This window comes from Vibrio sp. QJM3NY_21, from assembly GCF_057785975.1.
On the sequence record NZ_CM173513.1, the window covers coordinates 1498773 to 1556443 of the forward strand.

Genomic DNA, 57671 nt, shown 5'->3' on the forward strand with positions numbered 1-57671 from the left:
AGAAAACATGACAGAGCTGGTGGATATGTTCTGTTGTTTGTTCGATCTTGAAGAAGTAGGGCTCCGTTTGGCGGTTCTGAATAAAGCGATGTGTCCTCGTTTTCATTTTGACCAAGTTCCTTGCCGCTTAGTGACAACCTATCACGGCGTTGCGACTCAATGGCTGCCAAACGAATCGGTCGACCGTTCTAAGCTTGGCCGTGGAAGTAACGGACAGCCTGATTCTATTTCTGGCCTGTACAGTGATGAGTCTGACATACAGAAAATGGCCAGTGGTGATGTTGCGTTATTAAAAGGGGAGCGTTGGAGTGGCAATGAGAATAGAGGCCTTGTTCACCGTTCACCAGTTACTTCATCTGAAGAGACACGATTGCTGCTGACTCTAGATTTCGGTTAGTAAGCTTTTTATGAGATGAGCAAGCGGCTTAAATACGGCTTGCTCTTATTCATTTAAGCGAATACGCGGATGCGGTGGTTGTCTGGGTCAACTGCGAGGAAGTTAATGCCGTAAATGGACTCTTCTGGCGCTTGCTCAAACTGGATACCTTTTTCTTTCCATGCTTTATAGAGGTTTTCCAGTGTCTCTTTGTCAGCAAGAGGCATAGAAAGCTCAGTGCCGCCACCTTTGATTATGCTTGCTGGCGTTAAAGCGTCAGACTGCTTAAGTGTAATTTTAACGTTGTCTGCAAAGTCTAGAACAGCAAAGGTCGGTGATAGAAGCTTTGGTTCGCAATCAAAGGCTTTAGAATAGAAATCCATGCTGCGGTGAATGTCAGTGACATAAAGAATAAATGAATCGATGGTAAACATAATAGCTCCTGAAATGTTCAATTGGATTTGCCGTGTTGGTTTCAGTTAACTCAACTTTTGTGTTGAGCCCGATTTGGGACCACGGCAATGTATCGAACCCCTGTGACAGTTTTTGTCAGTAGTGAATCACTTTATCTGTAATGCCTTCTATGTCCTGCCAATCTTTGAGCAAGTCATGACGTGGGCGCTGATACTTTTCTTCTAGGATTTTCCATTCAGCCATTCTATCGAGCCTGAAATTACGATATGCACTTCGCGTTTCACACCAAGCGACCAAAACGTAGTACTGTTCGAATAAGCCAATCAACATTGGCCAAACGATTCTTGAACTCACATTAGCTTTTGCGTCTGTGTAATGAATCTCAGCTTTACTCTGCTGCTTAATTGCTAGCTTGATATCTGACAGTTCGATGGTTAACTCTGCAACCTCAATGATTGAAGCAACACGCACAATGTCTTCACTGCGTTTGATCTGATGGTCAGCAGGTAACACCGCAGAAATTTTGGCAATGGCATTTTTAGCCGATTCACTGAATTCCCCATGGGCTTGCTTGGCTACCCATTCAGCGCCAAGCCTTAATGCTTCCAATTCTTCCGTTGAAAACATCATCGGAGGGAGAGTGAAGGTCGGTTTCAACTGATAGCCAACTCCTGCTTCACCATTAATTTCAGCACCTTGTGCTTGCAGCGTCACGATATCGCGATAAATGGTGCGAGTACTTACGTTCAGCTTGGAAGCCAGGTGATCAGCTGAAACTGGGTATTTATGACAACGCAGTAATTGGAGTAGGTCAAAGAGACGTTGGCTTCGGGACATGGAAAACTCGGATTGCATAAAGACAATTAAGATTAATACATCGAAAAATATAACTCTATCCATAATCCATTATAATTTAACGGGTGTTTTCATCTGGAATTTGAGCCAATGTTTCGTCGCATTATATTTGCGAAACTATTTTTTTAAGTAGGCGGCTCATCTCTTTTCGTTCATCTGGCTCCAATATACCTAAATATTCTTGATTGATATGAACGGGAATTGGCAAAAGCTCTCTTTGGATAGCGCGCCCGTTCTCTGTTAAATAAATATTGAACGAACGACGACTATTTGGGTCGAGTCGTCGTTCAATCAAACCAAGACGTTCGAGCTTATCCAAGGTTCGAGTCGTGGTCGAATTTTCTACTTTAGATTTCCTAGCGATTGCTCGTTGAGTTATTCCTTCTTTTTCCCACAAACACATTAAGGTAGGCCAGAGAGCGTTCGTTAATCCGTGTTTTCTAAGTTCCGAGTCGAATGTCTTCGCTGCATCGTGTGCAATTACATGGATCAACCAACTAGCAGTTTGCTGTCTATTAAACACTTCATTCATTGATTCGTTCCTATGCTCCAAATTAAATCGGTTTAATTTATGCCAATGCAACCAGAATAACGGTAAACATTGCAGCTAAAGCAAGTACAAACAACGCACGCCATTGCGATACAAACGCTACGCTTCCATTAAATTGGATTTGTGTTTGAAAGCCTGTGATCATCGCCCAAGTTAATGGTTTTGAACGTAATTTATAGAAAAGAACGGCAAAGACGTGTACACCAACCAGAGTAGGAAGAACTTTTATCATGGCAAGGTGAACGTTTTCTAATACCGAAAACACGGAGTCATTCAACCAAATATTTGCATAGGGCAAGTGGTCAAGAAATCCAGCTAAGGCTAAACCTGAGACACACTGAAGAACTAAAGCCAGTAGCAGTGTTACAACCATCCAACCACCTGCAGGGTTATGACCCGGCTTTGTTTTTTCTTTGCCTTGTAGATAGTGAATAACCGATCTTGGTGAACGTAGAAATTGTCTGAATCGGCTTGTTTCACTGCCAACCCAACCCCAAATCAATCGCCAAATGATCAATGTCATGAGTGCCAACCCCAGTTGAATATGGGGTCCATTACCAGAAATACCCGATGCCATTAAACCTATAAAAAGCGCGGCTTGAGCCCAGTGATATAGGCGAGTTGATAGATCCCAAATTTTCATAACTTCATTCTCTCTACTGTGTTTGTTTATTTAATATATATTCCATTTGCATTAATTTACACAACAATAGTTGCAACTGCAACTATTGTTGTGTAAATTAATGCCGTCAGAGCAAAACGGAACATCGAAACGAATCATCGATTTCTGTATCGAAACCAAATAGAAAAGCTATACGAAGCGAAGAGAGAGCAATATGAACAAGAGAATGCTGCACAAGAGATTGGTGAGCCTACTGTGTACTACAACCGTTTTACTGAGTACCCACGCTTTGGCCTCACAAGGCGATGCTAGTCAAGGCCATGCAAGTGAAAGTAATTCTTCACAAGATCATTCAAACCAAATTGAGCAGCGCCAACACACATTTACACAAGTTGAAACCTTAGTCGAGAAGGCCAATGACACTTTGGATGGCGATGATACTCATTGGCAGACGCTCGAAGACACGAGCTTTGAGCTGACAACTCACAGTCAGGCGTTATTGACGTCATTTCCGTTGGGCAGCCAAGAGGGGAGTAAAGCAAAAGAGAGTGTTTGGAGTGACCCTGAAAAATTCAATCGTCTCCTAACGCAAATGGATCAGGGTTTTCAGGAACTTTACCAAGGTAGTCAACAAGGTGATGCATCACTAGCGGAATCAGGATTAGAAGCAGCGCAAGATACTTGCAAAAGTTGCCATCGCTCATACCGCTCTCGTTGGTAGCGTTGTTTTAACAATTCAACCAACTCGACCAGTTAAATTTAATTAATTACATCTTTATCAGCCAAACCTAATCAGCCAAAAAGGAACAAAACATGAAAACTATTACATTTACCGCATTTGCAGCTTCAATCTTATTTTCTACCTTTACCAGCGCAGCAGACTATGCCGTTGAACTGGAGTGGAATACAAACAACTTAGAACAAGTCCTCGACAATATGCCGGAACAAAAAGCTGAATTCAGTAAGCTGATTGACCAAGGCGAGATAAAAGATATGTATGTATCGCATAGTGAGATTGATAGCCGTTCGGTGCAGTTACTGCGTTTTGTTATTGAAGCGAATGACTCACAACAGGTCCAAGCCAAATTGGCTCACCTACCTCTTTATAAGAAAGATTTGGTTAAAATTGCCAAAATTATTCCGCTAGGCTCAAAGTGGTTAGACAATACGCCAGACTACAATAACTACGGCGTCACAATTACATGGAAGCAGGGAATTGAAGCCCTTGAAATAGATCGTGTGCTTAGCATTGATTTACAAAGAGTGATCAGTCTCAACCAAGCTGGGCTTGTGACATCCTCATATCTTGATACGCAAAAACTTGAGAACAATGTTGTTCGACCTGTGTATTCGGTTTCTTTTATTGCTAAGGATGCGCAGCATGCAAAAGAGCTAAGTCACCAATTTGAAGCTGTTACGTTGGGGTATGCTGATGTGAATGTTCAATATTTGGGTTACAAGCTTTCTTTGACGAATAACAAATAATAGTTGCTGATTGAGTGCTGATTATTAACGAATAACCCTAATTATTGATAACAGCACCAAACTTACTCAGATACTCAGATACTCAGATACTCAGATAAATAGACAGACAAGCAAACAAATATAAAAGCGGACAGTATGAATAATCGATTGATCAATTTTCTAAACGAAATCGGCACCATCATGTATGTGGGCGGTATTTTTTCTCACATTGTAATCGGCGCTACGCTAGGCCACGAAACTGCCGAAACGGCTTACCATGTTGGTACTTATAAAGAGTTGAGTGCATATATTCTGATTTTACCAGGGTTAGCATTAAAGTTGTTTGCTGATTTATATTGTTACTTTTCTACAAAACAGAAGCCTAACTGGTTAAAAATGAAACTTGTGATGTTAGCGTTTTTGAGCGTCAATGCATTCGTGTTCTTGGTGCCGATGATGCCTGAAATGGTAGAGCTTGCTAAAGCATCAATACCTCAAGGAAAGGTAAGCCAAGCGTACCTAGACAAAGCTAAAATTGAAGAGCTGATCGGTATGTCTAATGCGCTTCCGCTGCTTGCAGAGTTAGTACTAGGTTCATTCAAACCGAAGCTATTTGGTGAAAGAAAAATCAAAAGCTAGAAAGTGAATTTTTCAACACCTCACCTATTTAAAGTCTCAATTTGTAGAGGTTATTAGTTTTCAATAAGTAATCTAAGTGTTCGGATATTAATATTGACTAGACAAGAAATTATATTTAGTCAATGTCAGTAGGAATAAAGAGGACTGAACGTCATACGTTGAGTCCTTTTTTATTTGATGTATCAAGCGTACTGAGAAAATAGAACGCATCCGATAAGTCATCCCTACGAGAGATTGTCAGAAATGATTTATTGAGGAGTGGCGGGCTATTTACTCCATGAATATGGCACTGTACGTGCCCTCGTTCACACATATCAATAATTCAATCCTCTGGTTGGTTCTATTATTTATTTTAAAGCGTAAAATATATTCAGCTTGCAACCGTCTTGGTAACAAATTTGTCGCCACGGTTTTTTACTTCCAAATTATAGGTTTCCTATGTTCAAGAAACTCTCGCTTAAAAATAAGCTAGCGATATCAGCTAGTATGGCCATCATCCTGGGGGGGATTTTGGTTGAGGCCCTTTCTTTTCGTGCTTCACTGCAAAGGTTGGATATTGAAGTTGAACAGCGCTTAGAGGGCGCATCGGCTTCGTACAATCAATATGTATCGGATTGGATCTTATCCAAAGAGCGTGCGCTTACTTCTCTTTCGAAAGAGTCCAAGCAAGACAGCTTGGTGACTCATCTAAAACAGGTTCGTGACTCAGCCTCTTTTGATAATGTCTTCTTGGCATTTCCTGATGGTTCGCAAAAGAACGCGAACGGAGTAGTACTGCCGCCGGGTAATGATGACCCCCGTTTATGGGGTTGGTACACCAATGCGGTAGCGAACCCAAGTAAGGTGTTCATGGATAACCCAACGGTTGCTGCAGCAACTGGGGCGAACGTTGTTTCATTAGGAACAGCAATGCAACTGCATGGGCAACAGGTTGTGTTGGGTGCTGATGTAGAAATTACAGACATCTTAAACAGTCTAGAGCAGGTGATTCTTCCAGGTGAAGGTTACATGTTCATCGCGACCAACAAAGGCACGGTTTACACGCACCCTGACACTAAGTTACTGAACAAGAATATCAGTTCACTTGGGTTAAATTTCTCCGATGTACAAAAGGCTCTGACTAGCGGTAAAGACACTTCTATCGAACTGAATGGCAGCGACTATGTTCTGTACGTACGTGCTATTGACGGAACGAGCCTGATTACAGTTAGTGTTGTTAATCATGACTCTCTGGTTGCACCGTTATTTGATGCAGTGATTGGTCAAGTTTTGGCTACACTGCTGGTCGTTATTGTATGTACCATACTGTTTAACGTTTTGTGTACGATTCTATTCCGTCCGTTGAACCACGTATCTCAAGCATTGGCGCAAATCGCGAATGGTAGTGGTGATTTAACTCAACGTATTCATGTAGAAAACCAAGATGAAGTGGGCGAGTTGGCTCATAACTTCAATACCTTTGTTGGAAGCTTACAGCAGTTGATTGGCCATATCCGTGGGCAGTCAGAACAGCTAAATAGCCAGTCAGAGCAAAGTACTCAACGTGCGAACCGTTCTGTGGACGAGCTTAATCATCAACAGCAAGAAATCACAATGGTGGCAACGGCTGTAACGGAAATGGCCTGTGCAACTCAAGAGATTGCATCGCATGCCGAGCAAACAGCAAAAGCGGCACAAGACTCAGCGACAAGCACTAACAGTGGTCACGCTCTGGTAGTCGACACTAAAGGTTCGATTAATAACTTGGCCAATGAAGTGAACGAAGCGGGCAATGTGATTAGCGAACTTAACAAGCATGCTCAAGAGATCTCAACAGTATTAGCGACAATCCAAGGCATTGCAGAGCAAACTAACTTACTTGCGTTGAATGCGGCGATTGAAGCCGCTCGTGCTGGCGAACAAGGTCGTGGTTTTGCTGTGGTAGCAGATGAAGTACGAGTACTTTCTCAACGTACTCACTCTTCAACAGAAGAGATCAAATCAACGATCGATATTCTGCAGCGTACAACGACTCAAGCCGTTGAGCTTATGGAGAGCAGTTCTAAACTGGCAATACATTCAGTAGAAGATGCCGACAGAGCTTCGCACGCTCTTGAAGAGATCAATACTGCCGTTGCTTTGATCAGCGATATGGCGACTCAAATTGCGACTGCAGCTGAAGAGCAAACGCACGTGACGGGTGAAATTACCCAAAACATTACGACCATTAAAGATGTCACTGACCACCTAGTTGTGGGCGCACAGGACAGCTTAACTGAGTCGAACGAACTTAAGAGCCAAGCCGCTGGTTTAAGTGACAAAGTGGCGACTTTTAAGCTTGCTTAACGGTCTCGTTTTCTGATGCCTGATCAGTGAATGAACAGTAAGCAATAAGCCAAAGCGACGTAGATTACGTCGCTTTTTTTGTGTCTGAAAAGCATACTGTTGTTAGCTAGCTTCTGAAAACTCTCTAAGTGCGCTCATTGCTTCGTCTGCTTTGTCTTTTTGAACGAAGATGTGGTCGTGATAAAAGCCAGCAATTACGTTGGCGCTAATGCCGTATGAGCCAAGCTTTGTAGCAAAGGCTGCGGTTAATCCAACCGCTTCAAGGCTTGAGTGTACCGACAAAGTAATCAAGCTAAACACACCATCGAAATCGAGTTGAGCTTGGCGTGCGGCATCCTCAGCGAGCACCAAGGTTAAGCCTTCTTTTTCACGAAAGGTCGCGATTGGGTCGAGTTGAATATAGTCTGCCAACGCTCCATCGACAGTACAGAAAACATAGTTGCCTTCAATGAGTTCTGGTGACATGGACTTTAACAAAATGTCTAAATCGGTAATGGCGGTCATCGTCTTTTTCCCTGCGTAATCGCGTTTGTTTATGGTGTTGGATAATGCAGCCAAGATAGAATTTAGCTCTGCATAAGTAAAATTAATAATACTTATTCCACATCAGTATTGTTAATGACAAGGCTTACCTACCAGCTTCTCGACTGTTCCATCTCACTTGATAGATGATCAATAAAGGCTCTTAACAGCGGTGTGACTTGTTTACGCGTTCCATAAACTGCGTGAACACCCAGCGTTTTCGGTTTCCATTCAGAGAGAAGAGGAACCAATAGCCCGTTTTCAATTAAGCCTTCCACCGAAGGAAAGGGCAGTAAGCAGATACCGTTGCCTTTGAGTGTGGCAGAAAGCAGAACTTCAGAAGTATTCGCACTGATGTTCCCTTTAATCGGCACTGATTCCAGTCCATTAGGGCCATTAAACGTCCACGCGGTTTTGCCAAAATAACTGAATGATAGGCAGTTGTGGTGAGCTAGATCTTGCGCGTCTTTGGGTGTGCCTTTCTCTTTTAGATATTGTGGCGACGCGCAAATCACTGAGCGACATTCACCGACCTGCTTCGCGACAATATTGGGTGTCAGTTCGTTGGTTATGCGAATGGCTAAATCGATGCGTGACTCAACAAGATTGACCGTTTGATCGGTAGAAACGATATCAATCGAGACCTCTGGCCATTTATCGATGAAGCGACCGATCACATCTATCAAGAAGCTATCGACAATGGAATAACTTGCGGTAAGACGCAGTTGGCCTTTCAAGTGCTCGCGGCTTTGATTTCTGATACCGGTTAACGACGCCTCAAGGGCAAGTAACTCTCTTGCGACTTCAAGCGTCTCTTTTCCTGCGCTGGTTAAGCTCAAGCTTCGAGTAGTTCTATGAAGCAAGCGTGTGTCCATCCAGCTTTCGAGTTCCCCCAAATAGCGAGTGACTTTGGTTCGAGAGAGCTCAAGGTGTTCGGCTGCTGCACTCAAGCTGCCACGCTCAACGATGGTGACAAAGACGTTCATTGCCTCGAGTTTATCCATTGTTCTAATTACCCAACGATTTTCGAATCTAATAGTTACCGGAAAATTAGTATATGTCCGAAAATCGCAACAGTGAAAGTTAATTTGATGTCTATTTCATCTAAATCCAATTAAATAAGATGTTTGCACACTCAATGAGTTGACATGCGTTCAGCTCGAAATAACGGAATCAAGCTATGAAAAAGTTATCTAAAATCCTTCTATCGAGAACCGCGCTTTTAGGAACGATGAGCCTAGGAGCAATGTTGGCAGCATCGAGTGTTGTCTCTGCTGCTGAACTAAACATCACTCATTACAATCCGGGTGAAAACGCGATATTCCCCGCAAGCTCTGTGCTGGTTTCGGGAGAGAAAGAAGTGATTTTGTTTGATGCGCAATTTAGCGTCGCAGATGGGCAAAAGCTGGTGGATCAAATCAAAGCGACTGGCAAAGAGTTGTCGATGGTTTACATCAGCAGCGGCGACCCAGATTTCTACTTTGGCTTAGAACCGATTGTTGCGGCATTTCCAAACGTTGAGGTCGTTGCCAGTGAAGCGATCGTTACTCACATCAAGCGTACAAAAGATGCAAAGCTAGAGTACTGGGGGCCAATCTTAGAAGATAACGCACCATCTAAAGTAATTGTCCCAACCGTTCTTAATGACACCACGTTGAACCTCGAAGGTGAAACCATCGAGGTGAGAGAAATTAACACGCATCAAGCGTACCTGTGGGTGCCGTCTGAGAAAACGGTGTTTGGTGGCGTGTCGGTGTATAGCGGTGTACATGTATGGATGGCAGATACTGCATCGAAAGAGATTCGTAGCCAGTGGTCACAATCATTGGATCGCATGAAAGCACTTGAGCCAGAGGTTGTAATTCCGGGTCACTATTTAGGTGAAATGCCAACAGGTGCTAACGGCGTTCAATTTACGATGGATTACGTGGCAGATATTGAAAAGGCACTGGTAAGTATAAGCAATCCAACATCTGTTGATATCAGTGATTACATGAAGAAAGCATACCCACAATTTAAGGCAACAGAAGGCGACCTAGAACTGGGTGCCAAAGTGCTAAGTGGTGAGATGGAGTGGCACTAAGTTCATTCTCTCGGTTGTGTCTCAGAAAAGCTTGAAGATTGTGTGCTAGATTTAAGTTGATACACAACTGGAGATATCGATGATCTGGCTTTCGGTGAAAGTACTACAGATTGGACTTGTCTATGGATACAGGAAGTATCAAAAAACGAAAAGAGCTCCAGCTTAGGGGCTCTTTTTTTTGATGTATTAGAAGTATGTGGAAAGAAAACTCACCATTGTCCGGTTTAATAGTCAGTATCTAAATTGACTCTGAAATGTCACATCATCAATAAGCGAATTTATGTTGAAAATAGACCCCATTACCCCTCACATCGGTGCTCGTATCCATGGAGTCGATCTTGCCAGATGCAGTGCGAATGAACTCGATGAGGTTTATCAGGCGCTGATTACCCATCAAGTCATCTTCCTAGGTGATCAAGTACTCTCACCAGAACAACACTTGATGATTGCAGAACGTTTTGGAAGGTTAGAACCTGCGCATCCTTTCTTTCCTTGCGTGGAAAGTGCACCTCAGGTCAGTGTGATTGAAACAACGCGTGGCAATGCCCCGGTGGAAAGCTATTGGCATACCGATTTAACGTGGCGTAGCCTGCCATCTAAAGCTTCTTTGTTGCATGCTCAGCATCTGCCCAATGTGGGAGGAGACACGATTTGGTGTTCGATGACCGCTGTATTTGATTCATTAGATGCAAGTATGAAAGCAAAGCTGAGAGGCTTATCTGCGACTCATTCGCTGGTGGCTTTTGAAGGCATAGAGTCGGATCAGATTGAGCTTGATTGGCACAAGTCGTTAATCAAAACGGCTCAAGACAATCCCCCAGTGATTCACTCGGTTGTTCAAATTCATCCTGAAACAGGTAAAGAAACGCTTTATATCAATGAACAGTTTACTCGTTATATCAATGAGCTTGACCGACAAGAGAGTGATGTTTTACTTAACCAACTGTTCGAAATTGCACGCCGCCCTGAATTTCAAGTTCGTTTCAAATGGGACAAGGGAGCAATGGCTATTTGGGATAACAGGGTAACGCAGCATTACGCGGTGATTGATTACGGCGATACCCCAAGAAAGATGCATCGCGTTACAGTGACATAATGGTAAGTAAGAGGGGTAATTGGTGTAAGCGCTAGCGGACAAACCTTAGGAACTCAGGTTTAGTGTCTGAATTAAAGTATAAAACTGAGACTTCATTCATCTAAGTCAATAATTAAAACAAAAGCGTTGATACATATTTGATTGAAACCTCACTGATCGGAGGTGATTTGTAATATAATCGACGCCAAAATATAAGAATAAAAATTAAACCATAGAATTAGTAAACGTTAGGGCTTAGAGAATAAAGAATTTCGTATGAACGCTATTCGTAAAGTTTATCAGTACGCAGAACCAAACCTTACTCTCGTGGGTTGGATGGGCTTTGTCGGCTTCCCAATTTACTACATAGTGTGGGAGTTCTTGTTCCCTCAACCTTATGAAAACTTAATGCTGCGCTTGTTTTGCTCAGTGTTGTTTTTCGGCATTATCTATCGCAATCGTGTCCCATTTGAATGGCGAAAATACCTTCCGGTTTATTATCAAGTCGCCGTAACCCTCTGCTTGCCGTTTTTCTTCTTCTACATGTTACTAATGAATAATTGGTCCAATGTTTGGGTTATGTCATTCATGTCTGCCATTTTCCTCCATATTTTATTAGTGCACGTGACGAGAGTGATGTTTGCACAAACCTTTGCCGGTATTGGGATGGCGACCTTGTGCGCTTGGATTGCACAAGGCTTCTACCTAGAACTCACAATGGATTGGACGCATGTGCCAATCTTTTTGTTTATCTACTTATTTGGTAACTTGTTCTACTTCCGCAATCAGATGGAACACGAGAATAAGGTGTCGTTGGCGAAATCTTTTGGAGCCGGTATCGCGCACGAGATGCGAAACCCCCTGAGCGGTTTGTTGACCTCTATTGATGTTATGCAGTCCATATTGCCGAACCCTAAAAGTGGTGATCACAAAGGGCAATATGCTTTAAGCAACGAAGAAGTCATACAGTTACGTGAAGTGGGCGATGAAGCGATGGAGATCATTCACTCAGGTAACGAGACGATTGACCTGTTACTGACTTCAATTGATGAAAACCGAGTATCTCGATCTACCTTCAAGAAGCATTCAGCTCAAGCGGTGATTGAGGGTGCGATAGACAGCTTTAACTACAAGCGTTCAGCCGATAAATCAGCAATCTCTTTAGACGTACAGAGTAACTTTGATTTCTTGGGTAGCGACACTCTGTTGAAGTACGTGATGTATAACTTGTTCAAGAACGCATTCCACCATCGCAGCCCTGAAGATTTTCATATTCATGTCACCATGTGTAGTGATGAAGTGGCCAATCAAATAATGGTTACCGATAACGGGTCAGGCATCTCAAATGATGTGATTCGACGCATTTTCCAGGACTTTTATACTACTGGCCAATCGGGTAATTACGGCTTAGGTTTGCCATTTTGTCAGAAGGTAATGCGCTCGTTTGGTGGTGAAATTAAATGTCAGTCTGAAGTGGATCAATGGACACAGTTCACGATGACTTTTCCATCTTTGTCTTCCCATTCGGTGAAAGAAATCAAGAATGAACTGACTAAACTTAAGAGTGTGCTAATGGTGAGTGACCAGAAAGTTCTCACCAATAAAATGACTGAGGTAGCCCGTTTTATGGGGTTTGAGCTCACGGTGTTGGATGTAGCATCAGCGCTTAAAAAGAAGGAATACCAGTTCGAATTCGATTTGATATTCGTTGACATGGAGAGCTTGGATTTAAGAGCAAGTTGCCTCGATAGAATTGAATCTTTACTTTCATTCACTGAAGCTCGAATCATCTATTTGTATGAACGTCACCCAATTAAACGTGTCCGAAACGTTGCTTTTGAACCTATTTGGGTGGAAACACAAGTTTGGTTACTGAATACCAAGGCGACCATCGAACGCTTACTTTTCGACTCCAACTATGTGATGCCATCAGTTTCTGTAAAACCGTTAGAGGCTACCAATAAGCGCACGATTATGGTGGTCGATGATAACGAATCTCTGCGCCGATTTACCGCAATGTTATTGGAAAAGCAGGGTTTTGATGTCGTGCAGAAAGAAGATGGGCAACAAGCCTTAGACGCGTTGGACAGCGATGATATTGATTTAATTCTGATGGATATCGAGATGCCAATCATGGACGGTGTTGAAGCTTCTCGTCGAATTCGAAGCGCTAACAAAGCATACTCTTCAGTGCCAATTATTGCTCACACTGGTGACAGTTCTCCTGTGACATTGGAAAAAATGGAATCATCAGGCATGTCAGATTTTATCGTCAAACCGGCAGATAAAAACCGCCTGTTCGATAAGATTGCTCACTGGATTTAGTGAATGCCATAGGTTGAAGCACACGACCATTTTGTCAGCGAACAAAGACACAAGATAGAGCTCAGCTATTCGCTGGGCTCTTTTTGTATAGCGACATGATAGCGTCCATTCAGTCCTGCCGTTTATATTGATTATCGGAAGGGGTCTTATCTTTCAAAGAATCCTGTTGTGTGAATTGCCCTTACAATCACACGAACTCTAATTCCGGATGATTGTACGCTTCATGACAAACCGTGAGCACATGGTCAATATCTCTTGGTGTCATGTCGGCATTGACCGAAAAGCGGATGATGTTTTTGTTCTTGCCCGTCGCGGGGCGGCAGAAAACCGCACCGAATACATCACGTTCTTCGAGGAAATCACGAACACGCTCGGTGTTTGTTTCACTACCACACTCTAGTGCCACGATTTGAGACTCGCTGCGGATGTTAAAGCCAATCCGTTTGAGGCCAGTAGTAAGCGATTTAGCGCTTTTGAATAAGGCTTCTCGTTTGTCTTCTGAGCCTTTTATGACCTCTAATGTTTTCTCTAAACGAACCACCTCTTGTGGTAACACGGTCGAGCTGAAAATAGCTGGATACGCGACAAAAGGTAAGGTTTCTGAAAGCTGCTTTGGCCCAAGGATAGCACCAGCACGATAGGCAAATGTTTTAGCCAAGCTAACGGTAATAAAGTCGACTTGGTTAGTGAGGCCCAATGCGTGAACTAAGCCAGCACCATTTTCTCCATGCGTACCCAGTGAATGCGATTCATCAACGACAACGGCACAATCAAACTCTTGCGCCATTTCGTAGATGTCGCGTAGTGGGGCGATGGTGCCAATCGTGCTATAAACTGAGTCGACAACAATCACACCTGAGCCATGACGTTCAAGTTGCTTGCGTAAGTGACTCATATTGTTATGCATAAATGGATGGGCTTTTGCACCAGCCGCGCGAATACCTTCCCACAGCGACATGTGTGCAAAAAAGTCGATATACACAGGCGTAGCTGGCGGACAGATAGTTTGAAGTAACCCAATGTTGGCCGCCCAGCCAGATTGAGAAAGCAAACAACTTTCCATACCCACATAGCTTGCGAGTTCGGTTTCAAACGCAGGTTTAGACTCTTCATCTTGTAGGAAAATGGCCGACATCACCACGTTGTCATCGTGTTCACTGATCGCCGCTTGGTGAGCTTGTTGGATCTGCTTGTTGTGCGACAGGGCTAGGTAATCATTGCTCTGCATGACAACGGCGTTGTACGGTGGACGTTTACCCAACACCAAGTGTTTCTGGCTTTGGTTCTGGGTAATCAGGTCTTGAATATAGAAGTTCAAGCGTTCTTCAATAAAGGAAGGTAATGGTTTTTTTTTGGTTTTATCACTCATAATAGTTCTCTTCAAATACAGGATAACGCCAGCGCTGACGGTTGTATATTGACGATTAAAAGTGAGGTGTCATTGGCCCAGTTGCATAATTTTGTGCGTGCTTGCAAACTCAGTATTTAAGGGTTTTGAGGCGAGTGAATTTCCTTACGGTTCGGGGCTTTAACCTAGTTTAGATGGGAATAATAGCCTTCTTTTTTATGATAAAAGGCTATTAAAATTCGGTGCTCGAATGGCTATGAAAAGGTCGATTATGAAAAGCTACGGTGTGCTAGCTTTGTTTATTAACTAGCACGTATTACCTATGAATTAGCACGTATTACCTATGAATGTGAATCAGTTCTATTAAGTCGTCTAATTGCTGCTTGGCTTTCCCCTTTAACGAGTAACCAATATTGATGCGTAAGCAATTGCTGTAAAGGTCGAGAGTGCTGAACAGGTGTCCAAGTCTGATATCAATGTTCTGGTCGGCAACTGCCTGAGCAAAGGTTGATTGGTTCAAGTTGGGTATTTGTAACCAAAGCACCATGCCACCTTGTGGGTTACTTATCTTCACATCTTGAGGAAGATGCTGAGCCAAATAGCTTAGATATTGCTGGCGTAATGAAAGGATTTGAGCACACCTTCTTCGAATGTGTTTAGCGTATTGGCCTGATTCGATAAAGTCAGCAACCGCAAGCTGAGTGGGCAGGGCAACGCCATAACTCGCAGCAGAAAACTGAGCCTTGTACTCGTCTATGTACCTTCCTGGCAAGCACCAGCCTAAACGATAACTTGGCGACAGGCTTTTCGATACTGAACCACACCACAGCACGTACCCACCTTTGTCATAGTATTTTGCAGGTAGTGGTGTGTGTGAAGAATATGAGAGCTCTAGATACACATCGTCTTCAATGATTGGTACTCGATAGTGATTCGCCAATTCAGCCAGTTTTTGTTTTTGACTGGCCGACATATTGATCCCTTGAGGATTCATATGTGAGGTACAGAAGATAGCGGCATCCACTCGTTTATTCTTCAAATGCGCTTCCAGTTGTTGCAAGTCGACACCATCATCTAGAGACGGGATCTCGATGATTTTTCGCGACATTTGTCCGAGCAATTCCAGAATACCGTTGAAACATGGCGAGCTAATAGCGATGGTATCACCTTCTTTGGTACACGATTCAAGAGCAGCTTTAATCGCCGACATGCAGCCAGCAGTGATCACCATTTCTTCTGGTGAAAAGTGCACATCGAGCTTGGCGAAGTGGGTAGATAATGCCTGTCGTAACATTGGCTCACCTTGTGCCTTTGGGTAATGGTTTAGCCTGTTGCTCATACGCCTAATAGCGCGGCGAAAACTGCGTTCCAGTTCAACGATCGACTGTTCATCATTGGCGGTACTCGAAACCCCTAAAGGTCCATTGATTGAGTTGTGAGTCGATGAGGTTTGCCTAACGCTGGACACTTTACTTTCAAACTGTGCCCATTCCGGTGTGGAGTGAGCAGGTTTATGAAGAGAAACAAAATATCCCGCTTGCGGTCGAGAATGTATCCAGCCTTGTGATTCTAATTCTTGGTAGCAGCTCACCACGGTCGACATGCTGATGGCCTGTTGCTTGGCCAATTGACGCAGCGAAGGCATGCGTCCGCCTTCCGGTCTTTTGCCGGTTTCTATCTCATCGATAAACTGATTGGCTAGCTTTCTGTAGATACTCATTGTCACGACCGTTATTAACTGTACTGGTTTTTATTGTAAAAATTGTATCTGTACTGGTTTTATTGTTCAAGGGATACTCATTCAAAACAAAGGAGGGGTGAGTATGAAAAGAAATGATTTGTTGTTAGCGGTATTCGTTATGGCAATTTGGGGATTCAATTTCTCGATGATCAAAATGGGTGTGACCAACGTTCATCCATTATTGGCCACTGCAGCACGTTTTTCGCTAGCGGTGATTCCGGTGATATTTTTTGTGGCGAGACCTAATGTCGCTTGGCGCTACTTAGTCAGTTATGGCTTTGTGTTCGGTGTGGGAATTTGGGGTATGGCTTCATGGTCTATTACTGCGGGTTTGTCTTCGGGGCTTTCATCGGTCTTGCTTTCAACCAACGTATTAATTGGCATGGCGGTTGGCGTCTGGGTGTTCAAGGAGAGTGCTTCCGTTCGTAAGTTTATGGGTGCGATGCTAGCCATGTGTGCGTTAGCGGTGTTGGTTTCCGCAGCAACAGGCAACGTGACACTCAATGGTGTCATCTTGATTATGATAGCGGCATGCAGCTGGACCTTGATGGGCGTGATTGTTAAAGCGTCTAAAACCACTCAGGCTTTTGCGTTTAACGTGTGGGGGATGCTGTTTGCTCCGCTGCCACTGGTGTTATTTGCCGTGATGTTACACGGTGACCAAATTATCTGGCAGGGTATTGAACAGTGGGATTGGAATACTACGATTGCCGTGTTGTTTCAGGCTTATCCAACCACGCTATTTGGTTATTGGGTGTGGAATAAGCTGCTAATCCAATACCCGTTAAGCACGACAGCGCCGTTAACCTTGCTAGTGCCAATATTCGCGTTGATAAGTGGTTACTTTATGTATGACGAAGTATTGTCAGTCGCTCAAGTTGTTGCATCTATATTGTTTCTCGTCGGTATCGGTTTGATTGTGAAGCCTGCTAAGGCATCGAATACCAAAGCGACACAAACATTTGCCGAGCAAAAATGATTGATGAGTGGGCAGCATTCAATGAAACGGATAGAGTTCAAATGCTTTGAATAAAAATAAGGCCTCGCACTTGCGAGGTCTTACTCTATGTTGAAGAAGTGAAGTTACTTAAAGAATCAATTAACAGCACTCTATTAACTAGCTCTTAATTCAGAACTCTATTAACTAAACGATCAGGAAACTAGGCGATCAAGTAACTAAGCGATCAAGTCACCATACATTTGAGCAATTGGCACTCTAGGTCTTCATCTATTTGGTGCCCGATCACCTCAATTCTGGTTTCATTGCATTCATCAAGTTCACACTCTGTTAGACCATCTTCCGTTAAGTTGTAACCAAAGATGCCGCTTTGAGTGATGAACACCGCTTTCATTCGTTCGGCTTTGAGTCCAACTAATACATTAAGCAATTGCTGACGGTCGAACAGTTTGTTCGCCGCGAATCGCCAACCAATACTTTCAAACCCTTCACCTTGGTTGCTCGCCTTTATCATGCCGCTTTCTGGCATCGGTAATTCAGAAGCGAGTGGCTTATCTTGTTTATGATGATGATGATGATGATGATGATGATGGTGGTGGTGGTGATGGTGATGGTGATGGTGATGGTAAAAGTTGGTGTTTCCATCGAACTCGTCGGAAGGGATCTTACCGTGATGGGCAAATATTAGCTTGGTGTCTGGGTGACAAACCTGTGCGACGTACTCAGCCAGTTTTTCTGCATCGCCACTTTTGTAGAGGTCGACTTTATTACCCACAATGGTGTCGGCAATGGTGATTTGCTGATTGAAGGTATCGTGTTCAGAATAGCGTGTGTCAGAAAGCTTGCGGGCATCAACCAAAGTAATGTTTTTCTGCAGTGACAGTACTTTGCGATAGTGCTCTGAAGACAAGACTTCTAGCACTTCTTTAGGGTGACCAAGCCCGGTTGGCTCAATCAATAAGCGATCAGGTTTTGCCTCAGACAGCAGTTGATTCAGTGCGATCTGCATCGGTAAACCAGCCGCGCAACACATACAGCCGCCAGGCACTTCACGAATAAACACTTGTTGTTTGCTGTCGTTCCCTTGGATCAAACTGCCATCAACGCCAATTTCTCCAAATTCGTTCACCAAAATAGCCCAGTTTTCATCAGCGGGCTTATTCTTCATTAGGTTGAGAATCGCAGTGGTTTTACCCACGCCGAGAAAGCCGGTAATGATATTGGTTGGAATACCCAAGATAGGCTTTTTATCAGAGCTCATTGGCAATTCTCCGATAACCTTGCACAAGGGTATGGTTTGCTGAAACGACCGATTCTGAAAACGCAGAATACTCAGGTGGGACCTTGGAGATATTGTTCAAATCAAACCCTGAGCCAATATTGGTCATCGGTGGTACGTGGAAGTTCTCGGGTAAGTCATGCCCGTCTACCACGCAGTTATGGCGAATCACACAACCTTTGCCAATCACCGCATTAAAGACCACAGAGTTGAAGCCAATAAAAACGTCGTCACAGACCTCGCAAGGGCCATGAATAATCGAGCGATGGGCGATGGATGAACGTTCACCAATGGTGACGGCAGCGCCAGCTTTTGAGTGAATAACCACACCGTCTTGAATATTGGTATCACGCTTGATTACGATGGCTTCCATATCGCCTTGTTCATTGATTTCGTCAGCACGAATAACGGCGTAAGGGCCAATAAACACGTTATCATCAATGATGACCTTGCCACAGATGATGGCCGTTGGATCAATGAAAGCGGTCTCCGATACTTTTGGCATATGGCCGCTTGGATTTCTTCTTAACATATTGAGCTCTTTTATTTTTTCGTAATGCCACTGGGCATACCACCATTGATGGCGCTGGGCATTTATGTATCGACGCATTCATCGCACACGCAGTTAATCTCCAATTGAGGGCTGACCACGGTGAAACCTTCTTGTTTAGCGTGGGATTGAAGCCCGTGAATCATGGCAGGGTCGATGGTTTGCTCGCTGATTTTGTCGCACTTTGAGCAAATTAAAAATTGAGGGATACCATGCTCATGTTCGCAAAGGATATGGTCGCAGAGGATGTATTTGTTGGAGACTTTAAGTTTGTGCGCTAAGTGATGCTCTTCAAGAAACTCCAACACCCTATAAACCGACATTGCTTGAACATGCTGGTCAAAGTGCTCTTTACAATAATCTACGATTTCATAGGCAGACAGCGCTTTATTGGCATGAATCAAGGTTCGCAGAATTAACTGTCTTTTGGCCGTAAATTGTTTGCCACTGACTTTACAGCCCTGTTTTACATGTTCAATGATCGCTTCAATGTCTCTCATTCAATCTACATAATTAATGATAGTATTGATATGTTATAACATATCAAGTTTAGCTATGGAACGTACTTTTTCTTTGGGGTTGTCTAGGATAAATACTCAGGGTGATGAATATTAGTTTTGGCTGAGGTAGGTAATGAAAAGACTCGCCAAGCAATCATGGCGAGGGTTTACGGAATAATGAGCATGCTGAAATTTTTAAACCAAATTTACTGGCGCTTTGAGTGTTGGGTGGAAAATACCCTTGGCGCCCATGTCGACAATGGCATAGTCGTTGACTCCTTCAGTCATTCGGTTGTGCGACTGACTAATCTTTAGTGTTTTTAACATTAACTCCTCAAGCTTAGCGTTATATTCTTTAAATTCGTCTTCGGTCAACCTAAGCCTGGCAGTAATAAAGTAAGCCTGTTTGTTACGTGCATCGATATATTGCACGGCCTGTTTTAATGCATCTATGACTTGATTTTTGAACGTGACGCTAAATTTTGCTTGTTCAGAGAAAGCTGTATTTGTGGGCACAATGACGTGGAATTTTAAGCCAGATAACATCGTTATTAGTTTTAACTGTTCAAGTTTCCTGAGGTAGATATGCAGTGATGGTTCGTTTAAATCATAACTGGCCATTAACTGTTGAGCGTTTGCTCCTTCATTTACAATATCTTGGAAAATAGTAAATAACGGCGGCTCTTTGCAGAAGGCTGCATCTTGCTCATCCGTAAATAGTGATACCGAGGCTAATGCTTCTTCTGCTTCTGTGATGATGGCTGATAGAGGAAGCTGAATTAATTCACATATCTTCTGTAACTTCAAAATAGAGAGCGATTGATGGCCGTTCAGCAATCGTTTAATGCTTATTTCGGAAACTTCTGTGAATTCTGAAACTTCTTTATAAGAGATACCCGCCTTTTTTAAATGGCGTTTGATTGTTGTGCAAATTTCGTCGTCAAGTGCGTCCATTACTCTATACCATCGCTATTTCATACACCTAAGGTAGCATAAAGTGTCACTTTTATTATTATCTTTGAAATGTAAGCGATCTTTTTTGATACTTCCTCTCGGTAGTCAATACTATTTGAGAGGTTACGATGAATTTAAGGTTAGGGAATATCAATGCTGTTGTCACTGGAGGTTCTAGTGGAATTGGGGCGAAAATAGTTGAAGGCTTTGCTAACGAAGGGGCGAAGGTTTGGTTCTGTGGCCGTTCTCAACATCGGATAGATAAGCTGCTTAAACAACTTGGAAAAGCGTCAAAGCAAGTTGTCGGAAAAGTGGTCGATGTCCATGATTTGGCACAAATGAAAGCTTGGATCGAGTCAATTCCGAATATCGATATTTTTGTTCCCAATGTAAGTGCACTCTCTGATGAATGGGAAGATGTTCTGCAAAAAGACATTGCAGCCACGCAACAGGGTATTGCGTTAGTTTTACCTAAATTGCTTGAGTCGCGTTGCGCAGCAATCACCTATATTGGGTCGAAAGCGAGTGGATATACAGTTTGTAACGCCAATGCTTATGGAGCAGGGAAGGCCGCGCTTGCCCATTATATGAAATCCTTGTCTTTGACCTACGTTCGTAAGGTGAGAGTCAATACTGTTTCGCCTGGAGACACATATATTGCTGATGGTTTATGGGGGCGATGTAAGCGTGAAGAGCCGGACACTTTCCAGAAAGTTATCGATAGAAATCCAATGGGTCGCTTAGCTACCCCTGAAGAAGTAGCCAACGTGGTGACCTTTATTTCTAGTCCTGCTGCGAGTTTTGTTTCTGGGGCAAACTGGTACGTAGATGGAGCATCGACCAGCCATGTTCAATACTAGCTGTATCGGCTAGGTTGTTTATGCAAAGGTGAGCTTTATTATGTTAACTTCTAAACAAGTAACTCCGTGGGAAGCGTAACTCAGTAAGGTTTTATTCAGGCTAATTCGAATTAAATGCTGAAATGATACAAATCTCATATTTAATAACGCTTATTTAATAACCTCTGTTGAGTTCGATATCAAATCAAGTCGCTGATTTTATTGGGTATAGGATAAAAGTCTCAAAAATTATCATTTAGGTCTCTAAAGTATTAAATTCTGTTTTTAGTTAACTAATGGGTGTATTGTTCTATTTGATGGTGGTTAAGTAGATGTTTTTTAGCCATATATGTGAATTTACAAGCGACTTATCTTTCTGATTTGAAAGAATAATTAAATAGTTGAGATAAAAAAGTTGGCGAAAATCAGAAGCTTGGCATACACTTTCCTTGTAAACGACCTTATCTCATTGATTGAATAGGGTAAATGCTTTGGCGCTACTGGCGATGGTAGCAATGTATAACATAGCTTTGAGGAAAGTTTTATGGCACTCACTAAAGCCGATTTGGCTGAGAACCTGTTTGAAACACTCGGATACAGCAAGCGGGATGCCAAGGAAACGGTTGAAGTGTTTTTCGAAGAAGTTCGTAAGGCACTTGAAAATGGCGAACAGGTAAAACTGTCTGGTTTTGGTAACTTTGATCTTCGTGAGAAAAACGAGCGACCTGGTCGTAACCCGAAAACTGGTGAAGACATTCCAATTTCTGCTCGACGTGTTGTTACTTTTAGACCGGGACAAAAATTAAAGGCCCGAGTCGAGAATATTAAAATCGAGAAGTAGCCAAGCAATAGACCACGCCTAGCGTGGTCTTTTTGTATCTATCCCAAGGAAAAACACCCATTCAATCTCTAACGGCTTTAACTTCCAAATTCCAAACCCAATCCTAGATTCACCATTCACCATTCACCATTCACCATTCACCATTCACCATCATTATGCCCATCTCTTTAGATTCGTTGATTTCACGGTTGGTTCTCAACCCCACAGCTTAAGACTGATGTATTTCCGAGCCTGTCATAACTTTATCTGCACCATATACTTTTAAAGTTCACCCAATTGTTTAGTTTGCTTCTTATGTTTGTACTAGGAACTCAGTGTAAACAGATACAAAAAACACTAGACCGATCGGTTTGCTTTGTTTATTGTGTCATCAATACAGAGTGGAAGGGTGGCTGAAAATCAGAAAATTTCTGCACAGAGCCTTTCAAACAGGCAGTTCAAAGAGAGAATCGCATCTATGACACTAGCATTGGAAAGTTATCTATTCATTGGGTTTTCAATGGCGCTATTGAGTCTTTGGAAAACGTATTCAGGGCCTGCTCTGGCAGCGCTCATGTCATATTCATACCCTGAAATGCTATTATTTAATCTACTTCCCGCATTGCTGGCAGCTTATGTTGGGTGGAAGGTTGCGCCAGTTTATTCGAGCATTTTTAATCGCCACAAAACCGTTGCTTTTAAGCCCAAGCTGAGACGCTTTATGAAGCGATGGAATAAATATGGTCAACTTACGATGGCTGTTTTAGCCCCTGTTCTGGTGGGAATTCCAAGCTACACCTTTGTTTCGAAGCGGCTTAATCAAGGTTGGAGAAAGACGTTCGCCATGCTGACGTTGTCGATCTTAGGTTGGAGTGGTTTGGCTTATGGCTGTTTCTTGTTACTCGATGTTGAGCAGTACATTGCCATCGAAAGCATCATACCTAACGCAATGCTTGAAGAAATTGAATAGTACACAGTAAGTGTTAATCGACTAAATGGTGAAACTAATATGAACAAATCAATAATTATTGCTGGTGCGAGTGGCCTAGTCGGTAAAGAAACGCTTGCTGCACTGCTTAAAAGTGATGAGGTAAATCGCGTTTATGCATTGTCTCGACATCGATTGGTTGTTGAAGGTTCTAAGTTGACTCAAGTGATTGACGAAGCGCTGTCAGTCTCTCCAGACATCACAATGGATCAACCGCCTGAGATTGGCATCATTGCTTTGGGTAGCACGATTAAGAAAGCTGGCACGAAAGAAAAACTGCGCGAAATTGATGTCAATTTAGTCACAGCTACCGCTGAGAAAATGCAGCAGCTTGGCGTAGGTCACATCATTGTTGTGTCATGCCTTGGAGCGGATATTAACGCTCGTTCCCATTACCTTCGTTGCAAAGGTGAAATGGAAGCAAAGGTCGAATCTCTGGGTTTTGAACAAACGACTTTTTTACATCCCGGGCCTTTAGCGGGCGACCGTGATGAGAAAAGAACGGATGAAAAATTTCTGCAAGGTTTATTGAAAATTGTTAAGCCGCTAATGATCAGCAATCTAAGTAAATATGTCCCGATTGAGTCGTCTGTTATTGCTCAAAGCATTTTGACGATATCGATGATGCCCCATTCCAATCAGGTTGAAAGATTGAACTCGGTTGCGATGAATCAGCTCATTTCTTAGCGTGAATCAGCGTTCACTCTACTGATACTGTATAGGTATAGGTATAGGTATAGGTATAGGTATAGGCATAGCTTTGTTGGGCATGTGATTAAAAATTAAGAGGTTATCAATGAAAAATCGTTCTTTAATGATGTTGCTGGCGTTACCTTTGATGGGATGTGAGTCAACAGTTGATCCCATTGCTTATGTCTCTGAGCTACAAGCCGTCGATCAGAATGCTTTTACCGTCGAAGCTAATGCCCAAGGGCAAAATTTAGATCATGTGCTGACTATCGACCATTCTCGTTTAGCGGAACAAGCAGGAGAGTATTTGGCTCCAAGTCGTGTGGATTTCTACACCAATGACGCTCTTAATACCGCATTACTAAAACTCAACCCGGAAGTAGGACTCGATCTGCCTTTTCGAGTTTTAAACTACATGGAAGGCGGGATTCAAAAGACGGTCTACACAGACGCGGAGTTTATTCAAAAAAGACATGGGGTCACAGATGAAACCACGCTTACACAATACCAACTGCAGGTTGCGCAGCTTGTTCGTGGGCTAGACAACGCTTCTGCGGTTAATAGTGACACCTTAGAGCAAGGGTATGGTATTAAAGCGCTTGAATCTGATTATGACTTTGAGACGACCTTAAAGAATATTAAGCGAGATGTTCTTGAACAAGATGACACGGTTTGGTTTGTGAATTGGGACTACAAGGCTCGGGCCGAATCGATTGGACAATCGATTCCTAAAGCAACTTTGTTGGTGTTTGGAGGGCCAGCTCCTGGCGCGACCGCGATGACTGATTTTCCTAGCATTGGTTTAGATGCTTTTGGTCAAAAGGTTCTTGTTATCGAGCAAGAAGGCAAGGTTATTGTGCTCTATAACGACATTGTCGATATGTCGGAACTGCATTACGGCGATAACGCAATATCTCACAAGATCATTAACTTTCGATTAAGCAAAACCCTTGGCGGAGCAGTATCGAAGTAGGGGGTGTTTTTACTAGAAGCGCTATTTGTTTGCTAAGCGGTTTCAGTAAGTCTGTATATCTATATCTATATCTATAGTTTACCAATTACCAATTACCAATTACCAATTACCATCGCATGAGCTCTGTTTACGCCCGTCAAGCAGAGCTCTTATGTCTAGTTATTCTCCACAGTCGATCAATACCTGCCATTTCAGCTCAGTCATACAACTTTGTTCCCAGCACCTTATCTTGTCTCCATACATCGACGCCCGTCTTCATTTATTACCCGTACATTTAAAATGGACAGCTAGGCAGTATGTATTCAACGCACCTTATTTGTTTTTTAAATCCGTTCAGTGAAGTTGAACAGAGGTTAAATCTAATTGAATTTAAATCACCCGAATGATTTGCTGTAATGCGCTCAATAAACAGCCAGTTAATCTATTTTGTTGATCTAAATCTAAGGAGAAGCTTTGCGTAAGTCCGCTTTAGCTTTGATGTTACTCTTTTTATCGACTGTCGCTTCGGCAGCGGAGTACCAGCAACTCGCCAATATGTGCATTGCTTGTCATGGCAGTAACAACGACACCTCGTTTCCCTCTATCCCTAACCTTAATTGGCAAAACCAAGTCTACCTTACTGAGCAACTGACTGACTTTAAAAGTGGTAAGCGTGAGGACAAAACGATGTCCAAAGTCGCACAGCTATTGTCAGAAGAAGACATCAAGAAGCTAGCCAATTACTTTTACCAACTAAATAACACAGGGTCACCGCAATGAGTTTAGATAGAAGACAGTTCCTTAAAGCCGCGCTTTCAGCAACCGCAGTATCTGCATTGCCGGTGTCGTGGGTATTTGCCGCGAATCGACCTGAAGGTTTAGCTGCACTGGACATCAATGCATTAACGTGGGCAAAAGCAGAAGATCTACCGGATTACTACACCGTTTTAAATACCAACCCTTTGAATGCGTATCCGCCAGAAAGTATGCTTGCGCCTGCTGTGACTCCTGCAGATGTTCCTTTTGTTCGTTGGAATGGCTTGATGCCAGATTTTACGGAGATGGACCCAGATACTTGGACCTTCGAGGTGAAAGGTGAATCGGTAAAGCAAAGCAAAACCTATACGATCGCAGAGTTGAAATCTAAGTTTAAACATCACGCACAAAGCCTTGTGTTGGAGTGTGGTGGTAACAGCCGTAATAACTTCTATCCAAGCACTAAAGGCAATCAATGGAGCAATGCTGGCGTCTATTGTTCACAGTGGACAGGTGTGTTGCTGAGTGATGTGCTTAAAGACTGTGGAATTAAAGATGATGCGGTTTACGTCGGTAACCATGGCTTTGATAAACACTTGAGTGGTAAAGGTGAGGCGATTTCACGTGGCGTTCCCATTGCAGCTGCGATGAACGATAACGCGTTAATCGCATGGGAAATGAATGGCGAGCCGATCCCTTATCTTCATGGTTACCCGCTACGAACGGTATTTGGCGGCCGACCGGCTTCTGTTTCTCAGAAATGCACGACTGGCATCAGTATTCGAAATAAGATCCATGATGGGCACAAGATGGCGGCTCCTGCTTATCAAGTGCCTAAGAACCCAATCGCTCCGGGTGAGAAAGTGGATAACAAAGATTTCCGAATCATTGAAGAGATGATCGTTAAATCGTTAATTACTTCGCCAAAGAGTGGCACTGAGTTTACGTTAGGTAAGAAGGTCAAAGTCAGTGGTCATGCTTGGGCTGGCTTGAGAACCGTTGAGAAGCTGCAAGTGAGTTACGATTACGGTACTACTTGGCATGATGCGAAGCTGAACAAGCCAGTAAATAAAGGCGCGTGGCAACAGTGGGAAGCCGATTTAGACCTTCCTACGACCGGTTATTACGAGATTTGGGCAAAGGCAACCGACAGTGAAGGCGATAGCCAGCCAGTCGTACAACCGCAATGGAACCCTAAAGGTTATCTGTTCAATGGTTGTCACCGTATTGCTGTAAGAGTGTCGTGATGCTGTCTATTTCCAATAAGCCTATTGATGGCAGTTCTAAACTTACCAATTTGGTTGATGGCCACTCATTTCATGCAGACTCAACTCCTGCCAGCAAGCGCAGTTACCGTAAAGGCATAATGAGAGCGGCATTAGTGTGTAGTTTGTTAACGTCGATGCTTGTTCATGCTGATGAAGTTCCAGAGAATCCGAAAGAGTATTACGGCGTAGACAAAACGTCGGGTCTAATTATGGCACCCGGTTGGGAGACCGTGAAAGGGCAATGTAACGCCTGCCATACTAGCTTAATCGTTGCTCAGAATAGCGGTAACCGAGAGCAATGGCGTGAAACCATTCAATGGATGGTCGACACTCAAGGGCTGTGGGATCTATCTGATACTTGGGATCCGGTATTGGATTACCTCAGTACTTACTATCAAGACAAAGGCATCGATATGAACAAGTATCGTCGTAAGCCTATTGATAGCGCCTTGATGCCACCTATGCCGGGAGACATCCTATGATCATCAATCGATTAAAGCGGACCTCTCTTACGAATGGAATTGTTGCGAATGGAGCTATTGTTATTAGAGCTATTGTTATTAGAGCTGTAGTTAATAGAGCTGTTGTTAATAGAGCTATTGCGATAGCCGCTGCAGCAGTAGTTTTGTCGCTGTCTGCGTGTACTGATGAAAAGCCGAGCACTGAAGATAAAGTTGCCTCGCGAGTCGAATCATTGGGCATGGAGTCGGAACCAGCGCCGAAGCTTAAAGCGGAAGCTAAAACTGAGGTTGAAACTCTTGTCGATAGCAAGGTAATCACTGAGGATTACATTCCGAGCTTAGTTGCAGGTGAAAAGTTGGTTCAGAATCTATGTAGTCAGTGTCATGGTGACAAGATCATTCCCTTCGTACAATCTTATCCAAACATCAAAGGTCAGAAAGCAGGGTATATTCTTAAGCAGCTGCGCAATTTTAAAAGCGATGAGCGCCAAGATTTGTACATGCAGTCGGTGGTGAAACACCTTTCGGATGAAGACTTACAAGATGCGGCGGCGTTTTATAGCACGTTGAAGCCATTGGATTTATACAATCGCACTAAAGAGTATTATCACCAATAGGTGAGGCTTTCTGGGAAGTTGGTTAAGTAGGTTTTTACGAGATTCGATAGGTAAAACAGTAGATAGCGATAGGTAAAAAAGTAAATAAAACAAAGGGCTGCGATTATGCGGCCCTTTGTCGTTGTTGTTTGTGATAAGCGTTTATGCCAGTGGTTAAGCCGCTTTGATGTGCGTGGTAATGTATGGTTGCCATGCTTGTTGATAAAGCTCTAAAGATTGGCGTCTTAGGCTATTAATTTGTGCTGCTTCAATGTCATTGATAGGGCGTTGTTCTGCAATTGCGTGACGCTCAATGCCTTGGATGATTTCGTAAAGCTCGTGCTCAGGGCCACTTTTCACATCAGCAATCGCTTTTAAGTGAAGTTGAACCTCTGCAATGATGTTGGTCTTTGGCAAACGAACCAACAAGTTAAGGTCACGGTAACCAGAGTCGGCTGGTGATTTAAACTTGTTTTTCAGCTTAACAACGTCTGCTTCACGGCTTAGCGCTTCGTAAACTTCAACCAAGCTCTCTACATCGTTCGCGATGATAGTTGCACGGGCTAAGTCCGTAATTTTTGTCACATCACCATCAAGCTCAAGGGCGATTTTTTCTTCTGCACGAGCTTGAGATTTAACGCCAGCAAATAGCGCTTCAGAATTGGTGAGTAGGGCAGTACTTTTACAGATAGTTTCTAGTTCAGCTTGGCCTTGATGCGCTTTGCTGTACAGAATATCGAAGTCGGTGTAAGGCTGAGTCGGGCGTGAGTCGAAGGCTTTGATGCCGTAAAGGCCGCTCAAACTATGACGGAATACGTTTGATGAAACTTGGTTTTGCGCAGGGGTGCGCGTTTGATCAGTCGAACTTGTTGAAACAGGTGCTGCTGCGAATGCAGGCGCTCGGCTCAATACCAATAGCATTAGGGCCGTCGTACGGAGAAATACACTCATTCAAACTCCAAAATACAAGGTTACAAAAACGGGTAGTCAAAAGGGGTAACCAGTAACGCATAAGAGTATAAACAGCTTAACTAAACTCACTACATATTAAATGGGGCTAGCTAAGACAGAAACCAACTCTAACGTTTAATATTGCTTTAAAATGTGAAGATATAGACAAATAATCCAACCGTTAGTTCCGCAATTATCAGAACTTTGAACTTAGCCAGTTTCTGATTTTATCGAAACCAATGTGGTACTTTAAACCAAGCTAAGGTTGCTCTTACCTCTCTATACTGTACCCTTGCATTATGACTGTTTAACATGAACGAAAGATGAATAATCCTGAATTTTGGCACAATAAATGGGCAGCCAACCAAATTGGTTTCCACCTCGAAGATGTAAACCCACTTCTGATTAAATTTTGGGAAAAGACTGAGCCTAGCTACGAGAAGAGTGTGTTTGTTCCACTTTGTGGCAAAAGTGAAGATCTGATTTGGCTAGCTTCAAAGCATGAAGATGTCCAAGGTGTCGAGTTAAGCCAGATAGCGGTTCGCGCATTTTTTGCAGAGCACCTTTACACCCCGACTGTGACTCAAATCAGTGGTCAGCACGAGCTGTATCAATTCGATGAACTGAACATCTACACGGGCGATTACTTCTCAGCGCCAATCCAGCCTGTCGATACCATTTATGATCGCGCGTCTTTAGTCGCATTGCCTGAAGAGATGCGAGTACAGTATGTAGAGCGTTTGAAACAACGACTGAAACCGGGTGGTAAGATCCTTCTAGTGACTCTGGATTACGACCAAAGCGAGATGGCAGGGCCTCCGTTTAGCGTCCCTAAACTAGAGATTGATCAGTTGTTCGCGGGATACAAAATCACATTGTTGAATCAAGATATTGCAGACGATGAACATCCGAAGATTGCTAAAAAAGGCTTGTCTCGATTTAGTGAGGAAGTGTACTTGATTGAGTCAGACGCTTAAGCGCAGTGAGCTCTCTAGCGAAAAGACCGCTTCAATAAAAAAGATAACACCAACAAAAAGACGGGCTCGATAGCCCGTCTTTTTTATTGTTCAGATTTGAAGTCGTGATTGTTCAGATGCGAGAACGTAATGGTTCAGATCTGAGTTAGTCGTTACCAATTAGTAGTCATTAGCTAGAAAATGGTAATTAACAGCTAGTAAATCACTTTTACTTTAGAAGCACTCTCAATTGCATCTTCAATCGCTGTCTCAGTGCTGTTACGACGAGTAAGCGCCACACCTAGACGACGGCGACCATCGATATCAGGCTTACCAAACAAGCGAACTTGCGTCTGTGGTGCGTCTAGAGCTTCTGTAAGACCTTCAAAACGAATGTTGGTTGAAGTGCCTTGACCAAGGATAACCGCTGATGCACATGGACCGTATTGCGTGATTGATTTGATCGGCATACCAGTAAAGGCGCGTACGTGCAGTGCGAATTCCGATGAGTCTTGAGACATCAGAGTCACTAAGCCAGTATCGTGTGGGCGAGGGGATACTTCATTGAAGATCACGTGGTCGCCTTTAACGAACAGTTCAACACCAAAGATGCCGTGACCGCCGAGTGCGTTAACGACTTGCTCAGCCGTGTATTGCGCCGCTTTAAGTGCGTTGTCTGACATCACTTGTGGCTGCCATGATTCACGGTAATCACCGTCTTCTTGGCGGTGACCGATAGGCGCACAGAAATGAACGCCATCAACAGCGCGAACGGTTAGAAGCGTAATTTCGTAATCAAAGTCGATGAAGCCTTCAACGATTACGCGACCCGCGCCAGTACGACCGCCTTCTTGTGCGTAGTCCCAAGACTTTTGAATGTCTTCTTCTGTTTTGATAACGCTTTGGCCTTTACCTGAAGAGCTCATTACTGGCTTAACAACGCAAGGCATGCCCACGAATTCAACAGCGGCAGCGAAGTCTTCAAAGGTGTCTGCAAAGCGGTAAGGAGAAGTGCTCAGTTTTAGTTCTTCTGCAGCTAGGCGACGGATACCTTCGCGGTTCATCGTTAGCTTCGTCGCATTTGCAGTGGGAACGACATTTAAGCCTTGAGCTTCTAGCTCTACCAACTTGCTGGTGGCAATAGCTTCAATTTCAGGAACCACATAATCTGGTTTTTCAAGTTCAATGACTGCTTGCAGTGCATCGCCGTCTAACATGTCTAATACATGGCTACGATGTGCAACTTGCATCGCGGGTGCGTCTGCGTAACGGTCACATGCAATAACTTCCAAGCCTAAACGTTGGCACTCGATAGCAACTTCTTTGCCGAGTTCACCTGAACCTAATAGAAGTACACGAGTAGCATTTTCACGAGTAGCAGTACCAAACATAGAAATTCCTTCCGATCTTTTGAGCGATTGATTGAAAACGGGGTGATCATACTTATTTCAATGATAAAAGCAAACGTTTGCGCAAGTTGTTGCGTTAATTACAGGTATAAAAAAAGCAGCCCCGTTAAATAGGGCTGCTTATTTAAAATTTTGTTAATTAGATGTACTTAGATTGCTAAGTAAGTCACTGGAATGTCGGGATTAATCGCTTCTAATGTAGATTGCGTATCCGCTAGGTGACTGATGCTACCTTCGGCAATTTCAACCAACGCTGCACTTTCAATCTGTTCAAAATCGAAGCCAGCCAGTTTAAGTTGAATCAACGCCACTTGTAGAGGTGGTAAGCTCGGGTTGAACGCTGCGTTTTCAGCGTAAGCACCGGTGAAAACCTCACCCGACGTCAATTGCAGTGAAACACCACTTAGGTTTTTGGTGTATGGAGCATGGCTGCGGTTTAGTGCTGCTAGCGCTTCTACAACAATAGGCGTTGTTTCTTCAGTCGTGTGCTTATGATCAAGCTTAGTCATTAGGCCAGTCGTCACACCTAAATCAGCAGGGCCGAATGAGTCTGGCAGGTATTCTTGCAGAGACATTTCATCACGTTGTGGAAGCTGAACCTTAAGCTCTTTCGCTGTGGTCAGTTCGTTCATGAATTGACGACAGTGACCACAAGGGCTGAAATTGATTGTGATATCAGAGATACCTTGCTCGCCTTTCATCCAAGCGTGGCTGATTGCAGATTGCTCGGCGTGTACTGTTTGGCCAAGTTGAGCACCAGCGATTTCAAGGTTTGCACCAAAATACAGAGTGCCAGACAAACCACGCACGATTGCACCAACATAAAAGTCAGATAACGGAGCGTAAGAATAGGCTGCGGCAAAAGGAAGTAGCGCAATACGTAGCTCGTCATCCGCGAAACCACTTGCTTGCAGTAGGCTAGCAAATTGTTCTGGAGACAATGTCGCGTCAAAGTTGTCTGCTAATACGATGTCACTCAAAAGTGCTTTGATTGCTGTTGGAGCACTTTCCAGCGCCAGGGTAATACGACTGTTCATGTTGAATCCTTAATTGACCTTAGGCTTTAATTCTATGCAATGCTCAGGAATTTTCTGTGATTTTGATCACTACTGTGTTGTTGCTGTTACATTGGTTTGCATAATTAGAGTGAGGTCACAGATGAAATCGATTGCAAGAGTAAAAACTACCATTGATATCGCACTTATTGCTTGAAATTGAGTTTGGTTTGTCACGTATTGATGAATAAATGTGAGAAAAAAGCCCAAGCTACCACTGAAATAATCAGGTTATGCTTGGGCTTATTGATATCTGTAACGCTTAAAAGTCGCGAACCAGTGAGTTTAGCTATTTACCAACTCATCGATTAGAGCGCGTATAAACTGTAATCAAAGTGGTTAAGAATAGAACCAAACCACGAGCGAAAATATACTCGGTGCAATGATTGAGGTGATAACCCCACAAAGAACCAATGCCAACGAACTGAATGCAGCATCTTCCTGATTCTTTTCAGCACAGGTCGCAGTACCTAAAGCGTGAGACACGGTACCCATGGTTAAACCACGCGCGATAGGGCTCTTAATGCCAATGAGATTGTAGATTGGGTAAGCAAAAATTGCCCCAAACAGACCGACAATCAATACTAGTATTGCCGCAATTGCTGCTTCACCACCTAAATGGCTCGACACTTCCATAGCAATTGGCGTGGTGACTGACTTACCTAATAAACTCGCAATCAAAGTTAAGTCCGCTTTAAAAGCCACTGCGATTAATGCTGTCGTTGTCATCGACATCACACTACCTAGCGTGCAAGCAAAGGTGATGATGCGCCAGTTGGCTCTGATTTGAGGTAGCTGTTCGTAAAGCGGATAAGCAAGGGCAACAACCGCAGGCTGCAGCATGTAGGTAATCCAGGTGTTGTCTGCATAGTAAGTCTCAAACGGTACTTTGAAGAACGTGAGTATCGGAATGATGATACCAATGCTGATCAGCAGGGGATTACACAGCGGTGAGTTTACTTTTTGACTTACCCAGCGAGCAAACAGGAATACCACGATGGTGAGTAGAATCCACATGATCAGTTACCTCTCGAAAGCAAGCGGTCTAAAAACCATGATAAGGACACCAACACCAGCAACGTGCCACCAACGGCGCTCGCCATAATTGGCAATGCGTTCGCGATGAGCATGTCGAAGTGATCCATCAACCCAACACTGATCGGAACAAACAGTAAGATCATTAGGCGGATAATCAAGCTTGCACCGGGTTGTACCCAGTGCGAAGGAACAATACCAATCACCATGGCGGCAAACAGAATCAACATGCCAAAAATACTGCCTGGGATTGAGGTATCCAAAAAGTGCTGTAACGCGTTACCTGCTGTAAGTGCACCTATGATTAAGGTGAAGGAGATTAAGCAGTAAACCAGCTGGATCAATCTTTCTTTCAAAGTGTTACGTCTCTTGATAATGGAATTAGCTAGCTAACTTTTCTACGTATTGATAAACCGACTTCAAGATAGCCATTTTCTTCTCGTCGCTTTCATGTTCATGCGCGAGGTTTTCAAGGTTGAGCATGTACTCTTCTAAACGGCTCTCATAAAACTCACGACAATGGTTCGCCCATTTCAATTGCTCAGCTTCGTCGAGCGTCCATGGGAAATGACGAGCACGGTAACGGAACAGTAACGGTTTAATACGTTCATCACCGAAGGTGATGTCTAAAGCTGCCAAGTTATTTGGGTCAGTTTCGCGAATGATGTTCATCGCTGTTTTATCAGCAGGTGAAAAGAAACCGTCGTAAAGGTGTGTATCAACATCATCACTCTTTTCGTACTCTCGTTCTTGTGAGTACAGGCCGATCAGTTTTTCGCGGATCTCTGGGTGTTCGCGCAGCAGTGCCAAGTTCTTCAAGCATTGTTGACGATCGATACCGATGGTTTCGGCATTTTCAGCCGTCAGCGTTTTGGCTGGAGCAAGAATAGGGCACTTGTTCAGTTGAACCAATTTAATGGGTACGGGTAGCTCGTCTTCACCCAGTTCACTGCGTTTGGTGTAGAGTCTGTCTCTGAGTTCATCAGCGTCCAGTTCTAACAGGGGGCTTGGATCTTTGGCTAAATCAACCACGATAACGGCATTTTGATTGGTTGGGTGCCAAGCCATAGGCACAATCCAACTTGTGTAGTTGCAGTCACGGCCAAACATGCCCGAAACGTGCATCAATGGTGTCATGTTTACAATATCAACCAGGTCATTCAGCTTACGCTTATGACGCATGTTGTAAAGGTAATCGAACATCTTAGGTTGTGCAGCTTTCAGCTTCTTCGCTAACTCGATGGTCGCAACAACATCTGCCATCGCATCGTGCGCGTTCTCATGTTCAATGCCGTTTGCCACAGATAGGTGTTCCAGTTTGAAGCTTGGATAACCTTCTTCGTTCTCTGGCCAAACAATGCCTTCAGGGCGCAGTGCGTGAACAGCGCGCATTACATCTAATAGATCCCAACGTGAGTTGCCGTTCTGCCAGCTCCACGCATATGGGTCGATGAAGTTTCGGTAGCAGGTGTAACGCGTTACCTCGTCATCGAATCGAATACTGTTGTAGCCAAGGCTTGTGGTATTTGGTTTCGCCAACTCAGCATGGATCTTAGCGATAAACTCTGGTTCAGGAAGACCTTGTGAAGCCGCTTTTTGTGGTGTGATACGGGTGATCAGTGCAGCTTCAGGCGCAGGGAGATAATCAGCGGGAGGTTGGCAATAGATAACCAGAGGCTCTCCAATAACATTGAAATCTTGATCGGTACGAACACCCGCAAACTGACTCGGACGGTCTTTTGCTGGGCTAACGCCCCACGTTTCGTAATCGAAAAAGAAGTAGGTCGGCTGATTATCTGAACTCATTGAATTTCCTGAACAGCAAGCGCGGAACGTTTACTGTGGCTGAAGGTTAGTTTTGTTCAGTATCTGATAGTATGCGGTACGCGTGCAACCCAGATCACAAATAAATTGCCGGAAAACGGTGCTTTACTATTCAATCAAGTCGGTGGGGAAGGTTTTGAATCCAATTGTGGCTTTTCTATGGTCACAATTTTGCCTGTGTACCTCTTTTTTACCTATCTTTTCACCTTAGCTGTTGTAAGGCGATGAGTTGGGTTTCAGGTTTACCGCGAATGAGTTTGTTTGTCTTTTACTCTAAAGCTGTGTGATTAGAAACATCTCGTTGTTTTTTGACTGGTGGCTAATCGGCTGTACCTGTACCTGAGGCTAATTCGCTGTGCTTGTGTCTAAACCGCAGCGCTGATGTCTAATCCGTAGCACAGATGTTTAAACTGCTTCACTTGCCTGTCTTGGCTCTGTCCAATCAAGGTGTTTTTCGCAATACAATCCTCTTAGATTTAATTAATTTTTCGGTATTTATGATTGTCGGGGTTAATTTTACTGGAGTGTTATGTTTGTCTCATTTTTGATAATTTCTATAATCCGTGTTTGAATTGGATATAAAGAAAACTCCAATATTTAATTTTCATTACAATTTATTTTAATTGTCAGTATGTTTCATTTTTGAGACTTAATTGCAACACGGTGATCTATATAGTAATTAACCTGAATATAATAAGGGTCTATTCTTGTCCTTTATTCTTGTTCTTTATTTTAGGGTTGCTTTAATTAAGGTCTTTTTATAGAAATAATTACGTACAAAAATAAAGGAGTTAAGTGTAAAACCAGTTTTATATATAATTGGTGAAAATGAACCAATACCATCATTATTGTTAGTGTTATTTATATCAATTTGCGTGATCTTATTCTCACTGCGCCTCATTTTTTTATAAATAAGTGTCAATATATATATTTTCTAAATAGGATTGTTGTTACTTAATTGTTAACTTTGATTGACTATTAGGTAACCCTAATAATAAAGCCGATTTTATATAAAGGATTAAAGAAATGAACAAAGTCTTTAAGGTTGTTGCTGTATCTGCACTTTCTATCTCTTCAGCGAACGTTTTCGCTGTGAGTGACACTTTTGATGCAACACTAGAAGTAAAACAAGCAATTACAATGACAAAAACAAGTGATCTTGACTTCGGTATCATCACTTCAGACAACACAACGGACGTTGTTATCGCTCAAGGTGATGCTGGAGCTGCGGCATTTACTCTTTCTGGAGAATCTGGTGATGCAGTAACAGTAAGTATTTCTGATACTAACTTGGTTAACGGCGTAAATACGATTGCAGCTGAATTCGACTTTAATAACGCTATTACTCTTACCGGTGGTACTGCGGCTCTTAATATTGGTGGTACTGCACGTACTTCAAGTGCGACATTAGTTGCTGGTACATATACTGCTAACGTTGCAGTAGATGTAACTTACCAGTAATTAAATGAAACCAGTGTAATATTGTGGCTGCTATAAAGCAGCCGCTTTTACTATGAGTGTTCTATTAAAATACGCGATTTATATTGGTCTGATGATTTACTCCAGCCCTTTTCACGCGCTAGAAATTATTCCTGAGAATATGGAAGTGAAATTTCCGGGCATGTATATCTCTGGGTCGGGCCAGAATGCGGATTCAAACCCATCCAATAGTCAGGTTTATGTGGTTCGTTTTTATGTTGAAGGTGAGCCTGGTAAAAAAATCGTGGTTTCTCTCCCTTCCAAGCAATATCTAAACCATTCTCGTAAATCCAAACGCCTGCGTATTAGAAAGTTCTATTTTGGTTGTGGCTTATCCAAGCGAGGTCGAGCCAAAATCAAAGGGAATGGAAGAAGCAAATTATTGTGTATTGGTGCCAAAGTGAAAATCGGCGCTAACCACCCAGCAGGCCTTTACACCAGTACAATCCCTTTTGAGGTTAATTATAAATGAAGTTGTTTATCTCATGTGTTCTCGGCTTAATCTTCACAACACAAGCCTATGCTCAGTTACTCATCGCACCGACTCGTTTTGTGCTGGATGCCGACACTTCGGTGACTGAAAAAATCGTCGTCGAAAACAATTCAGATCAACCGATTCGCTTGGAGATAAAACCGATTTATCGCCCGGTAAAGGCGAATGGCTTAGTTCGAACTGACGCTAATATCGCGCAATCAGAAGATATCGCGAGTTGGATTAAAGTGTCACCACCAATAATTCGTGAACTTAAACCCAATCAAAGACGCACGGTTCGCTTACGTATGAATGCTTTACCTGCTGACATGGCTGATGGTGAATATCGTGCTTACTTGTGGTTTTCCCCAATAGCAAAAGCTGCAGAGCTATCAGACATTGCGTTGTCTTCGAGCAAAACCAACAGTGATGGTTCAGCCTTTCAACTGAACTTTCACATCAACAGTTATGTACCCGTTTATGTTCAGAAAGGTGAGCAGGTGCAAGATGTTAAGTTTGCGTGTGACAACCAAAGCATCAAGATTCGCAACGATGGAAACTTTCAATTTACTGCGAAATTGAATGTTGATGAGCATAGCGAAAAAGTGGTGCTACTTCGTAATGCTGAATTAACCAAGCCTTTACCTAAAGGCTCAAAGATCTCACTGGTTCAGAACGAACAGCCTCTGTACGAATGTGTTCTGTAGTGCTTGTTTCATTGAAGCGAACTCTGTAAAAGCCAGTGTTCAATTGCATGGTTTGGCGACTTTTGTTGCTCGCTTCACTGTTTCCTTTTGGTGCGTATTCGCAATCTAAAGCAGAAAGTGAGGCGAGTGAGCTTTATCCAGCCCATGTTGAAGTTCGAGTCGGGAAAGTGGGGGATAGCTTTTATCGTGTCATGATGGATGACTACGAAGAACCCTTCATTTCGATATCCAATGCCGCTTTTTATCTGCTCGAAATGAATGGTCAGTGTGATGAAAGCGGATATTGCGAACTGTATTTGCCTCAAGATGTGGGAAGAGAATCTCCTCCGTACATTTTAGATACCGAACAAGCCATTTGTTATCGCGATGACAACAATATCCAGTCGATCAAATATCAAGTCATCGACTCAGAAACTTACATCCACTGGTACAGCTTACAAGCTTGTATCCCGGCAAAAGTGCGTTGGGATATTGATGATTATCGGCTCACCGTTACTCCAGAATTCAGTTCATTGACTGAACTGGAAGCCGCTATTTCTAAGATGAAAAATGAATCACGTAAGAAGGCCGAGGATCTCAAGCGAGCTGGAAGCACGCCAGCTTTCGAACCTGTTGCCGCCGCGGGTTTGGCGACTCGGTTAGCGACTTCGGTTTATCACGACAGTGAAACTGGCGGTGATGTTTACGCAATCTCAGACACCATATTAAGCACTGAACACTCTTTGTCTCGCTTGTCGATTGATTCACGAGAAGATAACCCCATCGTTTATTACAACATTGCGGTAGAAGCTCATGACGGTGAAGGCTCCTTGGAAGTCGGCCATGTGTTATTAGATGGCAGCGTCTTTACCGTGAATCAAACCCTCGAAGATGGGCTCTATTACACCAACCGAAAGCGACAGACAGAGTTCGGCAACCTTCAACTCGAACGAACTACTCAACCTAATATCAGCATCGATGTTTTAGTCAATGGCATTTATCAAACCACTTATCGCTCTGATGAGTTTGGACGCTTCGTGGTTGAAGAAGATAACATTTCCCCAGGTGACACCATCAAGTTTCGCTACTACTTATCGAAAGGTGTCTGGCAGGAAGAAGAGATCACCGTCGCCGGTTTAGAAGATGCATTTCTGCCAAGCAACGAGTGGGGTGTACAAGTGGTGGGCAATGAAGGTGCAGACCGAGCTGGCGCTGTGTCTATCGAATATGGGCTTGCCGATTACTTCACTGTGGGTAGTGCCTTTATGAGGCAAAATGGCAAAGACTTGATTGGCGTTCAAGGACGATACTTACCGGCGCATTGGTTCGCGGGTCATATCGGTTGGTTACCTGAGTTCAATCGCTTTCCAATGGAGTTTGATATCTTGATCAACGGCGATCAGTCGGCATCGATAGAGCTCAATAAAACCGATGAATTGGACTTAGAGTCGATGGAGTACGATGTGTTCAAATACAACCTGTCGCTTGCCAATCTAACGGCCTTTTTAACGGTAAGGGATGATGAAGATGAGTTGAGCGTTGAACCCAAGTTGAACTCGAAAGTGGCTCGTAATCTGTTTGTCTCATACGCCGGTGACTATCGATACATCAAAGCTTCCCATCAAGAAGACTATCTACACACGATTGGCTTGGCCAAAAGCGGTTTTTCGGATACATCGTGGAATATTTCTGGAACCGTTGATGGCTCTGGTCATCATGAACGAACGGAGCTGTCTCTGAGAAATGCGTGCAAAGAGTGCCTGTTAGATCCGTTGGAGGTTTTTCAAGAGCTCACGACGAACGTATCGGCTCGCTATCAAAAGCAGGAGGTTTCGTTTTCCGCCTCTTTAGAAGCTCGAGTGAACCCTTATTTACTCTTTAAGCTAGAAGGAACCGAAGACCGATACGGTATCGAGATGACGACAGAATTCGGTGCTAAAACTTACTTTGATGAAAGCATTGGTGAGTTTGTTGAGTGGAATCGATACAACCATTCTAAGCTGACGGGCGTTGTCTACGATCACCACAAACAACCCATACAAGGCGTAAGCCTACAAATCTTAGACCAACGAGCGGTCAGTGATGCAAAAGGCCGATTTGAATTCTCAAGTGTTCCGGCTCGAGATAATCTACCTATCTATATCGATGAAGGGGCACTCGACCTTAACCTCACGCCGATTCAAAACCCTGTGTTTGTAAATACTAAGCAAGTCGGGCTTACTGATGCTCACATCGAAATGGTGGTGTCATTTGGCGTCGATGGCACAGTGGAAGGCGATCTAGAAAACAGTGCTTATCTGCACTTTAAACACATCCAGAAAGGTACTGAGTATTCGAGCGAGATTGAGAGCGATGGCTTTTACATGGTAGAGGGGCTCATCGCGGGCAAATACATTGTGACTTTAGAAATGGGAGACAAGCGATACGTGCAGGGTGCCGACTTGAACGGCGATTTCTGGGTAAGCGACCTCACATTCAACCTCATTGATTTTCATAAGGTGTACTAAATCCGATCGCTTTGATTAGTCTGAAGGAGGCGAGAGTATCAATCGTACTTTCTGTTTCATGGTTAACTCGCGGTTCTTCAAATCTTTGAATATGGCCTTCCATTCTTGAAAGGTGACCACTATCGGGTTAAAACTGTTCACTGGATTGGTGACGCCGTAACGCACGGTTTCAACTTCAGGTTCGAACGTACCAAACAACTTATCCCAAATGATCAAAACGCCGGCGTAGTTCTTATCGATGTATTGCGGGTTTCTGCCGTGATGTACTCGATGATGCGAAGGGGTGTTAAAGATGTATTCAAGTGGCCCCAAGCTTCGTATCCATTGTGTATGGACAAAGAACTGCAAACCTAGGTTGAGAAGCACCACAAAGATCACCCATTTAGGGTCGAAGCCTATGATGACGAGCGGTACCCAGAATAGCCACATCCCAGCAAGTGGGTACATTAAGCTTTGACGGAAAGCCGTACTGAAGTTCATGCTTTCTGAACTATGGTGCGCGACGTGTGCTGCCCACATCCAGCGAACACGATGGCTTGCTCTATGGAACCAATAATAGAAAAAGTCTTGTAACACCATCAATACAACAAAACTCAGCACGCCCATGTCGATGTCCATTAAGTGCCAACCGAACATCCAAAGATACAGCTGCACGACCAATAACCCGGTGAGCAAATCGGAGAGTTGATGCATTCCCGCAAGCGTGAAGTTACACATCACTTCTGAAAGTTTATAGCTGGAATTATCTGGTAGTCGACCTTGCTTCTGGCCGATAAAAAACTCAGCCAACATGCACACCACGAACAAGGGCGCTAATACCAGCAGTAGCCATTCTGGGTGATTGATTAATGCGTCGATATTCATGTTTTATCCTTGTTGAGTCGCCATACGCGTTCTTAGTATCAAATTTGCTTAGACTTGATCGTTTGTGATTCAGTCAGCAGAATTTCGCTACCAGCGTGCAAAGTGATCTTCTGTTAGACCAAGAGCACCATCGAGTTGATGTGTCACTCCATTGTTGTCTTCAATCGAGCCAGAAAAATGACCAATGAACTGACGAAAGTTACTCTTTAACAGCCATAAATTGAGCTTTTCGCTGCGGTTATTAAGGGGCATAAAGGCCAGGTTTATACGTCCATCTTGTGATGTTATCTGCCAAGGCAAGTTCGTGTCTTGGCGACTGAACGTAAACTGTACCGAGTTAAGCAAGTGTCTGGTTCCATTGACCCATAACACGTTTTCGCAGCCTCCGGTTTCATTCACGCCCGCCGCGAGGTTTAGGCCAATATCTGTGCCATTGGATTGCGTGTTGATGCTTGCCCAGCGCCAACTGGTTTCACGTCTCATGTAGCCCGCTGAAAAGTCATAACCGGCACGAGCTTGTTCGAGAACGAGTGATTCTCCCTTGATTTGGATTTCACCGCTGATGCGCAAAGCATTGTGCTTTTGGGTGTAAGTCCAACCTGAATAACCCGTTGGGCTGCACATCGCCAAGGGCAAGCTGTCGGCTTCAGGTTCTAAAGCGATATCGGCCGTTATGAGTTTGGTATTCAAGCGAACTCGCCATTGTCCGTCTTCAATATCAAAGGTGATGCTTTGATCTGCAATGCTTGTCTTTCCTTCGAATGGTGAAGGCGTTACATGCTTATCAAAGCCTAATGGCCTCAACCAAGATGACTCTTCTAGATGGTTGTTTTCTACGTCGTACAGATAACAAAATGCCGATCCTAAGTAGCGAATATCCGCGATAGCGGCACCAATAATGTGCGTGTCGGTGACGATGCTGACAAACTGGAATTGCTTGTAGTGAAAGTGCTTCTGCCAAGGACCTGCTTTTGAATCCATCGAGTTTCGGTAGTCAAAACTCTCGATGTTCAGTTGTTTTGGGATGCCATCGAAATGTCCAATGATCGGCTGACCATTAGAATCAATCAAACTGTGTGGGGCAGGGTTCGTTTTTATCATTGCGATGGTTCACATAAATTTAACAATTAAAGCCATTGTGCGATGAGTAGCGTAGAATTGGGAGGTCATATTCGGACAAGAGCGCGTAACCAATCACGATTTTGTCAGCAGTGTTGTTAAAGCTGAGTAGTCATGTTTATGGGAATGGGTTAGATATAAGGAGAGACGCTTGGAGATTATCGCGGAGTATAAGCCAACCGGACATCGGCATCAGTTGGGGACATTAGATATCGCGCTGCTGTTGAATACCTTAGAGCAACGAGGTCTCGATATTGAAAGGCTACTCAATGATGTGGGTTTGCCGAACATGGATTGGCGAGACCCGAATGGAAAGCTGACTTACGCTGATAAACTTGCGTTGTTTAGCGCGGCTAATCAGAGTTTTCCTCACGATGGTCTAGGGCTTTGGTTGGGTGAACACGCTAGCTTGAGCCATTTTGGTGTGTTGGGTTATGCGTTGTCGACCAGTCAAGATGTAGCAGAGGCAATCAAATCAGGCTTTAAGTATCTGCGTTTAAATGGGCCGATATTTTCTGTCAAGTTGCTTGTAGATTCGGATCTGGCAGCGATTCAAATTGAAAATACGTTAGAGGTGGGCGACTTGCTGCCTTTTTGTAGTGAGTATTTCCTCAGCTCCATTGTGTCTCTGTTTAAAGAACTGACCGGAGAGCCACTTTCAATAAACCAATTGTCGTTACCTTATGCGCGACCCAATTACGCAGAGCGATATCAAAGCCGTTTCGATTGCCCTGTGCATTTCAAGCAAAACATGTGTGAGCTGCGCTTTGATGCTTCCGTTTTATCACAACCTTTGCTGACTCACGATGCGACCACGTTAAAACGCTATCTCGCGTCTTGCCAGTCGATAGTGGAAACGCTGGACTCTGAGCATCTGCTGACTAACCAGATCAAAACGATTTTTTATCAAACTGCAGGGAGTTTCCCGAATATTGAACAACTCGCTGACGAATTTGGGTGTAGCTCTCGCACGCTCAGGCGAGAGCTAGTGACCCATGATTCCAGTTATCAAATATTGCTTACCGAAGTTCGAGTGGAACTCGCTAAAGAACTATTGCTCGGTACAACCATGAGCATTGATGACATCGGTGAAAGGCTCGGTTATAGCGATCCTGCAAACTTCAGAAGAGCGTTTAAAGGGTGGCTCAATAAAACGCCTGCGCAGTTCCGTAACGGTTTAAGTTAAAGCGTTACTTGCTAAAAAACTGCTCCCTGAAATCGGATACTTGCTGCTGATAGTAACTGTCCCAATCTTGTTGAGTCCAAGTGGCATAACTTGAGGAACGCTGAGAGCCTAAGGTCGCTTTGAGCTGATCCAGTTGCTCGTGGTAAGTCATCACTGTTTGTTGCTGTTGCGCGACTTGTTGTTCTCGTGCGGCAATGTTATTGGCCTCAGTTTCATCTAAGTAGGTCTCTTGAAGGTCCGCTTTGACTGATACTATCTCAGCAGGGCTATAGCTGCTGGGTATCAAAGAGACTGCCAATTCATATTTTTGAAGCTGTGTTTCGGCGTTTAATGTGCCCGTATTGTTTTGCCATTCACTAAGCAAACCTTGATAGTTGGCCAAAAACTGGCTCGCTTCGTTTTCTTTAAGGGTGTTTGCGTCGAGCGTAAAATCTAGATGCGCAAACTGGTCTGCGAATAGCTGGTGGGCCAACTCGCCCCATACTTGCTGTGCAGACTGCTTGAATAAGGCCACACGATCTTCAAGAGTTTCTATGGATTCTAGTGGGATAGTGCTTTGGGCTAATTGCCAGTCGACTGATAGCTGCGGATAGTCGCTCAGTAACTCAAACCATATACTCGGCAACTCTGATTTCAATCGTGCGAGTTGCTCAGTGCAGTCATCGCGTTGTTGGCAAAGCGCCCAGAACCCATCGAGTTCATCGAATAGAGCTTTACCTTCAAGTTCGCTTAAGTTTTCAACATGCGTTTCTCCGCCCGATGATTCTGCCTCGGCTTGTTTGTTCTGCGATGCTGCATTTCCCGAACTGGCGGTTGCCGTTGGTGTGGAATTATCGTCATCAGTTGTCGTAGAAACATACGGCTTAGTTTCTGTGTGTTGAGCAGAAGATAGCGGCGTTTCGTTCGTTTTTGATGACCACGAATAGCCAATAATGCTCGCCGTTAAGACGAGCATTAGGATTAATATAACTCGATGCATTATGGGTTCACCGAGTTACTTGATCACGGCGCTAACAGGGAAGTGGTCTGAAAGGTTGTAGTGCTTCCATAACTCACTGCTTGTTGAACGAGGAACATCAACGCGGTTATTGTTGTGAGTTTTTTGTGCGTACTCCGAACTCACCACTACGTAATCCAAGTATTCGACGTTTTCCCCGCCAGACATAGGTTCGCCCGCAAAGTTGTTGATGCGTGGGTCAAAGGTAGACGCGGTGTAACCAGAGTAGGTTGGTTCATCAGCCTGCAGGTTAGCGAACATCTGTTGGTAGTCGCCTGGGAACTTCAGCTTGTTCACGTTGAAGTCACCGCTGTAAATAACCGTCTCTGAAGTTGGTATTTCCAGTGATTGAGCAAGCTGACGCATCTGTTTAAATTGACGCTGTCGGTAGTCACGAGCGGTGTCCGTATCGAACGACGCGGTGTGAGTGCCAAACACATGGTAAGCCTGACCATTTTTGATGACCTCAGCGTAATTCACGCCCTTATCAGCGAAACAATCTGTGCCTGTACAATCAGGGAACACGTATTGCGCTTCGTTGACAATAGGGTAGCGGCTCACAATGACCACGCCACCGTCATAGATGTTAATCCCATCTTTATCGAGCATTTTGGTTTGGTACGGGTACTCTTTTGCAAGTTCACGCAAGAATTCATCTCTGCCGTTAGCAAACACCTCTTGTAGCGCCAACACGTCGTAGCCTTTTACATATTGAGGGAGAAGATCGTAGCGGTCACCAATATGCGAAGCGATGGCAGGTAGCGCCCAGATGTTATAGGTCATGACTTTGAGTGTATTGGCATCCGGCTCTGGTTGCTCATCTACTTTGGGTGGGGTGATGGTGTAATAAATATCATCGTAGCGCGCCGTAGAATCGGCTTTAAGTGCAAGCTCTGCATTGACCCCGAATGCATCGGTTGTGCTGCGATGAATATTACGATCGTCATGCAGCGTTAGGTTGACGTCTACGGCACTTAAACCATGTTGCAGTGTCGAGTTGTACCAATGACCTTGCATGGTTTGATTGAGCGTGACACTTTCTCCCACAGCGTTCGATACTACAGTGTCAAACTCGTAGGTCTTCCCAGATTTCACACCAGTCCAGCGATTGAAACTGATCAGCTTCTTCGTCTCCCAAGGGCCAATCTGTTCAACATGCTGTTGCCACTCATCACCGAATTGAAGCTGGTCAGTACCTGTGTGATTGGTTTGAATCGTCATTACTTGGCTAGTGTTATTGGTCAGGTACACATCGGTATCTGCAATAGCCGAGGTTGAAATGAATGAAGCTGATGCAAGTAATGCACTCAGGCAAGTCCATTGATTTTTCATTTTCACGTTATCCTTACTGATTGGTTTAAAGAATAACGTAGTAAAGAGTTATGACATTGGAGTTATAACTCTATCAGAATTATCCAAATATTAGATATATGCCATGGTTTTATAAATTCGATTACTCATTGATAATTAACATATTGCTTTGTCGGAATGATAAGTGATACGCGCGCACGCTAACAAATAGAGGAACGATTTGGGTTTGAGGGTAAGTCACTAGTGGTTGTTTTCGTGGAAATCATAGGTCGGTAAATAACCAGAAATGGATGCTGTGAATCACGATAAGGAATAACGCTAACCGCCTTGCTCTATCAGCAAAAATTTTGCCATTGTTCAGTAAACAGATTCCTCAAAAACAGGTATGATAGTGTCGTTTTTAATCCTGAACTGGGAAAGTCATGGCAAAGTTAACACTCCAAGAGCAAATGCTTAAAGCTGGCTTGGTAAATGAGAAAAAATTAAAGAAGGCGAAAAAAGGCTCTAAAAAGTCTCGCGTTCAGTCTCGTGAAGCAAAAGCGGCAGCAGAAGAAACTAAACTGGCGCAGCAAGCGAAAGACAAAGAGTTAAACCAACAGTTGAAAGAACAGCAGTTGAGCAAAGAAATTAAAGCTCAAGTGAAGCAACTGATTGAGATGAACAAGATCGAACAGAAGAATGGTGAGATCAAATACAACTTCACCGATGGTACGCTAGTTAAATACCTTTACGTAGAAGACCTGACTCAAAAGCAACTAAGTAAAGGTATTCTAAGTATCGCGCGTCAAGGCGAAAGCTATGTTGTTATTCCTACTGCGGTAGCGAACAAGATCGCGATGCGTGACGAAGAATCTATCGTTGATACTCAAGCTTCAAGCTCTGATGAAGTAGACGAAGATGATCCGTACAAAGACTTCGTGATCCCAGATGATCTAATGTGGTAGTCCTCGACTAAACCACTATCTAATTCGTCAATTACTTGTGGCGTGAAGAAGTATTAAAAGCCCCGATGTGTCTTGCATCGGGGCTTTTTCAATGTTGGCAACTGCATAGAATTATTTACGGGCTCATCTGAACCGGTCATGTCTCTATATTTGAGAAATAATTCATTGCCGGTGTCTCACTTACGACCGCTTTACTGGTAAGTAGCTAAGTAGCTAAGTAGCTAAGTAGCTAAGTAGCTAAGTAGGTAAGTAGGTAGGTTACCTACTAAGGCTTTGGCCAGCTAATCGGCAACAATGTCTGCGATGTCGAAAGTTGAGTCTTGTTGGTTGTTTTTAAGTTGATGATATTCGAGCTGATATTGCTCATAGCCATCAAAATAGCAGTCGCCGATTTCATTGCGTGGGCAAATTTGTACATCGTCTCTTGCGACCAGTTCAGTTGAACAAGATGGGCAATGTTTCATAGATCCTCCTGATGGAATCCCAGTGTATAACCGACTCCATTAACTCAAACTTTTGTTTCGTTGTGATTTCATTTTTAAGTCAAGTAGCGGGTTTATTTGTCATAACCCCGCTACTTGTTGCTGTGCTTGACCACAGAAAGGAGCAGCGATATAAGGTGCTTCGTGTTCGACAATGCTGTTTATTGGATGCTACATATATTGAAGCGAGAGCGGCTACCTCCACCTAGCATTTTCACATTCTCTTTGTTGCTAAGTGCCTTCCAGGCGGTACTTTCTTCCGCACTGAGATTTGAAGGTTGATAATCTAAGTTAGCGTATCTGGATACAACCACTTGTTTATCCATGCTTTCAGATAGGCTATCGATTACATTAGTTGTCACTTTCCCATCGGAGTAGGCCATGACCAAAACTTCATCATTTTCCTCAAGCGCTGAGACTAACGTGCTTTCATTGTCTTTGCTGTATTGAACATCACTGTAACCTTGGTCTGCGTCTGTCTGTTTGCCTGAAATTGAACGATAAAGAAGGCTCTTTTTACGTTTATTTAAGGAGCTAATTGGGGTCTCATTCTGCTTGCTATAAATATTGACCACTTTAATATCGTTTTGAGCAGCGTATTTCAGAATTGAACTTTGGTTTCCGAGTCCTCGGCGTGTTATCGCTGGTGAATTTTGCAAGCTTTGAGATAAGCGTTGTTCGGTAGCATCAACGATAACAATCGCAGGTTTGTTACCTTCACTTATCGATTTCTTTAGTACTTGTCTAACTTCGATATGTGCCATTTTCCCTTCTACAGTATCCCAGTTCGGTGCATGCTGAGGTGTTGCGGATGGTCTTGTTTCAAGCGTATATGGCTTGTAGTCGTAGTGCTCTTTCGGCCAATAAGTATTTCTTTTTGCTTTTCCCAAATCGTCAGCCAAATGAAATTCACTCACGATCTTTTCATTTTTTAAATACGCCTTAGGTTTTTCTTGTCCTAGCGCTTTCCATTGGAAGTACATCTCTTCACGAAGGTTGATGATTGACTGCCTGGCACTACTGATTTCCGTAACGGGATCTCGACCGTGTTCAGCATTGTTGTAGTGAGTAATTCCTGTGGTCTGATATTCATAATTTGGAATCACATACTCTGTCGCTTTATTGGTGTCTGGGTGTCGGTGAGACAGAGGCGCATTACCTTGAGGTACGGCACCGGAAGAGAAGTCTCTCGCGTGTATGAGTTCATGGCCTAATGCGACGGTTTGATCAAACGCTGTCTCTGTTCCTGGAATATTGACCATCTCCGTGGTGGAGAAGTAAACCGTATTCGAGACCCCCTTACCATTAAACTGTCGCTGCCAAGCTAGCGAGGCCTTTTGTTGATCTTCAAATATAGAGGGTATCGTCTCAAAGAGTCTTCCTGGTCCTTCTGGTTCTCTTATCACAGTGACAACCGTAGTATTAGAGTGGTCGATCCCCATTGTATGTTCAATTAATGGTTCAACATCGTCGTGAGGCGCATTGACCGGAACGTAGGTAGCGATTTGTCGTAAAATTTCTCGTCCAGTTTGTGACAACTGTAGCTTGCGTATTAACACGCTTATATCTGCAAGGTATGCGTCACTCTTTGTTTGCACGTAGAGATTTCTAGACATCCGATAAAGTTTACCGTGGGTGTCTGAGTTGTACCCAGCAATCACTTTTACGCCATCCGGAGCGTCATAAAAGAGGCCGAATTCTGAGCCTTTTCCAGCATATACATTCATTGGGTCAACAAGCATTAAAAGTACTGAAAGCGTTAAGAACATTCTATTTTTCATTGGCTTATTCCTCTAATGCGATTTGTAATTCAATCCAATCTTCGAGTTCTTTGAGGAGCAGATGGTTGAGATGTGGGAGCATGGTGAATTCTTCTTGTTTAATAATTAACCCAAGCTGCCCAATCGCAGACTCGAGATCTCCTTGGCTCAACGCTATTTTTATGTTCGCGAGTTGGGTCCAGAGGGCATGTGAAGATACATAGCCTACTTGTTGTCCCAGCTCATCTTGATGCTCATCGGAAAGGTAGCTCAGGTGCAGAGGGGAAAGCGTGCTGTTGAACAGTTGATGTTGACTGTTAGGAGATACATTGAATTCTGACAGCTGATGTTGCGCGATTTGTAGATAGAGCGAAAGATCGCCTAATAAATATTGAAGTTGGTTGGCATTCGTCGTCTTCATTGCCTTTTCAATGATGCTTTCAATAGCGCTTTGAAAGTTTTGATCAAAGTTAGTGCTTGGCTGCGACATCACGTCATCGAGTATGTCTGCCATTTTAGGGGCATAAAACCTAAGGTTTGCTGCAGAGTATACACTTGGATACGGTAACGAGTAATTGAGAGAGCGGATGTAAGACATTGAAATAGCGAGCTTGAATTGAGGTTGAATAAAATGTTTAAAAATTTCATATTGTTTGATTTGATCTAACACTCCGCCGCTCGGTCGCTCTGTTAGCAGCAGTTCATACCAACGGCTAATCTCATACCAACTTTTACGAACATTTGGATCAGAGCTGTTAATTCCTTTGCTATCTAAGTATTCGCTGAAAGGCGTTTGGTAGCTAAGAATCTGGATGTTCGCTAACTCGGACACTAGCTCTTCAAATAGTTTATTCGAGGACTGGCCAGATATATAAGCGCTAGCGGTGTTGATTAGCTGAGTTCTAAATAAGCCTACTGGCCAACCATTAACAACCCTCGATGCAATATGCTGTTCGACATTAAATTCTACCTTTTTTAGCAACAATTCGGATAAATCAGGATCCTTTTTAGGGTGGTAAGTATCGTACAATGGACCAGAGTCTTTACATGCATCTAGAGAAGCTTGAATACCGCCTGGGGCAATGGAAGGAACACCCCAGCAAGTTCTTGCGGGGCGGACTTCTATAGTTGCTGTACTGAGTTGTTCCTCGCTCAGGTAATCGATATCCCACATTTCTTTCGCATACTCTCTCAATCCACTTTGCCTTACTTGAAATTCCAATATACTTCGGTTGATTTTGCTGTGTGTAATGATCGATACCATGTGAGGCTTTGACCTTTCTATGAGCCGTTTAATTGTGTTCTCTCTATGTGTGGATAGTCGGCGCAAAGCAATTTCAACAAGTTCTCTTTTCTTGCTATGTATATTCAAAGCGAGCTCGTTATAGTCATCTGCGTTCAGTTTATTAATCAGATCATCGATGCGTGCTGGTCCTTCAATGCGAATGCAGCGTTCGAGCGCTGTTAAAGAGTCTTGAGCATTTTGGCATAGCGGCTGGTGTAGATTTGAATTAGGGGAAACATGTCCGATTGACTTCAACAGTTCTAAATCAATTCGTGCCATTTGTTTAGATAACTGCCTGTCATACGCTGAAGCTAACCGGCGATACTCAGTGTCTGCTTCAAGAAGTAGGTTATCTATATATATAGAGGCAGTGAGCTTGACATGATCGTCGTATTTATTGATGAGTTCGATGGCATCTTGTTTTGAATGATGGAAACGAGAAAATTCTGATGAGTGGTTGGTAAACACGTAATGCGATTGGTTTTCAAATTCGGTGATTTTTTCTTTGGCTGAGAAGTACTTAATGTCATTCGATAATAGGTTTAGCTCATCACCAACTAGAGGAATGAGAGAAAAAATAGAAGCCGTTTTGTCGAGTTGAGTCGAAGATTCTTGAGAGAATGTTTGGACCATGTTGTCGACCCAAAAGCCCACCGCAACAGCATCTCCGATTGGCCCTAAGACTTCCAAAGTAGAAGAACCGGCCTGACCCAACCGATTGATTAGGCTTTCTTGGCTCAACGAGCTTTCGAATGTTTGTGGGACGTTAGCCAACGCTTTTTCTGTTTGTGGCCATGCTGATGTGAAAGATTGCGTGTGCGCATCGTGTTCAAGTTCGCCTAACGCAGTACCAAACTGTGGTTCCAAATAAAGCTCATTTCGAGACCATAAAGAGGCACGATCATTGTTTATTGTGTCTAGTGATTGGGTATCTTGAACTCCATTGCTTAAGCAAAGCGCGGCTGACATGGGGCTGTATAGTATGGCGACAAACCGCCATAACGTGTTTTTGTTTTTCATAGTTAACTTTTTCTTGGGGTGAATAGCTGGCCGTATTTATCGAGATAAAGGTTCACCCATAAACAAGAGCCTCGTTTGGGTGCCGATACGCAGGAGTGTTTTGGCTTTTTTGATTGAGGGGTTGCAAAAAGCTCACCACCAGTGTGGTGAACCTAGATTGGGGAATATGAGTTTGCTTACTGCTGCACAGGGTTAATCACAAGTTGAGCATCTAGATACCCAAGTTGAGCGAAAGTGTCAGGGTTGAAATCAGTCACTATTTTAATATCACCCGCGTAGTAGGTTTCGTGATTGTTGAACGTCGTTGTATCGAATGAATCAACAGAATGCTCAGCGCCGATATCTATCATCCCTGAATATTGAGATTCAGCACTGAATTGACCAGACACGTGAGAGTAGAACGGTCGCACACTGGCACCTGCGGCATATTGCATGCTACTCAGCCCATTTGTGTTGATTGCCCAACTCCAGTCCCACCATTTCATTTCACCAGGTATATAGCGATGGTCCCATTGGTAGCGAATATTGGCTTGCTTTTCGCTGTTGGTGCCCATCGTAAAGGTGTGCGAGACAGTAGGGCGGTTTGTTGGGTGGGAGCTTAGCGCATTGCCGCTATAACGGAGGAAACCTGTGAAGTTCGCGTCGTAACTCATGCTCGTTTTGATACGGTATGGGTATGAAATGGTAGAGCGCAAGAACTCAACCTGAAAGGGAAGTACTGAGTTCGCTGGTACAGTGATGATGGCTTGTAGGTCAGTCGGCTCAAAGCGAGAGCCACTGTTGGTATCAGAGAAGCGCTGGCCTTCTTCTAGCACGACTCTTACCTCTGTTTTTCGAACTTGCGGCCAATGAAAGGTCTCATCAATGACGACTGAATCAGCAAGGTCGAAGCGCTGTGTTTTACTCCATTGTGTTGATTGCTTAAAATGAAGGTCAACGACGATTTGTTTCGGCTGATCAGTCTTGTTAATAGCATAAGCTGTAAGGGTGTTGACCAGCTCTTGGTTCGTTTCTTCTACCGAGCCGTGCCAAAACGCAGTGTTATCGAGTACGTAAGAGAAGTTATCGACAGTGATGGTTGTCTTCTCATTACAACGCTCACCGGTACAGCTTCCATTGTTATTCCCTTTGATCTCCCAACCATTGTTAAGCGGTTTTATTGCCATATCTTGACCGACGTAACGCCCGTTATTACCGCTAACCCAAGCGTACCCAAGACTATGAGCTAAGTAACTTAGCGGCCTGATAAAGTTCGTGTCGTCATTGACTAAAGCTCGTTGAACTTCAAGGTTACTGTTCTCTTGAATAGCTTGTGCTTCGTAGTATGGCAAGCCCGCTTCTGGTGTATTGGGGTAGCACCAGGTTTTGTCGCTTGGTTGACCTGGTTTAATGAGGCCATGATAGCCGGAGCCCATGATCACCCAATCATGCTGAAGGCCAACAACGTCCCAAACATTCATACGGGATATCAGTGCTGTTTTATGTTCTTGAGCTTCTGAATTGTTGAGAGCGCGATAGTCGAAACGACAGATATCTTCTCCAAGTTTATCTAAGACGATTTGGTCTGAGTATATCTTCGCATGAGCAGTAAAAGAGATTACCGATAGGGCAGTGCTAAATAGAATGGTTCTACTGACGTTAATCATTGATAAGTTCCTAAATGCCATTATTTGGCTATTTTTATTAGAATCGAGTTATTAGATTTTATTGATATTATTTAAAGCCGAGGGTTACTAGCGGGGTGTACTCTGTCATATAAAACAATGCCAAAAATACTGAAATGAATTGAAGATAAATACTTATAATTATCAATTGGTTATGTTGATTGGAATGTTTTTTTATAAAGGGTTATTGCGATTGTTTTCAATTAGTTTCAACTATCAAAATATTAGGTGGTTGATTGTTGAACGTTTATATTTTCGTAGCCTGCTATTTGAAAAATTGGCTGAGTGATTAGCTAGTAGGAATGGTTGCCGAACGGCAAGAACAGACGTAAATGAGAGTAAGAAATGGTGTTGTGATAGGCAGGATCAAAAAATGCAGCCAATAACCTTTCGGTTGTTGCTGCATCTTTGTTTTATATGGCTCTAGTTAACTCAATTGAACGTGTTTAAGCATCACCTGGCTGTTCGCGTTTACTGTTCCAACCCATAAAGTTGTAGATGTTGTAACGAGCAAAGCCTATCTGTTCATGCAAAGCAAAATCTGTGACCGCAAAGTTGTACCATAGTGGCAACCACGAAACTTGAGCTGCCATATAATCGGCTCTTACTGGAATAACATTTAAGCCGAAGTGGTTGAAGTAGAGCTCGCTGCGACGAATATGCAGGCCAGACGAAACTAACACAATGTTATCGAATTTATGATGCTTCATTAGGTCACTAGTGAGCTGTGCATTCTTCCAAGTGTTTACGCTATTTGGCTCTTGAATGATGTCACGTATTGGAACGCCAAGTCTCAGCAATTGTTGTTGATAAACTTCTGCTTCAGTTACACCATTATTTTGTGCATCGCCACCACTGATGATCACTTTGCATGTGGTTTGGGTTTTGGCGCAATCTTTATATTGGCTTGCCGCTTCGTTGATTCTGCCGAAAGAGAAAAAGGCTGGCTCGAACTCTTGCGTGCTTTTAATTAACTGCGTTCCCGCGCCCAGAAGAACAATAGCGTTATTGCCAGACCATTGGATATCAGGCTTACTTTCGTAATCAGTTTGTAGGTCGTTCAGTAAGTAACGAGGAATTAAGCCTGAACCAATCAACACAAATGACGATATAAGAACAAGAGATAAAAACAGAGAGGTTTTTCGCCACTGAAGTAAACGTGTAAAGCCTACGAATAGCAGAAGAAGTAATAATATAATAAAGCTCATGAGGATCCTGTTATCGAACTGGTGCCAAGATGATGTGACATACTGAAGCGGTGCATCATATCTCAGTTATGTTAATCATTCATAGATAACTCATTGTATTATTGAACAAATGCACGATTTCTTTCTATCAAGAACAATCATCGATGAGAGCATTCGAAAAACTCGCTTTATTATTGTTCGATAATCCCATTCTAAATATAGGTATATAAATCAAGAAAGTTATTTAAACCTTATTTCGTGTTATTTGATTTATCTGCTCATCGGTTTCCGTTTTTTCAACTCGTTAACTCAGCTTTCAAATTCTTAAACTACCAAATCTTCAAGCTCTTAAATGATCGAGCTCTCCAGTTTTCAAGCTCTTAAATTATCAAGCTCTCAAGTTATCAAGCTCTCAAAGTAATGCTGAACAAATTTAACGAACACTTGGTGTTTCTTTGCAGGATAAATAACTTGCGGATAGAAAAGGTAAATACTGTTGCCTTGTTGCAGGCATTCATCAGGCAGCACTCGCTCTAATTCTCCAAGCTCGACCTCTTTTGCGACGTAATAACTTGCGATACGGATGATGCCACTGCCTGCCATAGCTTGTTGCTTAAGTAAGTGGTTGTCATTACTTGAAAGCCAGCCGGACACATCAATATTTGCCGATTTTAAAGGCCACTCGGTTTGGTGCAGCGTTGCTAAGCATTGATGGTCATTTAAGTCGTTGGCATTGTTGGGGCGGCCAAACTGATCAAGATAGCCGGGAGTCGCGACTAAATCATGCTGATAGCTAATCAAGTGTTTCGCCACCATGTTGTCAGGTGGCGTATTGGTGGCGCGAAACGCGATATCGATATCATCTTGGTTGAGATTAAAGTTGGTGTAGCTACTGTTTATCTCGAAGCGGATCTCAGGGTATTGTTGCCTAAACCGTTGGCAGATATCGAATAGATATACCTCAGTAAACATCTTTGGCGCAGTGAGGCGTAATAGACCTTTTACGATGTCATGTTGCTCCGAAACGCTGCGTTCAAGCTGTAAGACTTGCGAGCGAATCGTTAAGCCTTGTTGTAACGCGCGGTCGCCTTCTTGGGTTAAACGAACACTGCGTGTGGTTCTGACCAAAAGCGGGCACTGTAAGTCGTTCTCTAAACGTTTGATCTGCTCAGAAAGGTAGCTCTTAGAGATACCGAGCTTTTCGGCTGCCTTGGTAAAGTTGAGTTGCTGAGCAAGTTCTACAAACAGGATCAGTCGTTCTATTCTTTTGTGTTCGTTCATTCGCGCGTTCCTACCAATCTATTGTTCGTTATATCAAACAATCATTTCGTAACTAGCATATTCTGTTTTCTTAAAAGAACAATATGATAGAAGCATATTTCTGGTCAGCAAATCTTCTAAGCGAGAATCGATATGACGAACAGCATTGAATCTACAAACAAAACGAATGAGAAAAAGAGTATCCCATTATCAAATTATCTGCCGAATGTTGGCCAAGTTGCCTATGGCTGCATGGGGCTCGGTGGTGGTTGGAATGATAATCTAGTGACAAGTGCGGATGTTGCTCAAACACGAAGCGTAATCGACACAGCATTAGAATCGGGTATTAATTTATTCGACCATGCGGACATCTATACCTTCAGCAAAGCCGAGCAAGCCTTTGGTCAAGCATTACAACAAGCGCCTGAACTGAGAGAGCAGATGTTCATTCAATCTAAGTGTGGGATTCGTTTTGAAGGTGAGGGCAATGTTGGTCGTTATGATTTCTCGGCTGATTGGGTAAGCCAATCGGTAGACGGTATCTTGAATCGTTTGAATACAGAAAAACTCGATGTGCTGTTACTGCATCGTCCTGATCCTCTGATGGAACTCGATGAGCTGGCAAGAGCGTTAGAGTACTTAAAAGCGCAAGGTAAGGTCGATTTCTTTGGTGTGTCGAACATGAACAGCCACCAAATTCAGTACCTACAATCTGCGCTCGGGCAGCCCATTGTCGCGAATCAAATTGAGATGAGCTTAACCAAGCTGGATTGGTTGAATGATGGGGTGATGATTAACTCGCAAGGGCATCATCAATCAGATTTCGCCGCAGGCACACTAGAACATTGCCAAATGAATAACATCCAACTGCAAGCTTGGGGCTGTTTGGCACAAGGTCGATTTGCTGAGCAAGGTTTGTATTCAGAACATGAAAACGTGAAAAAGACGGCGCACTACGTGGCTCAGTTAGCGAACCAATATGGGGTAGAAAGTGAAGCGATTGTGTTGGCATTTTTGCTTCGTCACCTTGCTCGTATCCAACCTGTTATTGGTACCACAAACCTAGAGCGAATCAAAGCTTCATCAGTAGCGACTCAGATAAGTCTGTCTCGTGAAGAGTGGTACAACTTATACGTGTACTCACGTGGTCAAGCACTGCCATAAGGAATGAACATGTTGAATCAAAAGATCGCACAACAGTTGGTGTCTAACGCTCTCGATATTGCTGAGCATCATCAACAAGCAATTGCGGTGAGCGTGTGTGATACGCACGGAGAGTTATTGGCGTTTATTCGCATGGATAATGTGAGCGTACAAGCCGGGTTGTTAGCACAGAACAAAGCTTATACGTCTGCAAGAGACAGGCAGCCAAGTGGTAACTTAGGTGTTTGGGCGAGAGAAACTGGTAAAGACTTAAGTTACTGGACCGACTCAAAGATCACTGGCTTTAAAGGCGGTGTTCCCATTGAGATAAAGGGGCAGGTGATTGGCGCAATTGGCATCAGCGGATTGAGTGAAGATGACGATGAATCGCTCGCCGAAAAAGTGATCCAACGAGTGCTCTAAGCGCTGTTGCTTGTGAAGTAACTGAAGCTAGAAACGACAAATAATAAAAAACCGATGCATGTGCATCGGTTTTTTTGTTTAAAGAGACTCAAGTTAATGAATCAATTGAATCCATTAAGCGTTCGCTTGTTCTAGATCCTGTTGCTTGTCTTTCTTACCCAATAGGCGACTTGTGATCGTACCGGCTGTCATTGCACCAGATACGTTAAGCGCTGTACGTGCCATATCGATAAGTGGTTCGATAGAGATAAGCAGTGCTGCAATCGTTACTGGAAGCCCCATAGCGGGTAGCACGATAAGTGCCGCGAATGTTGCACCGCCACCCACACCCGCGATACCGAATGAGCTCACTGTAATGATAGCAATTAGAGACAGAATGAAGTTGATGTCCATTGGGTCGATACCAACCGTAGGCGCAACCATGACTGCTAGCATTGCAGGGTAGATACCCGCACAACCATTCTGACCAATCGTCGCACCGAAAGTAGCAGACAGGTTAGCAATCGCTGGTGGCACATTTAGCTTAGTGATTTGAGCTTCAACGTTCAGTGGAATCGTTGCAGCAGAACTACGTGAAGTGAAAGCGAACGTTAGGACCGGCCAGATTTTTTGGAAGTACTCTTTCGGGTTTACACCAACAAAAGAGACCAACACACCGTGAACGACGAACATCAGGATAATAGCTACGTAAGAAGCAACAAT

At 43.5% G+C, this 57671-nt stretch carries 56 protein-coding genes (2 of these 56 cut by a window edge); 27 read left to right on the top strand and 29 right to left on the bottom strand.

What is annotated here, in order from left to right; all coding sequences use genetic code 11:
• Positions 1 to 397: the 3' portion of a DUF1826 domain-containing protein gene (locus tag AC3CID_RS06805; protein ID WP_488527149.1), read on the top strand. Its footprint begins 320 nt before the window's first position; 397 of the gene's 717 nt are visible here — the last part of the coding sequence; the start codon falls outside the window, past its left edge; it ends in the stop codon at positions 395 to 397.
• A gap of 53 nt (positions 398 to 450) precedes the next feature.
• Here the strand turns inward: AC3CID_RS06805 and AC3CID_RS06810 are convergent, their stop codons facing one another.
• The 4 genes from AC3CID_RS06810 to AC3CID_RS06825 all read right to left on the bottom strand — a co-directional run bounded on the left by AC3CID_RS06810 (position 451) and on the right by AC3CID_RS06825 (position 2838).
• Positions 451 to 810, bottom strand: a complete 360-nt coding sequence (locus AC3CID_RS06810) for a VOC family protein (protein ID WP_488527150.1) — start codon at positions 808 to 810, stop codon at positions 451 to 453.
• Between the two features lie 115 nt (positions 811 to 925).
• Positions 926 to 1627, bottom strand: a complete 702-nt coding sequence (locus AC3CID_RS06815) for a helix-turn-helix transcriptional regulator (RefSeq protein ID WP_488527151.1) — start codon at positions 1625 to 1627, stop codon at positions 926 to 928.
• A 121-nt stretch (positions 1628 to 1748) separates the two neighbouring features.
• A complete protein-coding gene (locus tag AC3CID_RS06820) occupies positions 1749 to 2177 on the bottom strand; it encodes a MarR family winged helix-turn-helix transcriptional regulator (RefSeq protein WP_054546492.1) in 429 nt (142 codons plus the stop codon).
• Positions 2178 to 2214: 37 nt separating this feature from the next.
• Positions 2215 to 2838, bottom strand: a complete 624-nt coding sequence (locus tag AC3CID_RS06825) for a cytochrome b/b6 domain-containing protein (protein ID WP_054546491.1) — start codon at positions 2836 to 2838, stop codon at positions 2215 to 2217.
• A 193-nt stretch (positions 2839 to 3031) separates the two neighbouring features.
• On the opposite strand from AC3CID_RS06825, the gene AC3CID_RS06830 reads away from it, so the two are divergent.
• The 4 genes from AC3CID_RS06830 to AC3CID_RS06845 all read left to right on the top strand — a co-directional run bounded on the left by AC3CID_RS06830 (position 3032) and on the right by AC3CID_RS06845 (position 7245).
• Entirely contained in the window at positions 3032 to 3538 is a 507-nt protein-coding gene (locus AC3CID_RS06830; protein WP_081008966.1) for a cytochrome c, read from the top strand.
• Positions 3539 to 3630: 92 nt separating this feature from the next.
• Positions 3631 to 4302 (top strand): YciI family protein, encoded by a 672-nt coding sequence (locus AC3CID_RS06835; RefSeq protein WP_171307667.1) that lies wholly within the window; start codon positions 3631 to 3633, stop codon positions 4300 to 4302.
• 135 nt (positions 4303 to 4437) lie between these two features.
• Positions 4438 to 4920 (top strand): hypothetical protein, encoded by a 483-nt coding sequence (locus AC3CID_RS06840; protein WP_054546489.1) that lies wholly within the window; start codon positions 4438 to 4440, stop codon positions 4918 to 4920.
• Between the two features lie 438 nt (positions 4921 to 5358).
• A complete protein-coding gene (locus AC3CID_RS06845; protein ID WP_488527152.1) occupies positions 5359 to 7245 on the top strand; it encodes a methyl-accepting chemotaxis protein in 1887 nt (628 codons plus the stop codon).
• A gap of 102 nt (positions 7246 to 7347) precedes the next feature.
• Here AC3CID_RS06845 and AC3CID_RS06850 read toward each other — a convergent pair whose 3' ends face one another.
• Both AC3CID_RS06850 and AC3CID_RS06855 read right to left on the bottom strand, forming a co-directional pair.
• The gene (locus AC3CID_RS06850) at positions 7348 to 7749 is read right to left on the bottom strand and encodes an ACT domain-containing protein (protein WP_488527153.1); all 402 of its coding nucleotides are present in this window, start codon (positions 7747 to 7749) and stop codon (positions 7348 to 7350) included.
• Between the two features lie 128 nt (positions 7750 to 7877).
• Positions 7878 to 8771, bottom strand: a complete 894-nt coding sequence (locus tag AC3CID_RS06855) for a LysR family transcriptional regulator (protein ID WP_488527154.1) — start codon at positions 8769 to 8771, stop codon at positions 7878 to 7880.
• A gap of 176 nt (positions 8772 to 8947) precedes the next feature.
• On the opposite strand from AC3CID_RS06855, the gene AC3CID_RS06860 reads away from it, so the two are divergent.
• From AC3CID_RS06860 to AC3CID_RS06870, 3 genes are all read left to right on the top strand, one after another.
• Positions 8948 to 9850 carry a Vmh family MBL fold metallo-hydrolase gene (locus tag AC3CID_RS06860; protein ID WP_114633366.1) on the top strand — a complete coding sequence of 301 codons (903 nt, stop codon included), beginning with the start codon at positions 8948 to 8950 and terminating at the stop codon, positions 9848 to 9850.
• A gap of 280 nt (positions 9851 to 10130) precedes the next feature.
• Positions 10131 to 10946, top strand: coding sequence for a TauD/TfdA dioxygenase family protein (locus AC3CID_RS06865; RefSeq protein WP_488527155.1), 816 nt, complete (start codon positions 10131 to 10133; stop codon positions 10944 to 10946).
• 255 nt (positions 10947 to 11201) lie between these two features.
• Positions 11202 to 13250, top strand: coding sequence for an ATP-binding response regulator (locus tag AC3CID_RS06870; RefSeq protein WP_065205399.1), 2049 nt, complete (start codon positions 11202 to 11204; stop codon positions 13248 to 13250).
• A 187-nt stretch (positions 13251 to 13437) separates the two neighbouring features.
• Here the strand turns inward: AC3CID_RS06870 and cqsA are convergent, their stop codons facing one another.
• Both cqsA and AC3CID_RS06880 read right to left on the bottom strand, forming a co-directional pair.
• Positions 13438 to 14619, bottom strand: a complete 1182-nt coding sequence (gene cqsA / locus AC3CID_RS06875) for an alpha-hydroxyketone-type quorum-sensing autoinducer synthase (RefSeq protein ID WP_171327356.1) — start codon at positions 14617 to 14619, stop codon at positions 13438 to 13440.
• A gap of 316 nt (positions 14620 to 14935) precedes the next feature.
• Entirely contained in the window at positions 14936 to 16318 is a 1383-nt protein-coding gene (locus AC3CID_RS06880; RefSeq protein ID WP_488527156.1) for an aminotransferase-like domain-containing protein, read from the bottom strand.
• 103 nt (positions 16319 to 16421) lie between these two features.
• Here AC3CID_RS06880 and AC3CID_RS06885 point away from each other — a divergent pair, with 103 nt between their 5' ends.
• The gene (locus tag AC3CID_RS06885; RefSeq protein ID WP_488527157.1) at positions 16422 to 17318 is read left to right on the top strand and encodes an EamA family transporter; all 897 of its coding nucleotides are present in this window, start codon (positions 16422 to 16424) and stop codon (positions 17316 to 17318) included.
• 205 nt (positions 17319 to 17523) lie between these two features.
• On the opposite strand, the gene AC3CID_RS06890 is transcribed toward AC3CID_RS06885, so the two are convergent.
• From AC3CID_RS06890 to AC3CID_RS06905, 4 genes are all read right to left on the bottom strand, one after another.
• Positions 17524 to 18558 carry a CobW family GTP-binding protein gene (locus AC3CID_RS06890; protein ID WP_488527158.1) on the bottom strand — a complete coding sequence of 345 codons (1035 nt, stop codon included), beginning with the start codon at positions 18556 to 18558 and terminating at the stop codon, positions 17524 to 17526.
• Positions 18548 to 19108 carry an LbetaH domain-containing protein gene (locus AC3CID_RS06895; protein ID WP_054546477.1) on the bottom strand — a complete coding sequence of 187 codons (561 nt, stop codon included), beginning with the start codon at positions 19106 to 19108 and terminating at the stop codon, positions 18548 to 18550. Before AC3CID_RS06895 ends, AC3CID_RS06890 begins: the two co-directional genes overlap by 11 nt.
• A gap of 62 nt (positions 19109 to 19170) precedes the next feature.
• On the bottom strand, positions 19171 to 19626 hold the full coding sequence (locus AC3CID_RS06900; protein ID WP_488527159.1) for a Fur family transcriptional regulator: 456 nt from the start codon (positions 19624 to 19626) through the stop codon (positions 19171 to 19173).
• 195 nt (positions 19627 to 19821) lie between these two features.
• Positions 19822 to 20580, bottom strand: a complete 759-nt coding sequence (locus AC3CID_RS06905) for a helix-turn-helix domain-containing protein (RefSeq protein ID WP_488527160.1) — start codon at positions 20578 to 20580, stop codon at positions 19822 to 19824.
• A gap of 128 nt (positions 20581 to 20708) precedes the next feature.
• Here AC3CID_RS06905 and AC3CID_RS06910 point away from each other — a divergent pair, with 128 nt between their 5' ends.
• The 9 genes from AC3CID_RS06910 to AC3CID_RS06950 all read left to right on the top strand — a co-directional run bounded on the left by AC3CID_RS06910 (position 20709) and on the right by AC3CID_RS06950 (position 27971).
• The gene (locus tag AC3CID_RS06910; protein WP_488527161.1) at positions 20709 to 21440 is read left to right on the top strand and encodes an SDR family NAD(P)-dependent oxidoreductase; all 732 of its coding nucleotides are present in this window, start codon (positions 20709 to 20711) and stop codon (positions 21438 to 21440) included.
• A 523-nt stretch (positions 21441 to 21963) separates the two neighbouring features.
• Positions 21964 to 22260, top strand: coding sequence for an integration host factor subunit alpha (gene ihfA / locus AC3CID_RS06915; protein ID WP_004734853.1), 297 nt, complete (start codon positions 21964 to 21966; stop codon positions 22258 to 22260).
• 457 nt (positions 22261 to 22717) lie between these two features.
• Positions 22718 to 23209 carry a hypothetical protein gene (locus AC3CID_RS06920; protein WP_372243935.1) on the top strand — a complete coding sequence of 164 codons (492 nt, stop codon included), beginning with the start codon at positions 22718 to 22720 and terminating at the stop codon, positions 23207 to 23209.
• 39 nt (positions 23210 to 23248) lie between these two features.
• Entirely contained in the window at positions 23249 to 23914 is a 666-nt protein-coding gene (locus AC3CID_RS06925; protein ID WP_488527162.1) for a Rossmann-fold NAD(P)-binding domain-containing protein, read from the top strand.
• 109 nt (positions 23915 to 24023) lie between these two features.
• Entirely contained in the window at positions 24024 to 24890 is an 867-nt protein-coding gene (locus AC3CID_RS06930) for a DUF302 domain-containing protein (protein WP_488527163.1), read from the top strand.
• A gap of 453 nt (positions 24891 to 25343) precedes the next feature.
• Complete coding sequence (locus tag AC3CID_RS06935; protein WP_488527164.1) at positions 25344 to 25649, top strand: c-type cytochrome; 306 nt, start codon at positions 25344 to 25346, stop codon at positions 25647 to 25649.
• On the top strand, positions 25646 to 26872 hold the full coding sequence (locus tag AC3CID_RS06940) for a sulfite oxidase (RefSeq protein ID WP_488527165.1): 1227 nt from the start codon (positions 25646 to 25648) through the stop codon (positions 26870 to 26872). Before AC3CID_RS06935 ends, AC3CID_RS06940 begins: the two co-directional genes overlap by 4 nt.
• Positions 26872 to 27375: a hypothetical protein gene (locus AC3CID_RS06945; RefSeq protein ID WP_054546469.1), complete on the top strand. Its 504-nt coding sequence runs from the start codon at positions 26872 to 26874 to the stop codon at positions 27373 to 27375. Before AC3CID_RS06940 ends, AC3CID_RS06945 begins: the two co-directional genes overlap by 1 nt.
• Positions 27372 to 27971: a c-type cytochrome gene (locus tag AC3CID_RS06950; protein ID WP_488527166.1), complete on the top strand. Its 600-nt coding sequence runs from the start codon at positions 27372 to 27374 to the stop codon at positions 27969 to 27971. The genes AC3CID_RS06945 and AC3CID_RS06950 overlap by 4 nt, the downstream gene beginning before the upstream one ends.
• Before the next feature lie 153 nt (positions 27972 to 28124).
• On the opposite strand, the gene AC3CID_RS06955 is transcribed toward AC3CID_RS06950, so the two are convergent.
• On the bottom strand, positions 28125 to 28901 hold the full coding sequence (locus tag AC3CID_RS06955) for a RelA/SpoT domain-containing protein (RefSeq protein ID WP_017077978.1): 777 nt from the start codon (positions 28899 to 28901) through the stop codon (positions 28125 to 28127).
• A 323-nt stretch (positions 28902 to 29224) separates the two neighbouring features.
• Here AC3CID_RS06955 and AC3CID_RS06960 point away from each other — a divergent pair, with 323 nt between their 5' ends.
• Positions 29225 to 29878: a thiopurine S-methyltransferase gene (locus AC3CID_RS06960; RefSeq protein WP_017080641.1), complete on the top strand. Its 654-nt coding sequence runs from the start codon at positions 29225 to 29227 to the stop codon at positions 29876 to 29878.
• Positions 29879 to 30072: 194 nt separating this feature from the next.
• Here AC3CID_RS06960 and purT read toward each other — a convergent pair whose 3' ends face one another.
• The 5 genes from purT to sbcB all read right to left on the bottom strand — a co-directional run bounded on the left by purT (position 30073) and on the right by sbcB (position 35162).
• On the bottom strand, positions 30073 to 31248 hold the full coding sequence (purT, locus tag AC3CID_RS06965) for a formate-dependent phosphoribosylglycinamide formyltransferase (protein WP_004734863.1): 1176 nt from the start codon (positions 31246 to 31248) through the stop codon (positions 30073 to 30075).
• Positions 31249 to 31415: 167 nt separating this feature from the next.
• On the bottom strand, positions 31416 to 32303 hold the full coding sequence (gene cdd / locus AC3CID_RS06970) for a cytidine deaminase (protein WP_114633383.1): 888 nt from the start codon (positions 32301 to 32303) through the stop codon (positions 31416 to 31418).
• A gap of 357 nt (positions 32304 to 32660) precedes the next feature.
• Entirely contained in the window at positions 32661 to 33338 is a 678-nt protein-coding gene (locus tag AC3CID_RS06975; protein ID WP_004734865.1) for an LrgB family protein, read from the bottom strand.
• 2 nt (positions 33339 to 33340) lie between these two features.
• Positions 33341 to 33712, bottom strand: coding sequence for a CidA/LrgA family protein (locus AC3CID_RS06980; protein WP_004734867.1), 372 nt, complete (start codon positions 33710 to 33712; stop codon positions 33341 to 33343).
• Positions 33713 to 33737: 25 nt separating this feature from the next.
• The gene (gene sbcB, locus AC3CID_RS06985) at positions 33738 to 35162 is read right to left on the bottom strand and encodes an exodeoxyribonuclease I (RefSeq protein ID WP_146454689.1); all 1425 of its coding nucleotides are present in this window, start codon (positions 35160 to 35162) and stop codon (positions 33738 to 33740) included.
• A gap of 1044 nt (positions 35163 to 36206) precedes the next feature.
• On the opposite strand from sbcB, the gene AC3CID_RS06990 reads away from it, so the two are divergent.
• Genes AC3CID_RS06990 through AC3CID_RS07005 form a run of 4 tightly spaced genes read left to right on the top strand, consistent with a single transcriptional unit; the run spans position 36207 to position 40324 of the window.
• Positions 36207 to 36641, top strand: coding sequence for a DUF4402 domain-containing protein (locus AC3CID_RS06990; protein WP_004734871.1), 435 nt, complete (start codon positions 36207 to 36209; stop codon positions 36639 to 36641).
• Between the two features lie 52 nt (positions 36642 to 36693).
• Positions 36694 to 37131, top strand: a complete 438-nt coding sequence (locus AC3CID_RS06995) for a DUF4402 domain-containing protein (protein ID WP_054546464.1) — start codon at positions 36694 to 36696, stop codon at positions 37129 to 37131.
• Positions 37128 to 37838: a fimbrial biogenesis chaperone gene (locus tag AC3CID_RS07000; protein WP_488527167.1), complete on the top strand. Its 711-nt coding sequence runs from the start codon at positions 37128 to 37130 to the stop codon at positions 37836 to 37838. The genes AC3CID_RS06995 and AC3CID_RS07000 overlap by 4 nt, the downstream gene beginning before the upstream one ends.
• 47 nt (positions 37839 to 37885) lie before the next feature.
• Positions 37886 to 40324, top strand: a complete 2439-nt coding sequence (locus AC3CID_RS07005; RefSeq protein WP_488527168.1) for a carboxypeptidase-like regulatory domain-containing protein — start codon at positions 37886 to 37888, stop codon at positions 40322 to 40324.
• A gap of 15 nt (positions 40325 to 40339) precedes the next feature.
• On the opposite strand, the gene AC3CID_RS07010 is transcribed toward AC3CID_RS07005, so the two are convergent.
• Together AC3CID_RS07010 and AC3CID_RS07015 are read right to left on the bottom strand one after the other, a co-directional pair.
• Positions 40340 to 41188, bottom strand: a complete 849-nt coding sequence (locus tag AC3CID_RS07010) for a sterol desaturase family protein (RefSeq protein WP_488527169.1) — start codon at positions 41186 to 41188, stop codon at positions 40340 to 40342.
• A gap of 87 nt (positions 41189 to 41275) precedes the next feature.
• Entirely contained in the window at positions 41276 to 42289 is a 1014-nt protein-coding gene (locus tag AC3CID_RS07015) for a DUF2804 domain-containing protein (protein WP_488527170.1), read from the bottom strand.
• Between the two features lie 169 nt (positions 42290 to 42458).
• Here AC3CID_RS07015 and AC3CID_RS07020 point away from each other — a divergent pair, with 169 nt between their 5' ends.
• Positions 42459 to 43493 carry an AraC family transcriptional regulator gene (locus tag AC3CID_RS07020; protein WP_488527171.1) on the top strand — a complete coding sequence of 345 codons (1035 nt, stop codon included), beginning with the start codon at positions 42459 to 42461 and terminating at the stop codon, positions 43491 to 43493.
• 4 nt (positions 43494 to 43497) lie between these two features.
• On the opposite strand, the gene AC3CID_RS07025 is transcribed toward AC3CID_RS07020, so the two are convergent.
• Positions 43498 to 44448 carry a chromosome partitioning protein ParA gene (locus AC3CID_RS07025; protein WP_488527279.1) on the bottom strand — a complete coding sequence of 317 codons (951 nt, stop codon included), beginning with the start codon at positions 44446 to 44448 and terminating at the stop codon, positions 43498 to 43500.
• Positions 44449 to 44487: 39 nt separating this feature from the next.
• On the bottom strand, positions 44488 to 45822 hold the full coding sequence (locus AC3CID_RS07030) for a sphingomyelin phosphodiesterase (protein WP_488527172.1): 1335 nt from the start codon (positions 45820 to 45822) through the stop codon (positions 44488 to 44490).
• Positions 45823 to 46223: 401 nt separating this feature from the next.
• On the opposite strand from AC3CID_RS07030, the gene AC3CID_RS07035 reads away from it, so the two are divergent.
• Positions 46224 to 46745, top strand: a complete 522-nt coding sequence (locus tag AC3CID_RS07035) for a DUF2058 domain-containing protein (protein WP_004734880.1) — start codon at positions 46224 to 46226, stop codon at positions 46743 to 46745.
• A 281-nt stretch (positions 46746 to 47026) separates the two neighbouring features.
• Here the strand turns inward: AC3CID_RS07035 and AC3CID_RS07040 are convergent, their stop codons facing one another.
• The 6 genes from AC3CID_RS07040 to AC3CID_RS07065 form a co-directional block, all read right to left on the bottom strand.
• Positions 47027 to 47209: a hypothetical protein gene (locus tag AC3CID_RS07040; protein WP_017077989.1), complete on the bottom strand. Its 183-nt coding sequence runs from the start codon at positions 47207 to 47209 to the stop codon at positions 47027 to 47029.
• 179 nt (positions 47210 to 47388) lie between these two features.
• Positions 47389 to 48969 (bottom strand): M91 family zinc metallopeptidase, encoded by a 1581-nt coding sequence (locus AC3CID_RS07045; RefSeq protein WP_488527280.1) that lies wholly within the window; start codon positions 48967 to 48969, stop codon positions 47389 to 47391.
• Positions 48970 to 49012: 43 nt separating this feature from the next.
• Complete coding sequence (locus AC3CID_RS07050) at positions 49013 to 51292, bottom strand: hypothetical protein (protein ID WP_488527173.1); 2280 nt, start codon at positions 51290 to 51292, stop codon at positions 49013 to 49015.
• A gap of 176 nt (positions 51293 to 51468) precedes the next feature.
• Positions 51469 to 52938, bottom strand: a complete 1470-nt coding sequence (locus tag AC3CID_RS07055) for an aerolysin family beta-barrel pore-forming toxin (RefSeq protein ID WP_488527174.1) — start codon at positions 52936 to 52938, stop codon at positions 51469 to 51471.
• Between the two features lie 464 nt (positions 52939 to 53402).
• Positions 53403 to 54164: a YdcF family protein gene (locus AC3CID_RS07060; protein WP_054546453.1), complete on the bottom strand. Its 762-nt coding sequence runs from the start codon at positions 54162 to 54164 to the stop codon at positions 53403 to 53405.
• 375 nt (positions 54165 to 54539) lie between these two features.
• Positions 54540 to 55424 (bottom strand): LysR family transcriptional regulator, encoded by an 885-nt coding sequence (locus AC3CID_RS07065; RefSeq protein WP_488527175.1) that lies wholly within the window; start codon positions 55422 to 55424, stop codon positions 54540 to 54542.
• Between the two features lie 132 nt (positions 55425 to 55556).
• Between AC3CID_RS07065 and AC3CID_RS07070 the strand changes: the two genes are divergently transcribed.
• Positions 55557 to 56567 (top strand): aldo/keto reductase, encoded by a 1011-nt coding sequence (locus tag AC3CID_RS07070; protein WP_488527176.1) that lies wholly within the window; start codon positions 55557 to 55559, stop codon positions 56565 to 56567.
• A gap of 9 nt (positions 56568 to 56576) precedes the next feature.
• On the top strand, positions 56577 to 56969 hold the full coding sequence (locus tag AC3CID_RS07075; RefSeq protein ID WP_065205371.1) for a GlcG/HbpS family heme-binding protein: 393 nt from the start codon (positions 56577 to 56579) through the stop codon (positions 56967 to 56969).
• Between the two features lie 114 nt (positions 56970 to 57083).
• Here AC3CID_RS07075 and AC3CID_RS07080 read toward each other — a convergent pair whose 3' ends face one another.
• On the bottom strand, positions 57084 to 57671 hold the 3' end of the coding sequence (locus AC3CID_RS07080; protein ID WP_017077997.1) for an L-cystine transporter. It continues 786 nt past the right edge of the window; only the last 588 of its 1374 coding nucleotides appear in the window; its start codon lies beyond the right edge, outside the window — the gene reads right to left on this strand; it ends in the stop codon at positions 57084 to 57086.

Excerpts from the sequence above, each read along its gene's own strand:
- AC3CID_RS06810 (WP_488527150.1), bottom strand. The coding sequence starts at position 810 with ATGTTTACCATCGATTCATTTATTCTTTATGTCACTGACATTCACCGC.
- AC3CID_RS06815 (WP_488527151.1), bottom strand. The coding sequence starts at position 1,627 with ATGTCCCGAAGCCAACGTCTCTTTGACCTACTCCAATTACTGCGTTGT.
- AC3CID_RS06820 (WP_054546492.1), bottom strand. The coding sequence starts at position 2,177 with ATGAATGAAGTGTTTAATAGACAGCAAACTGCTAGTTGGTTGATCCAT.
- AC3CID_RS06825 (WP_054546491.1), bottom strand. The coding sequence starts at position 2,838 with ATGAAAATTTGGGATCTATCAACTCGCCTATATCACTGGGCTCAAGCC.
- AC3CID_RS06830 (WP_081008966.1), top strand. The coding sequence starts at position 3,032 with ATGAACAAGAGAATGCTGCACAAGAGATTGGTGAGCCTACTGTGTACT.
- AC3CID_RS06835 (WP_171307667.1), top strand. The coding sequence starts at position 3,631 with ATGAAAACTATTACATTTACCGCATTTGCAGCTTCAATCTTATTTTCT.
- AC3CID_RS06840 (WP_054546489.1), top strand. The coding sequence starts at position 4,438 with ATGAATAATCGATTGATCAATTTTCTAAACGAAATCGGCACCATCATG.
- AC3CID_RS06845 (WP_488527152.1), top strand. The coding sequence starts at position 5,359 with ATGTTCAAGAAACTCTCGCTTAAAAATAAGCTAGCGATATCAGCTAGT.
- AC3CID_RS06850 (WP_488527153.1), bottom strand. The coding sequence starts at position 7,749 with ATGACCGCCATTACCGATTTAGACATTTTGTTAAAGTCCATGTCACCA.
- AC3CID_RS06855 (WP_488527154.1), bottom strand. The coding sequence starts at position 8,771 with ATGGATAAACTCGAGGCAATGAACGTCTTTGTCACCATCGTTGAGCGT.
- AC3CID_RS06860 (WP_114633366.1), top strand. The coding sequence starts at position 8,948 with ATGAAAAAGTTATCTAAAATCCTTCTATCGAGAACCGCGCTTTTAGGA.
- AC3CID_RS06865 (WP_488527155.1), top strand. The coding sequence starts at position 10,131 with ATGTTGAAAATAGACCCCATTACCCCTCACATCGGTGCTCGTATCCAT.
- AC3CID_RS06870 (WP_065205399.1), top strand. The coding sequence starts at position 11,202 with ATGAACGCTATTCGTAAAGTTTATCAGTACGCAGAACCAAACCTTACT.
- cqsA (WP_171327356.1), bottom strand. The coding sequence starts at position 14,619 with ATGAGTGATAAAACCAAAAAAAAACCATTACCTTCCTTTATTGAAGAA.
- AC3CID_RS06880 (WP_488527156.1), bottom strand. The coding sequence starts at position 16,318 with ATGAGTATCTACAGAAAGCTAGCCAATCAGTTTATCGATGAGATAGAA.
- AC3CID_RS06885 (WP_488527157.1), top strand. The coding sequence starts at position 16,422 with ATGAAAAGAAATGATTTGTTGTTAGCGGTATTCGTTATGGCAATTTGG.
- AC3CID_RS06890 (WP_488527158.1), bottom strand. The coding sequence starts at position 18,558 with ATGAGCTCTGATAAAAAGCCTATCTTGGGTATTCCAACCAATATCATT.
- AC3CID_RS06895 (WP_054546477.1), bottom strand. The coding sequence starts at position 19,108 with ATGTTAAGAAGAAATCCAAGCGGCCATATGCCAAAAGTATCGGAGACC.
- AC3CID_RS06900 (WP_488527159.1), bottom strand. The coding sequence starts at position 19,626 with ATGAGAGACATTGAAGCGATCATTGAACATGTAAAACAGGGCTGTAAA.
- AC3CID_RS06905 (WP_488527160.1), bottom strand. The coding sequence starts at position 20,580 with ATGGACGCACTTGACGACGAAATTTGCACAACAATCAAACGCCATTTA.
- AC3CID_RS06910 (WP_488527161.1), top strand. The coding sequence starts at position 20,709 with ATGAATTTAAGGTTAGGGAATATCAATGCTGTTGTCACTGGAGGTTCT.
- ihfA (WP_004734853.1), top strand. The coding sequence starts at position 21,964 with ATGGCACTCACTAAAGCCGATTTGGCTGAGAACCTGTTTGAAACACTC.
- AC3CID_RS06920 (WP_372243935.1), top strand. The coding sequence starts at position 22,718 with ATGACACTAGCATTGGAAAGTTATCTATTCATTGGGTTTTCAATGGCG.
- AC3CID_RS06925 (WP_488527162.1), top strand. The coding sequence starts at position 23,249 with ATGAACAAATCAATAATTATTGCTGGTGCGAGTGGCCTAGTCGGTAAA.
- AC3CID_RS06930 (WP_488527163.1), top strand. The coding sequence starts at position 24,024 with ATGAAAAATCGTTCTTTAATGATGTTGCTGGCGTTACCTTTGATGGGA.
- AC3CID_RS06940 (WP_488527165.1), top strand. The coding sequence starts at position 25,646 with ATGAGTTTAGATAGAAGACAGTTCCTTAAAGCCGCGCTTTCAGCAACC.
- AC3CID_RS06945 (WP_054546469.1), top strand. The coding sequence starts at position 26,872 with ATGCTGTCTATTTCCAATAAGCCTATTGATGGCAGTTCTAAACTTACC.
- AC3CID_RS06950 (WP_488527166.1), top strand. The coding sequence starts at position 27,372 with ATGATCATCAATCGATTAAAGCGGACCTCTCTTACGAATGGAATTGTT.
- AC3CID_RS06955 (WP_017077978.1), bottom strand. The coding sequence starts at position 28,901 with ATGAGTGTATTTCTCCGTACGACGGCCCTAATGCTATTGGTATTGAGC.
- AC3CID_RS06960 (WP_017080641.1), top strand. The coding sequence starts at position 29,225 with ATGAATAATCCTGAATTTTGGCACAATAAATGGGCAGCCAACCAAATT.
- purT (WP_004734863.1), bottom strand. The coding sequence starts at position 31,248 with ATGTTTGGTACTGCTACTCGTGAAAATGCTACTCGTGTACTTCTATTA.
- cdd (WP_114633383.1), bottom strand. The coding sequence starts at position 32,303 with ATGAACAGTCGTATTACCCTGGCGCTGGAAAGTGCTCCAACAGCAATC.
- AC3CID_RS06975 (WP_004734865.1), bottom strand. The coding sequence starts at position 33,338 with ATGTGGATTCTACTCACCATCGTGGTATTCCTGTTTGCTCGCTGGGTA.
- sbcB (WP_146454689.1), bottom strand. The coding sequence starts at position 35,162 with ATGAGTTCAGATAATCAGCCGACCTACTTCTTTTTCGATTACGAAACG.
- AC3CID_RS06990 (WP_004734871.1), top strand. The coding sequence starts at position 36,207 with ATGAACAAAGTCTTTAAGGTTGTTGCTGTATCTGCACTTTCTATCTCT.
- AC3CID_RS06995 (WP_054546464.1), top strand. The coding sequence starts at position 36,694 with ATGAGTGTTCTATTAAAATACGCGATTTATATTGGTCTGATGATTTAC.
- AC3CID_RS07000 (WP_488527167.1), top strand. The coding sequence starts at position 37,128 with ATGAAGTTGTTTATCTCATGTGTTCTCGGCTTAATCTTCACAACACAA.
- AC3CID_RS07005 (WP_488527168.1), top strand. The coding sequence starts at position 37,886 with ATGGTTTGGCGACTTTTGTTGCTCGCTTCACTGTTTCCTTTTGGTGCG.
- AC3CID_RS07010 (WP_488527169.1), bottom strand. The coding sequence starts at position 41,188 with ATGAATATCGACGCATTAATCAATCACCCAGAATGGCTACTGCTGGTA.
- AC3CID_RS07015 (WP_488527170.1), bottom strand. The coding sequence starts at position 42,289 with ATGATAAAAACGAACCCTGCCCCACACAGTTTGATTGATTCTAATGGT.
- AC3CID_RS07025 (WP_488527279.1), bottom strand. The coding sequence starts at position 44,448 with ATGCTCGTCTTAACGGCGAGCATTATTGGCTATTCGTGGTCATCAAAA.
- AC3CID_RS07030 (WP_488527172.1), bottom strand. The coding sequence starts at position 45,822 with ATGAAAAATCAATGGACTTGCCTGAGTGCATTACTTGCATCAGCTTCA.
- AC3CID_RS07035 (WP_004734880.1), top strand. The coding sequence starts at position 46,224 with ATGGCAAAGTTAACACTCCAAGAGCAAATGCTTAAAGCTGGCTTGGTA.
- AC3CID_RS07040 (WP_017077989.1), bottom strand. The coding sequence starts at position 47,209 with ATGAAACATTGCCCATCTTGTTCAACTGAACTGGTCGCAAGAGACGAT.
- AC3CID_RS07045 (WP_488527280.1), bottom strand. The coding sequence starts at position 48,969 with ATGCTTGTTGACCCAATGAATGTATATGCTGGAAAAGGCTCAGAATTC.
- AC3CID_RS07050 (WP_488527173.1), bottom strand. The coding sequence starts at position 51,292 with ATGAAAAACAAAAACACGTTATGGCGGTTTGTCGCCATACTATACAGC.
- AC3CID_RS07055 (WP_488527174.1), bottom strand. The coding sequence starts at position 52,938 with ATGATTAACGTCAGTAGAACCATTCTATTTAGCACTGCCCTATCGGTA.
- AC3CID_RS07060 (WP_054546453.1), bottom strand. The coding sequence starts at position 54,164 with ATGAGCTTTATTATATTATTACTTCTTCTGCTATTCGTAGGCTTTACA.
- AC3CID_RS07065 (WP_488527175.1), bottom strand. The coding sequence starts at position 55,424 with ATGAACGAACACAAAAGAATAGAACGACTGATCCTGTTTGTAGAACTT.
- AC3CID_RS07070 (WP_488527176.1), top strand. The coding sequence starts at position 55,557 with ATGACGAACAGCATTGAATCTACAAACAAAACGAATGAGAAAAAGAGT.
- AC3CID_RS07075 (WP_065205371.1), top strand. The coding sequence starts at position 56,577 with ATGTTGAATCAAAAGATCGCACAACAGTTGGTGTCTAACGCTCTCGAT.